We start from the raw sequence: 51180 nt of genomic DNA on the forward strand, positions 1-51180 counted from the left end.
CCCGCTTCTCCTTCCCCGAGCCGCAGCCCCTGCCCCCGCCGATGCTGAGCCTGAACAATGTCAGCCTCGGCTATGACGGCCGCGTCGTGCTCAAGGGCCTGAACCAGCGTCTGGACATGGAAGACCGGATCGCCCTGCTCGGTCAGAACGGCCGCGGCAAATCCACCTTCGCCAAATTGCTGGCCGGTCGGCTGGAGCCCATGTCGGGCACCTATACCCACTCACCCAAGCTGAAGATCGGCTATTTCGCCCAGCACCAGAGCGACGAACTCGTCCTGACCGACACGCCCATCGACCATATGAGCCGCGCCATGCCAGACGCGCTCCCCGCCGCCGTCCGCGCCCAGCTCGCCCGCTTCGGCCTCGACGAAAACCGTGCGGAAACAAAAGTCGGAGAGCTCTCGGGGGGCGAAAAGGCCCGCCTGCTCCTCGCCCTGTCCACCCGCGAAGCCCCGCACCTGCTGATCCTCGACGAACCGACCAACCATCTCGATCTCGATGCCCGTGACGCCCTGATCCGTGCGCTGTCAGAATTCGAAGGCGCGGTTGTCCTCATCAGCCATGACAGCCATCTCGTGGAATCGGTCGCCGACCGCTTCTGGCTGGTCGAAGACGGTACGATCGCCCCCTTCGAGGGCGACATGGCCGAATACCGCGCCTGGCTTCTCGAACGCGCCCGCAAAGCCCGTGCCGAAATGGCCGAGCGCAACAAGGCCGCCACCCCATCAGAAAACAGCGGCTCTTCGTCGGCCCAGAAGCGTATCGACCGCAAGGAACAGACCCGTGCCCTCGCTCCCCTGCGTCGCAAAATCCGTGACGCGGAGAGCAAAATGGCCCAGCTCACCGGCGAGAAGACGAAAATCGAGGCCAGACTCGCCGATCCGGCCCTCTATCAGGCTGGCGATGCCGCGGAAGTAACGTCCCTGAACGTCCATCTCGCCGCACTCAACGCCACCCTCGAAACCGTTGAGGAAAGCTGGCTCGAGGCCCAGGCAGAGCTTGAGGAAGCCACCGGCTAAAGCCCTGAAATTTCCTTGACAGGAAACTCTTAACAAAAATGATTTGTTATTTGTTAACCACTATGGGAGATATAGGCTCTCCAGGGGGTTAACATCCTGTTTCGGTCCTGACCGGCAACAGCTGCAGGGTGTTCCTGACCTGTCACTACAATCAGGCACTCTTTCCAATCCGGCATGCGGATCTCGGAATGGAAGGAACCTCCAGCTCTAAAAACCTGCCGTTATACAGGAACCCAGCACATGACCCGCGAATATCACGCTCCATCCGACTGCTATTACGGCCGCCCCTTCCATTCTCCCTCCTACGACGGGCACGGCTGCTCCTACCGTCCGCATCACGCCCAGTCTGCTTCCGGCCTGACCGTCAGCGGCTGTAACCGGGTCCTGTATGTCCTTGATGGCGATTCCATCACGAAGACATCCATTGTGAATGGTGGCACCGTCGTTGTCGGATATGGCGGGTCATCCAGCTACGCCACGATCAGCCGTGACAGCCTTCAGGCCATCATCTCGGGCGGCACGTCCTCCCACACGACGGTCGGAAGCGGCGGCATCGAAGCCGTTTACACCAACGGCAGCACGACGCAGACCGTCCTCAATGGTGGCGATCAGGTCGTGTTCGGCGGCACCGCTACCAACACGACAGTCGGCAAGGGCAGCACGCAGTACGTGCTGACAGGCCAGGCAAACGGCACGACCATTGGCGCCGGCGGTACGCTTGCCGTCTCGAGCTGGGGCACCGTCCGCAACGCCTCGGTTCTGAACGGTGGCACGCTGGTCGTGAATTTCGGCTCCGTTGTCCAGAACACGAAGCTCTACACGGGCAGCACGCTCGATCTGAACTTCCTGCGCTACAACAGCAGCACGACGGCCACGATCAGCAACGACTATCTTGTCATCACCAGCAACCACGGGAAGATTTCCTTCAAGCTGGCTGACAATTACAGCGGCTATGCAGGCCAGACCGTGACCCTGTCGCGCGACAGCGACGGCAGCACGCTCGTCCATCTCCAGGAAGTCTGCTTCCTTCCGGGCACCCTGATCGCCACGCCCGATGGCGAGCGCGCCGTTGAGACGTTCGAGATCGGCGACAGCGTCGTCACCCCGGACGGCGAGACCCGCACCCTGACCTGGGTTGGCCGCGCCCATGCCCGCGTCCGCGCCGGTCTCCCCGACGACCAGGCCGGCTATCCGGTCCGCATCCGCGCCAATGCGATCGCCGATGGCGTTCCTCATACCGACCTTCTGGTCACCGGCGAGCACTGCCTGTTCCTCGATGGCGGCTTCATTCCGGCCCGCATGCTGGTCAACGGCGCTTCCATCGTCTGGGATTACGCCATCACGTCCTACGACTACCTGCATGTCGAGACTGACGGCCATTCCGTCATTCTCGCCAACGGTCTGGCAACGGAATCGTATCTCGACACCGGCAACCGTCGCAGCTTCACGCAGACCGGCCGCGTCGTCGCCTTCGGTGGCCCCTCCGCAAGCTGGGAACACGATGCCGCTGCCGAACTGGTGACCGATCGCGCCCGCGTCGAGCCGGTCTGGACGGCCATCGCAGCCCGCAGCAACGTGACCGCCGCTCCCGCAGCGACGACCACGGATGCCGAACTGCGCCTGCAGCTGCCCTGCGGAACGCTGCTCGCTCCGAGCCGCATCGCCAGTGACCGGGCGGTCTTCAGCCTGCCGGACGGTGTCAGCGCTGTCCGCATCCTGTCCCGCACCAGCCGTCCCTGTGACGTGGTCGGACCGTTCCTCGACGACCGCCGCGATCTCGGCGTCCTGGTCGGTGACGTGACGCTGTTCGAAAGCACCTCTACCCGTCAGGTCACAACACACCTCACGACGGACGCCGATGGATGGCATGGCCATGAAGCCGCCCCCATGCGCTGGACGGCTGGCAACGCCATGCTCACCCTCGACACCATGACAGCAGCGGTCCTGACCCTGCAGATCGTGGCAGCAGGCCCCTACACCATCGAAGACACCACCGCTCCGGTCGCCCTGCGCGCCTGAGACCCGTTCGGGCTCCGGGCATTCCGTCCGATCCCGGCCAGTGTCGGCGGCACGCATGCGAGCGTGTCGGCAAAAGAAGGGGGGCCATTGACCCCCCTTCCCTCTGCCCATAAGCCAGTCGACAACGACTGACCAAGGACAGACCTTCCCCATGCCCATCTCTTTTTCCGATCCGGCAGAACGCAGCGAGACAGAGCCTCGCGCGCGGGAACTGTCCAGAATCGCCGGTCTGCTGCGCATCGCGCTGACCCTCACACTGGGCCTGCTGGCGATCTGGCTGATCGGCGATGTCCTGGCCGTGATCTTCGCCTCCGCCCTCGTGGCGATCGTCCTGCACGGGCTTGCGCGCATGCTCCGGCGTCACGTTTCCGTCATCCCGTATCAGGGAGCGGTCGCCCTGGTCACTGTCGTGATCCTCGTGGCCCTGTTCGGTCTGGGCTGGTACAGCGGGCCGGCCATCAGCGACCAGTTCATCCGCCTCAAACAGGCCCTCATCACCCAGTCCGGTGAACTGCGCGCCCATCTCTCCGGCTCAACGTTGGGCCAGATGGTCCTCGATCACCTGCCCTCGTCGCTCGGCGGCAATGCTGCGGGCACCGCGAGCCTCGGCTCGCTGGGTTCAGGCCTCGCAGGTTCGGTCACGGGACTGCTCAGCTCCGTGTTTGGCATCCTCGGAACCCTTCTGGTGGTCCTGATCGCCGGGCTGTATTTCGCACTGAGCCCGGCCGTCTATATTGACGGCATGCTGCGCCTCGTCCCCACGCAGCACCGTCCCGCTGCACGGGAACTGATGCTGACCGCCGGCTCCACCCTCTGGGCCTGGACCGCCGGACAGGCGCTGGACATGCTGGTAGTCGGGATGCTGTCGGGGATCGGTCTTTCGCTGATCGGGATCCCTCTGGCCCTGGCGCTTGGCGTCGTGGCGGGCCTGTGCAACTTCATTCCCTATATCGGCGCCATTCTCGGCGCAGTCCCCGCCGTCCTGCTGGGACTATCCCTCGGCACCCACGAAGCCCTGTTCGTCGGCATCCTGTACTGCGTGATCCAGTTCTTCGAAGGTAATGTCCTCGCCCCGCTGATCCAGCGCCGCGCGGTTCACATGCCGCCCGCCCTCGCCATCCTCTCGCAGACGGTCTTCGGCTCCATCCTCGGCGCGCCCGGCCTGATTCTGGCGTCCCCCATCACGGCCGCACTGCTGGCCATGGGCGACAAGGCCACGGCCCCGCTGGAAGACGAAAACCAGACCCGCCGCGCCGTCGGCGAAGTCACGGAACAGGAAGAAAAACAGCAGAAGTAAATCCGCCCCAACAAGCCACCCGCTACAGAACAAAAAAAGACCGGCACTCCTTGAGGAGGCCGGTCTTTTTTATGTCATCGGAACCCGGAGCCGTCTTTTATTTCGCGGGTTGGGCGCCATCAGGCTGAAGCGCCATGACCTGCGCATCCGGAAAGGCATTCATCCGGTAAGGGCCATTCTTTTCAAGCTGAACGCCGATAATGTCGTCCTGCTTCTTGTGCTTCCAGATGGACACGATCACCGGCTGCCCCTGCGCCGTCGTCATTTCCAGAATGACCTGCCCCGGTGCAGGCGGACGCTCACCCGACGGTCCCCACGCCGTTTCGTGCGACTGCAGCCACAGATTGACCTTCTGAACCTCGTCCGCCGTGAGTTCACGACTGACAGGAGCGCTCAGTTGCCCCGCCGTCACCTCCGGAAATTTCCAGGCATGCAGCAGCGGCCAGGTCACGAACCAGATGATGCCCACCGGAATGAGGACAAGGGCCGCAAAAACCAGCAGAAGTTTCTGTTCGCGTCTCACGCCTGTTCTCCTGCCCAGCGATTGAGGGCTTCTGTGATGTAACGGACGTCATCGTCCGTCAGTTCGGGATGAATGGGAAGGGCCAGAACCCGCGCACCGAGCCCTTCGGCCACCGGCAACACGGCCCCATCGTGATGTGGCGCATAAGCCGGCTGACGATGGAGCGGCTTGGGATAATAAATGGCCGTCGGAACGCCGGCATCCTTCAGGAACGCCTGAAGCGAATTCCGCCTGCCCGCATCGGGCAACAGGATCGTATAGATCGCCCAGGCGCTCTCGCTGTCGGCAACGCGAACAGGTGAAACAATACCTTCCGGCATGGCAGCATCATAGGCCGAAGCAATCGCATCCCGACGCTTCAGCTCGTCCCCGAACACGTCGAGCTTCGCCAGAAGCACGGCGGCCTGAAGCGTATCCAGACGCCCGTTGATGCCGATCCGCTCGACCTCATAGCGCGTGCGGCCTTCCCCATGCGTGCGCAGGGAATGATACAGCGCCGCCAGAGCGTCATCATCCGTCAGGATTGCGCCACCGTCCCCATAGCCGCCCAGCGGCTTGGACGGGAAGAAGGACAGCGTCGTCGCCTTCGCCTCATGCCCCAGACGACGACCATGATACGTCGCGCCAAAAGACTGTGCGCAATCGGCCACCAGCGTCAGATCTTCCTGCACCGCCCAGGCCTTCAACTCGTCCCAGGGTGCGGGCTGACCAAACAGATCCACCCCGATCACGACCCGAGGCTCCATCTCCCCGGCCTGACGCACGTCCTCAAGCCGCTCCTTCAGAGACTCAAGACTGATCTGAAACGTCTGCGGGTCCACATCCACGAAAACCGGCGTGCCGCCCAGAAGCAGAACAACTTCCGCCGTTGCCGTATAGGTAAAGGCCGGCAGAAACACCGCGTCTCCCGGCCCGATCTCCTCGCCCATCAGCACCATCAGCAGCGCGTCCGTCCCGGACGACACGCCGATCGCATGTTTCGCACCGCCGAACTCCGCCAGACGCTGCTCCAGTTCCTGCACTTCGGGGCCAAGCACGAAACGGCAATGCGCCATGACGGCGTCCACACGTTTCTGAATGCTGCCCTTCAGCCGCGCCTGCTGGGCGGGAAGGTCGAGAAAAGCAATCTGCCTTGTCATGGCGCTATCATCTCCGGATCGGGATGGGACATCGCAACCGGCATTCCACCGTCGCGGTTATGAAGGAATTCAGGCACCAGCCTGTACAGGATGCTCATGATGGCCCCCAGATCACTCGCGTGACAGGCCGCCTCCAGCTCATCCATCGCGGCCGCCGCCACCTTGAAATCGACCGTACGCGGAGATGCCATCCGTAGTCCCGGCGCATCGGTCGGGACCGGCGCTTCACGGCCGTGGAACAGTTCCTCGAACAGCTTTTCGCCAGGGCGCAGTCCGGTAAAGCGGATCTCGATATCGGTCTCCGGCCGCAACCCTGCCAGACGGATCATCTGGAACGCCAGATCCATGATCCGCACCGGATCACCCATATCGAGGACGAAAATACCGCCCTGCCTGAGACGCAGATCCGTCGCATCGTTCTGCGCACGCTCATGCGTACCGCGCACGGCCGCCTGCAACACCAGCCCCACGGCCTCGGGCACCGTCATGAAGTAGCGCGTCATGTCCGGATGCGTGACCGTCAGCGGCCCGCCATGCTCAAGCTGCCGCCGGAACAGCGGCACGACCGATCCCGTAGAGCCCAGTACATTGCCAAACCGTACGGTCACACAGCGCATACTGCCCTGCCCGGCCCGCGCCCGCATGTCGAGCGCCTGCCCGTACACTTCGGCACAACGCTTGCTCGCTCCCATCAGGCTGGACGGATTGACCGCCTTGTCCGTGGAAATCATCACCATCGCCTGCGCACCGGCCCGCTCGGCCTCATCCGCGACGATCCGCGTGCCGATCACATTGGTCAGCACACCTTCGACCGGATTGTCTTCTACGATCGGGACGTGCTTGAGCGCCGCTGCATGAAAGACGAGATGCGGCCGGTACATTCCGAACACTTCAGCAATACGTCGCCGGTCGCGCACATCCGCGATGATCTGCTGGCGCTTCACGTCTGCAAAACGCTCGGAAATATCCAGGTTGATCTGCCACAGCGCATATTCGCTGCTCTCGATCAGCAGCAGCATGGCTGGCTGGAAAGACGCGATCTGCCGCGCCAGTTCCGAACCGATACTCCCGCCGGCCCCCGTCACGGCAATGACGCGCCCGCAGATCAGCCGCGCCATCCCCTGCGAATCGAGCGCCACCGGCGGCCGGTTCAGCAGATCCTCGATCGCGATCGGTCGAAGCTCCACTCGGTCCGCCGGCTGTAATGCCGTAAGCGACGGTGTGCGCTGCACGTCGATGTCATAGACCCGCGCAGCTTCGAGGATCTGGGCCAGCTCCCGGCCCTTGATTTCCCCCGCCGTAATGACGAGCGCATCCGGCAGTTTCCCCGCAGCGAAAAGCCGCTCCAGAATGGCTGGCGTTTCGCTGATCGTCCCCAGGATCGGGCAGTCATGAATGCGCCGTCCGGCCTGCTGCGCTCCACCGGTCAGCAGCCCCACCACACGACGGTTGTTTCCGCTGTCACGCTCCATCGCCCGGATGAACAGATCGGCTTCATGATCCGCTCCGAGCAGCAGAATGCGCTCGCCGTCCAGAGCCAGACTTCTGCGACGCGCCGCCAGACGCCACATCATGCGGATGGCCCCCAGAAACACGAGCAGGACCAGCGCATGAATGATGGGAAAAGTCGGCGTCGGCAGCGGATAACCCGCCACATGCAGCAGTTCCGCGAACAGCAGCGCGCTCAGAACCGACGCACAGGCGATATTGAACAGGTCCGCCACACCCGAAAACCGCCAGTACTGCTGCGGAATACGGAACGGCAGCCCCCCCACCAGCAGCGTGATCCCGCCCCCGGCAATGAACCACAGCGGATGAAGCCATCCCCCTGCCGGATCAGCCAGCCAGCGCGCCACCGGCGCCGCAGCCGCGGACACGACTCCATCCAGCACCACATTGAGAGCGATGCGCCGCGCCGGCATCGAAGAGCGCGGGGCCGGGCCTGAAGGGGGCATTGAGGCCTGGGATGTGGGCCCTGTAGGATGAACGGATGTCACGCGCCCCTTATAGCGCCAAAAGCCTCCCTCCCATAAAGTCGTCCCATGCCCTTTTCTTTCCAGAACCTGACCAGCGGCGTCACGCTCGCCTGCATCGCCGCCGTTGTCCTGTGCAATCTCCTGATCCTGCTCATGATCCGCGCGGGCGTTCTGGACCATCCCGTCGCCCGCAGTTCCCATACCCGCCCGACGCCCAAAGGCGGCGGGATCGGCATCGTCGGCGCCTTCATCCTCTGCCTGCCACCTGCCCTGTACGAGGCCCATGCGTCGACGCGCATCGTCCCTGCCATCACAGGGCTTCTGGTCGGCATGATCCTGCTCGGCACGGTCTCATGGCTCGATGACGTCCGCCCTTTCCCTGCGCGATATAAACTCGCGGCTCAGTTCGTTGCGGCAATCGCCGCGGCCATCGGAACAGGCGCAACCCTGCCCGAACTGATCCCTTTCGTGCTCGCAGCCGTCTTCATCACAAACGCCCTCAATTTCATCGACGGCATCAACGGACTGGCCTCGGGCGTCATGGCAATTTCCGCTCTGGTTCTCGCCAGCACGGGCCTCATGCCCGTCGCCTTTGTCCTGCTCGCCGTCTGCCTGCTGAGCTTCCTGCCCTATAATTTTCCGAAAGCCCGGATCTTCATGGGCGATGTAGGCAGCCAGCCAATCGGCCTCGCCATCGCCTGGGGCGGCATGACCGGCTTCGGCACAGGCAGCGCGGTGCTCGTCATCGCCCTGCTCTCAGGCGTGCTGTGGGATGTGACCTTCACGCTCGCACGCCGGGCGCGCGCCGGTGACAGGCTCGCACAGGCCCATCGTGGCCATCTGTATCAGCTGGCCGTCCGCTCAGGACTATCCGTCCCGCTCGTCACGTTCATCTATTGGGGATTTGCCCTCTGGGGCGCTGTAGCTTTCGCCACAGGTCAGATCATCACGATGGTTCTGATGATCGTTCTGCCACAGCTGCTGTGGACAGGGTATGTCTGCACGCGGGCCAAAACCCGCGTGCAGGACCGCTGGTAACCCAGCGGGTCAACTCAGCCAGCGCGACGGCTGCTCAGACGCTCGACCGAAGCCGAAGCGCGTTCCGTGCGCGTGGAGCGCGTGCCGGAAGCTTCCGCCATGACGGCGCGCATTTCACGCAGGAAGGTGGAACCCTTCAGCGTGCGCTGCACCAGCACCGAGCGACGGTCCAGCGGATCGACCTTGCGGCGTGCCAGATCCAGTTCGCCCAGACGGTCGAGCGCACGGGTGATGGCCGGCTTGGACACCTTGAGTTCCAGCGCCAGGCCACGAACCGTGTGAGCCCCGTCCCGCAGATAGCAGGTCAGGAAGACAGCGAGCTGGCGGGCCGAAAGGTCGGGTCCGTCACGGCGGACCATGGAAACGATGGTGTCGCACAGAAGGTTGAGCATCTGATCATTGGTAGCCTGGGGCATGATCTCTCTCCTAAGCAGTCCCTCCCTCATCTGTTGTCCGATCCCATAACAGGAGCCGACGGGATGAGGGTCGACGTGAAATTGTCTCTGCCTCTCCATGTCCGGAGAGGCCGTAGTGGCATTCAGATGGTGATTCGAAACGCATACGCAAGCATACGGGTTCCAAAACAATCCAGTAGACGATGACTCTGCATCGAAACGATAAAAGGGCGTATGCCTCATTAAAGCGCATTTGACACCCTAATCTTTTAACACTCCATCGCTCGGCCACACTGTTCGCCGACTGAAACGCTTTATGGAAGCTCAGGAATTATTATGAATTCGTGACAAACTCTCCAGAATTGCCCGAAGACCAAGCACTTCTCCGCCCTCGGGACGGCCCGGCCGGGCGCCGTCATTCCACGCATAAGTGTCGATATGCGCCCATTTCTGGCCGTCCGGAACGAATTTCTGAAGATAGAGCGCGGCCGTAATCGCCCCCGCCATGGGCTTTGAGGTCACATTTCCGAAATCAGCCACTTTACTATCCAGCCATGCATCATAGCCATGCCAGAGCGGCATTCTCCACATTACATCGGCGGTCGTTTTTCCCGATTCGAGAATGAGTGAGGCCAGTTCATCGTCATTACTGAACAGCGCGGGCACATCCGGACCGAGTGCCACACGCGCAGCACCCGTCAGGGTTGCAGCATCCAGAATGGCATCCGGACGGCTTTCAGACGCCTCCGTTATGAGATCACACAACACCAGACGCCCTTCCGCATCCGTATTGCCAATCTCGACCGTCTTGCCACTGCGTGTCCGCAGCACATCGCCGGGCCGCATGGCATGACCCGAGACACTGTTCTCTACACAGCCCAGACGCAGTTCCAGATCCACATCCAGCCCCAGATCGATCGCAGCACACATGACGGCCAGCATCAGCGCTGCCCCGCCCATGTCCTTCTTCATGCGCAACATGCCCGCCGCACCCTTGAGATCGTACCCGCCCGTATCGAAACACACGCCCTTGCCAATCAGCGAAATCCGCGGCGCCTCCTCACGGGCCTTCCACCGCGCCACGACCACGACCGGCTTGCGCTCCGACCCCTCGCCCACTTCCGCCAGGCACGGATACGCACTCCGCAGATCATCCCCGTCCACCAGACTGACGCTCGCCCCGCGATGCACCAGCGCCGCACCGGCCATATCCGCCAGTTCACACGGCCCCAGCAGATTGGCGGGCATGTTGATCAGATCCCGCCCGAACCACAGCGCCTTCGACAGGGCAACGAGCCGCTTCGCATCATCCGGCACGACCATCCGCGTCGTGACAGGTTTGTCCTCGCCCAGACTGAAACGATACGCCCCCATGCAGAACCCGAGCAGCGCGCTCTCCAGTGCCCCCTCATCAAGCCCGTGGAGCACCGCCGTCCAGTCCCCCTCCGGCAGGGCTGTCCCCAGCTTGCCGAAAGCCACCGGATCATGGGCGCGTGCGGACGCCACACACAGAATCGCCGCCCCGACGCCCCCGTCACCCGGCAGCAGCGTGAAAGCCCCGTCCTTTGCGGAAAATCCCTGTCCCTGAAGAAACGCCGCATGCTCCCCCAGAAGGCGCGAGACGGTCGCACTGTCCTCACAGGCCACCAGGTGAACCAGACGGGCCGAAGCTGCGTCGGCAGAGGTTACGAAGGGAAGCTGGGGATGCGGATTCATATGACTTTCTTCCTCAAATACCGGCCCGACCCGATAAAGATCACCCGGATGGGCTTCAGATGCTTGCTTTTGCTCCGCAGGCACCCGACCATTCAGACATGAAGGGTGCATTCCACGGAACCTCGTCCGGCCATCATACCATGCCAGCCAGCATCCGTGCTGCCCTCGGCCCCACCAATACCGGCAAAACCCATTATGCCTTAACGCGCATGATGGCCCATGCGTCCGGCATCATCGGCTTCCCACTGCGCCTGCTGGCCCGGGAAAACTACGAGCGCCTCGTCAAAATCAAGGGCGAGCGCAGCGTCGCCCTCATCACGGGCGAGGAAAAGATCGTCCCGCCCGGAGCCCGCTGGTTTTCCTGCACCGTCGAATCCATGCCACTGGACCGCAAGGCCGAGTTCGTCGCCATCGACGAGATCCAGCTCGCCTCGGACCCGGACCGCGGCCATGTCTTCACCGATCGCCTCCTTCACGCCCGTGGCACTGTCGAGACGCTCTTCCTTGGCGCCGAAACCATCCGCCCGCTGCTCCAGAAACTCGTCCCGGGCATCGAGATCGACATCCGCACCCGCCTCTCCAGCCTGAGCAGCACCGGACACACCAAACTCTCCCGCCTGCCACCCCGCTCGGCCATTGTCGCCTTCTCCATGAGCGAAGTGTATGCGCTGGCCGAAGTCATCCGCCGACGGCGCGGAGGATGTGCCGTCATCATGGGCCAGCTCAGCCCCCGCACCCGCAACGCCCAGGTCGAGCTCTACCAGAACCGAGAAGTCGATTATCTCGTCGCGACCGACGCCATTGGCATGGGCCTGAACATGGACGTCGATCACGTCGCCCTGGCCCAGCTCAGCAAATTCGACGGCACCGTCCCCCGCCCCCTGTTCCCACAGGAAATCGCCCAGATCGCCGGACGCGCCGGACGCGGCATGAAAGACGGAACCTTCGGTACCACAGCTGACTGCCCGCCCATGTCCAGCGCCCTCGTCGAAGCCGTTGAGCAGCACCGCTTTGACCCGATCCAGCGCCTCTACTGGCGCAACCACGAGCTGGACTTCACCAGCCCCGCAAACCTGCTCAAAAGCCTGACCCGGCCGCCCCCGCTGCGTGGCCTGACCGCAGGCCGCGTAGCCTCCGACGTCACCACGCTCGAATCCCTGATGCTGGATCCGGACATCCATGAGAGCGCCCGGGGCAAACGTGCCACCACGCTCCTCTGGGACGTCTGCCAGATCCCCGATTTCCGCAAACTCGGCGATGACAGCCACACCCGCCTCTGCGCGCGTCTTTATATGCATCTGCTCAAGGAAGGCTCCGTCCCCGCCAACTGGATGGAAGGCCATATCCGCGGCCTGGCCAAAACCGAAGGCGATATCGACACGCTCATGCACCGCCTCACCGGCGTGCGCGTCTGCTCCTACGTCGCCGCCCGCACTGAATGGAGCCGCCACTCCGCAATGTGGCAGGAACGCGCCCGCGAAGTCGAAGACCAACTCTCCGACGCTCTGCACGAACGTCTCACCGCCCGTTTCGTGGACCGCCGGGCCACAACGCTCCTGCGCCGCCTCGACAGTGACAGCGACCGCAGCCTGCTCTCCGCCGTCAAACCGGACGGAGAAGTCCTCGTCGAAGGCCACAGCATCGGTCGCATCCGTGGCTTCACACTGGAAACGGATGTCGCCGCAGGCCCCGACCGCCAGATCATCCTGCGCGCCGGCCGCAAGGCCCTGCTGCATGAAATCCCGCGTCGCATCCGCATGCTTCAGGACGCGCCCGACACATCCCTCAGACTGGACACTACGAACGGCGAACTCTTCTGGGAAGACACGCGCCTCGGTCGCCTCACCGCAGACGCTTCCCTGCTCCGTCCCGCGATCCAGCTTTTCCCGGCCGAGTTCACCGACACCGTCCAGAAAACCCATGTCGAAACGCGCCTTCTGGATTTCGTGGCACAGTTAATCCAGCGGGACCTCAGGCCTCTCTACCGCAGTCAGGCCCTCGCCGAACACGAACCCCAGCTGCGCGCGATCCTGCACCGCCTCATGGAAGACGGCGGCATCACCGAAACCCTGCCCGAAGACCATGCGCTTTCCCCGGCCCTGAAAAGCAGACTGCGCAAGGGAGGCGTCGAGATTGGACGTTTCTCGATCTACTGCCCCCCCCTCTTCCGGGCCCGTCCACTCGCGCTCCTGGGCCTTCTCCATGCCTTGCACAACAAGACCCCGATCCGCCCGACCGCGCCCGGCCGCGTTTCGCTACCCTGGAGCGATATCCAGGGGCAATTCGGCTGGATCCGGGCAGGCGACACCGGCCTGCGCCTCGATATTGCGGAACGCTGTATCGCGGAAATGCACCAGCTCGCCGTCCGTCACGACCATGCCGCCCCGCTCAGCCTGGCATCCAGACTGGGCGTGAAGGCTGACATGCTCCCCTCCATTCTTAAAGGCCTCGGCATCGCACACCAGCCGGCCGAAGCCCCCTCATCCGCCCATGCAGGCCCGCCCCGTCCGCTCATGATCCTGAATGACCGCAAGACCCGGGCGTCGCGTCGCCGAAGATCCGCACCGCACCACGTCCCGCCCAGACGTCCGGCCCCACCCCGAACCGACAGCCCCTTCGCAGCGCTCGCAGCTCTCAGAGAAAAAATCCGTCCATGAGCGAAGACTACCAGCGGCTGGACCAGTGGCTGTATTACGCCCGCGTCGCCAAGACGCGCCCGCTCTGTGCGGCCATCGTCAGCAAGGGCCGTATCCGCATCAACCGGCAGGCAACCAGCAAGCCCCATGCCAAACTTCACGTTGGCGACATATTGACTTTTCCGGCCGTTTCTGGCGGAGAAGTGCGCGTGTGGCGCGTCTTGGATCTTGGTGAACGCCGCGGTCCGGCAAAAGAAGCCGCACTTCTTTATGAAGCCATCACAGAAGACGGCTGACGATGCTTGCGTCTGAGGCCAAACCTTCGCATATCATCCCGCTCGGATGAAACCGGCCGGATGCCGGACCAGCAAGACGATCGGAGACGTCAATGACCTATGTGGTCACCGAAAACTGCATTCGCTGCAAGTTCACGGATTGCGTGGAAGTCTGCCCCGTAGACTGCTTCTACGCCGGTGAGAATTTCCTCGTCATCAATCCTGACGAATGCATCGACTGCGGCGTGTGTGAGCCGGAATGCCCGGCAGAGGCCATCTTCCCGGACAGCGACAACCGTGCCGCCCCATGGATTGAGATCAACGCGAAATATTCGACTCAGTGGCCGAACATGACCCGCAAGATCGACGCCATGCCGGACGCTGAAGAATGGAAAGACAAGCCCGGCAAGGCCGCCATGCTGTCCGAGGCACCCCACAAGGACTGAACCCGCTTTTCTTTGGCGGCATCTTTCACCCGGTCTCCCAGGAGACCGGGTTTTTTTATGCCCGCTCGCCAGCTCAGCTCCTTTAGCGGCCTGAAGCACAAAGGAAACCGGGCATAAAAAAAGGGCTGACAGGATTTCTCCTGCCAGCCCTTCCCTCAGGTTTCGAAAGAAACCTTAGCGGGACATCATGTTGATCGCAGTGTCATGCATGATGAAGATCGTACCGCCGATGATGACGATCACCGATGCCGCAGCAAAGATGAAGCACATCAGGTTCCAGCTCTGCTCGGTGCTGGTGTTCATGTGGAGGAAGAACACCAGGTGGACGACGATCTGCACGACGGCAAGAACCGTCAGGGCTGCAAGCGCCATCCCCGGAGACAGGGCGTGAGACATGACAGCGGCAAAGGATGCCACCGTCAGGATCACGGCCAGAACGAAGCCGATCAGATAGGACGGATAAGAGCCGTGGCTGTCACCCGTCATCGTGGTGGTAGGAGCCTGGGTCATTACATCACTCCTGCGAGATAGACGAACGAGAAGACACAGATCCAGACGATGTCAAGAAAGTGCCAGAACAGGCTGAGGCAGGCCAGCTTGTTCATCATACGCTCGGACAGATCCTGCGGACCCATCATCTGCACCATCAGAACAGCCATCCAGATCAGGCCGCAGGTGACGTGCAGACCGTGCGTTCCAACCAGCGTGAAGAACGCGGAAAGGAAAGCGGAACGGTCCGGACCATTGCCTTCTGCGATCATGGAGCTGAACTCGTTCAGTTCCAGACCAACGAAGGAAAGACCCAGCACAAACGTAACGGCCAGCCACAGCAGGACCATCTTCTTGTTCTTCGCCAGCGCGTTCAGCGAGGCGAAGCCGTACGTGATGGACGAGAACAGCAGGATAGCCGTCTCGATCCCCACGTTCGTCAGATCGAACAGTTCCTTGCCCGACGGGCCACCGGCATACTGGTTCCGGAGGACCGCGAAGGCAGCGAAGATCGACCCGAACAGGACACAGTCCGTCATCAGGTAGAGCCAGAAGCCGAACACGTTGGGGGACTCGTGGTGCTCCCCGTGGTGATCGTCAGCGTGTGCCAGAGGCGACATGGTTGCTTCGTGAGCCATAAGTCTTATGCGCCCCTCTTACTCTGCTGCCTGCGCAGCAGCGATACGACGAGAATAGACTTCCTCGTTGTGCTCGATTTCGCTCACCGGGACATAGTAGTCGACGTCGCGGTCAGCGCTGCGCAGGATCATGGTTGCAACGATACCGATCAGGCCGATGGCAGCGAGCCACCAGATGTACCAGATCGAAGCGAAACCGAGGATGAAGCTGAACAGACCGATGAAAACACCAGCAGATGTGTTCTTCGGCATGTGGATCGGAGCCAGCGGCTTGCCGTGAGCCTTCAGGCCCAGCTGCTTCTCGGTGTGGAACGTGTCGAGACCATGAATGTCAGGAATGACCGCGAAGTTATAAGCCGGCGGCGGAGAGGAAATGGACCACTCCAGCGTACGGCCGTTCCACGGATCACCCGTCAGATCAAGGTTCTCGGGCAGGTTACGGTCACGGATGGAAACGTAGAGCTGCGTGAGCTGGCAGACGATACCGCAGGCGATAACGATTGCACCAACTTCAGCAACGAGCATCCACGGATACCAGTCGGGGTTGTCATAGTGGTTCATACGACGCGTCATGCCTTCGAGGCCGAGGACATAAAGCGGAATGAAGGCCAAGTAGAAACCGACGAACCAGCACCAGAAAGCGCGCTTGCCCCAGGCTTCGTTCAGCTTGAAGCCGAAAGCCTTCGGGAACCAGAAACCCATACCCGCGATGTAGCCGAAGTACACACCGCCGATGATGACGTTGTGGAAGTGGGCGATCAGGAACAGGGAGTTGTGCAGGATCCAGTCAGCGGCCGGCATGGCCATCATGACACCGGTCATACCACCGATGGAGAAGGTGATCATGAAGCCGAGCGTCCAGTGCATCGGAGCCGTGAATTCCACGCGGCCCTTATACATCGTGAACAGCCAGTTGAAAATCTTCACACCCGTCGGGACGGCGATGATCATCGTCATGATACCGAAGAAGGTATTGACGTTGGCACCAGCACCCATGGTGAAGAAGTGATGCACCCACACGACGAAGGAGAGCACCATGATGGAGCACGTGGCGTACACCATCGTCTTGTAGCCGAAGAGCGGCTTCTGGGAGAACGTTGCAGTGACCTCGGAGAAAACACCGAACGCCGGGATGACGAGGATGTAAACTTCCGGATGGCCCCAGGTCCAGATCATGCTGAGGTAAAGCATGACGTTGCCGCCGGCATCGTTCGTGAAGAAGTGCATGCCGAGGTAACGGTCAAGGCTGAGCAGAGCCAGCGTCACGGTCAGAACCGGGAAGGACACCATGATCAGCACGGTCGTGCAGAACGCGGTCCAGGTGAAGACCGGCATCTGCATCCAGCCCATGCCAGGCGCACGCATCTTGACGATGGTCGTGAAGAAGTTCACGCCCGTCAGCAGCGTACCGACACCGGAGATCTGAACGGCCCAGATATAGTAGTCAACGCCGACACCCGGGCTGAACTGCATTTCGGACAGAGGCGGGTAAACCAGCCAGCCGCACTGAGCGAACTCACCGATGAACAGCGAGATGTTGATCAGCAGGGCACCGACCAGCGTCATATAGAAGCTGAGCGAGTTCAGGAACGGGAACGCAACGTCGCGAGCACCGATCTGAAGGGGAACAACCAGATTCATCAGGCCCGTCATGAACGCCATCGCCATGAAGAAGATCATGATGGTGCCGTGAGCGGAGAAGATCTGGTCGTAGTGATGCGGCGGAAGGTAACCGGGATTACCCTTGTAAGCCAGCGCGAGCTGGGTACGCATCATGATGGCGTCCGCGAAACCGCGGAACAGCATGACGATCGCCAGGATGATGTACATCACGGCAAGACGCTTGTGGTCGACAGTCGTCAGCCAGTCACGCCAGAGATAGCCCCATTTGCCATAATAGGTGACAGCACCCAGTACGGCGAGACCGATGACAGCAACACCAAGGAACGTACCGACAAGAATCGGCACATCCAACGGTATGGCTGATAAGGAGAGTTTTCCGAGCATCTGTCGGTTATTCCTTCATGCCAGTGTCGGACGGTGCAGTGTTGGAAGCAGACTGCATGTGCATGACCTTGCCCGTCTTCTTGTCCACCATCATGCCGTTGTTATACTTGGCAACGATGCCGTCGAAGAGATCCGGCTGGACATGCGCGAAATACTGTACCGGTGCAGCTTCCTGCGGTGCAGCATATTTCGGGTATGTGGTGTCGTCGAGATTTTCACTTCCGCTCTTCACCTTCTCAACCCAGTCGTTGAACTGAGCCGGATCCATGGCGAGGGTACGGAACTTCATATCCGAGAAACCACGACCGCTGAACTGTGAAGCCTCACCGAGGTAATCCCCGGATTCACTTGCAAGCAGATGCAGCTGGGTCTGTTCACCAGGCATGGAGTAGATCATCGAACCCAGACGCGGGATGAAGAACGACGTCATGACGGTGTCAGAAGTAATCTGGAAGTTCAGCGGCGTGTTCGTCGGGACATCCAGCTGGTTGATCGTTGCGATCCCCAGATCCGGATAGATGAACAGCCATTTCCAGTCGAGAGAGACCACCTGAACATTCAGGGGCTTGACGTTGTCAGCCGTCTGAAGCGGGCGGTACGGGTCATAAGCATGCGTGCTCCACCAGCTGATGGCGCCCAGAAGGGCGATCAGGATGGCGGGGACGCCCCAGATGACATATTCAATTGCGGTCGAATGATCCCAGGTCGGGAGGTATTCGGCCTCTTTGTTGGAAGCACGATACTTCCACGCAAAATAAAGCGTCGCGGCGCAGGTGGGAACCACGACCAGCATCATGATGACGAATTCCGCCACCATGACATCGCGGTTCATTTCTGCGACCGGGCCGCGCGGCTGAAGCAGATCAACCGTACAACCCGATAGCATCAGCGCCGGCAACGCTGGGAGATATCGCCAGAGTTTTTTCATCGGTCCTGCTTTCATCATCCGTTCCGGCTTGCAGTAGTCGCCGGGAAACGGTTTGACACGATAAGGTCCGCATCAGTGCCGCCGAACGCTGCCATAGTCTGCTACCTTTCTCGTTCGTATCCTGACGTCAGGAACCGGATCAAAGATCCGACCCTGAAATTCATTCAGCATGGGACACGGCTGTCCCGGTTCCTCAGGTTTTTTCCGCCTGAATCGCCTCAAAGACAAGGCTTATCACGGATTTCGTGAGCCCTCCCCCGACATAGGGCTCAGAGTGAAATGGCTGTTTTTCGCCACATTTGATCTAATTACGACTTTCATTAAGTCTGAACATTACCGATTTTTAATGTAAACTCGTTTAGAATTCGCGGAAATAATTCAAGACTTTTTTGGTCCAAAAAGCAGAAAGGGGCGGCATCAACTGCCGCCCCTTTCAGGATCTCCAGTATCGCTGAGAGAGTAATCTCAGTCGTTGTTACCTGAGCGAACCCCCATGAACTGGATCAGGAACTGAAACAGGTTCACGAAATTGAGATACATTGTCAGCGCATCATAGACACTCAGCTTCGCAACATCTTCTGGACCAGCATAAGCCATGTACTGCTGGTACGTGATCTTGATGCGCTGCGTGTCATACGCCGCCAGTAGGGTGAAAAGCCCCACACCTATTATGGAAACCAGCATGCCAAGCGGCGAACTGTGCAGGAAAATGTTCACCACGGAAGCCAGAATGATCCCGATCAGCCCCATGAACAGGAAGGAACCGAGTCGAGCGAGATTGGCGCCCGTCGTGTATCCCCACAGCGACATTCCGGCGAATGTAATGGCGGTCACGAAGAAGGTCCGCGCCACGGAAACGCCCGTATAGCTCAGCAGAATGCTGGCCATGCTGGCACCCATCGCCGCACTGAACAGAAGGAAAATCCCCTGCACCGCCGGCCGCGACAGACGGTTGACCCCGAAGGACAGGACCATCACGAACACAAGCGGCGCAAAAATGCTGATCCCGCCCAGCAAGGTCGGGCGCAGGACGATGGCACCGTTCGGCATCTCTGCCAGATGGAAGAAGAGAGCGCGCAGGGATGTCTGCGCCACGCCATAGGCGACCAGTCCCGTGATCACCAGACCAAGCGCCATCCAGTTGAAGACCCGGCACATATAAGCACGAAGCCCGGCATCGAGACTGCCGGCTCCGGCCTGCACACCGGCTCTGCTGAAGTTGGTATTAAAAGCCATGACACCTTTTCCAATGAGATGCCCTTCTGAAAAGGGCGCTTGACGAACCCGGGAGGGCCGTCCGTACACTCAAACTGAATGTGGGGTTTTTGCCGGAAGGGTCAAGAATACTCATCCGCCCCTTACTTCTTTTTCATGGGAAACGCGCCTCTTGAGACTTTTTGTCGCACTCGACCTTCCTGCCGATGTCCGGGAAACGCTTGCGCTGATGCGCGGTTCCATGCCCGGCGTGCAATGGGTTCCAGCCGAAAACCATCACATCACCCTCCGCTTCATCGGAGAGATCACCGACCGGCACCGGCTGGAGGAAATCGACCTCGCCCTCTCCCGCCTTGCTTGGCAGCCTTTCGAACTTTCGCTCGCTCAGGCCGACATCCGGGAAGGTCTCACTGCGGACAGTCTCCTGATCGGGGTCGAGCGCACCCGCCAGTTGGAGGCGCTGCAGTCCCAGGTTGAAAGCGCCCTTCGCCGTGCCGGCTGTCCACCAGCCAGGCGCCGCTTCCAGCCAGCCGTCACGCTGGGGCATTTTTTCCCGAACCAGCGCGCGGACGCCATCAAATGGGTCCAACGGCACAATCTCTTCCGCAGCAAACCCATGTCCGTAGAACACGTTACACTCTTCGAGAGCCTGCGGAGCCTGGGCGAGCACGTCTATGTCCCCCGCGAAGAATACGCCTGGCAGCCGGAAATGCCGCTGATCCCCGAGGAAGAATGACCCTGCCCGTTCCGTCACCCGAGGAGCGCCTCGAGGCACTCCTCACGGAAGTCCGGGCCTGCCGGGTCTGCGAGGCCCATCTCCCGCTCGGCGCCAGACCTCTGATCCATGCTTCAGCCACATCGCGGATTCTGATCGCCAGTCAGGCCCCTGGCACCAAGGCCCATATTGCCGGAAAATCTTTCTACGACCCCTCCGGCAACCGCCTTCGCGACTGGCTCGGCATTTCAGAAGACATCTTTTATGACACGCGCCAGATCGCCATTTTTCCGATGGGCCTGTGTTATCCCGGACGCCTGCCCAAAGGCGGCGACAACCCGCCCCGCCCGGAATGCGCCCCACTCTGGCGCCGTCGCGTCCTTTCCCTCATGCCGGATATCCGCCTGACGCTGCTCGTCGGCAGCTATTCCCAGAACCATGTTCTGGGACGCGGTTCAGTCACGGAACGCGTCAGGAATTTCCGGCATTATCTGTCCGAATATTTTCCTCTGCCCCACCCCTCATGGCGTACCGGCGTCTGGGAAAGAAAAGCGCCATGGTTTCAGGAAGAGGTCATTCCCGCCCTGCGCGAACGCGTTCACGCCATACTGGCCGAGCGATGATCAGGCGGCCCTGGCCTGTTTCAGCGCCTCGACAAGGAACCCTTCCGCACCGGACGCCAGGATCTGCACACCGATCGCCAGCAGGATCAGCGCCGCAAGCCGGCTGACAATCCGCGTTCCGGTCACCCCCAGCATCGCAACAACCCGCTCCGCGTAGGCGTAAACGACCGCCACCACGATCGCCATGGTCGTCGCGGCAGCCGACACACCAACATAATAATCCGCGGTGGGCATGTTCGGCGGCGTGGATGAACTGAGCGCGATGGCCACGGAAATGCTGCCCGGCCCCACCGTAAACGGCATGGCCAGCGGAAAGAACGCCGTCTCCCGCAGATCCGGCGTCGTTACCGTCCGGCCACCCTGCAGCGCCTGCTTTTCCTTGCGCGCCTCCGACGTCTCGGGTTGCAACAGCATCAGCCAGGCTCGCGACGCCACAACCAGACCGCCCGTAATGCGCAGCGCGTTGATCGAAATTCCGAAGAACCCGAGGATCCAGCTCCCGAACCAGATGGACACCAGCATGATGCCCAGCGAATTCAGTGCCACCTGACGCGCCAGTTCGACAACCTCGCGGCGATCGCGCCCTTCCGTCGCCTGAGCGAAGATCAGTGATGCCCCCAGGGGATTGATGATCGAGAAGAGCGCCGGAAAGGCAATCAGCCAGCTGCTGAGCGTATTCCCCAGCCCGGGTGCCAGACTCATAAACCTGCGCTCATGAACCGGTCAGACCTGACGCAGTCTGTGGCTGGCGCTTGCGTGCCAGCCGTTCCTCACCCTTCAGAAAAGCCCGCAGCATCCGATAATCCTCGGAAAAACAGCACACCGTCCCAGCCGTCCTGTCCGGACAGACCGTCAGTCCCAGGTCGTTATAGACGGCCATCAGCGACTGGCCAACCTGTATGAAGGCGAGCTTGCACCCTTCCTGCAACGCCAGATCCCGCAGCCGCCAGATCGCCGCCACACAGTTCCGTTCGGACCCGGCGGGATCGCCCAGCCCGATGATGAACTGTCCCGTCCGCAGGAACGGAATGGCCGCACGCCCGGCCTCATCCAGCAACAGCCCGGTCGGACGACGCGCACCCAACTGCGGCAGTGCATGGGCCAGACTGTGATAGCGATGCGCATTCTCCGCAGTCCAGGCCTCAAACCGGATCCGCGTCCTCCGCATCCCGCGCCACAGGACATAGAACCCGCACAGCGCCGAGAACCCCAGAAACCAGCGCCCGACGGCCGTATGGGCATCATAGATCATCGACCGCCACCAGATTGGCCCGAGATGCCGCTGCACGGCAACCCAGCCCACACCCAGCAGCCCGAGCCCCCAGAGCGAAAGCGGCGCCAGCATCGACGGCGTGAGCGGTGCGGCCAGAAGATGCGCCCGGCGATAATAGCAGTTCCGGAACGGCAGCAGCAGCAGCATCACGAGGACGATGACCACTGGCCCTTCCCACGGCGCATGCCGCAGCATCAGCAACAGAGCCGCCGAACCCAGCATCCCGAGTGAAAATTTCCAGGCCAGCGCCACACGCTGCGACAGCCCCCAGGACAAAGCTACCAGCCCGACACCCGCTACCGTCAGCAGCAGATCCGCGATCTGTGACACAGCTGCCCCAAGGGACGTCTGAAGCGGCGGCAGATCCGCCACCAACGCATAGAGCACGAGCAGGATGCCCACGACCGCCTGAACGCTGGTCGCCACGGCCACGGAAAAATCCGCTTCCGACTCCCGGATGACCTGACTGGGCCGTACCCGCCGCGGCGTCTGTCCGGCCGAAACCAGAGCCTGCTCGCCCCGCAGGAACAGTTCATGCCCCGCGAACATCAGTCCCGCGAGAAGCAGCGGAATAATGTAATAGAAAAGCCTGAAGACAAGAATGGCGCCCATGATCTGCGACGCCGGCAGATAGGCCTGCAACGCCAGCAGCATGGCCCCGTCAAAAACGCCGAGGCCACCCGGCACACTGGCCATGAGTCCGGCCGTATATGACGCCAGATAGATCGCAAGGAATGTCCCGAACCCGAAATGCGCCTCGGGCGGAAGCGGAGGCAGCACGCAATACGCAATCAGCGCCGTCGCCGCCATATCCGCCGCGCTGACCGCGATCTGGGCAATCGCAATACCCGGCCCCGGAAGCTCGATCTCGTATTTCCAGATCCGCACATGCCGCCGGACGCGCGCCACCAGTACATAGGCCAGCAGCACGCCCCACAGCGCCAATCCTGCAAGACGAAGCAGAAACTCCGGCAGATGGGACAGAACTGGCACGGCATGCGGCTCGATGATCAGGATGCCGCCAATCAGCGCCATCGTCCCCAGCAGATAGGTCGCCGAGCAGAACGCAATGATCTGCGCGATCGCCCCGGGCGCCACGCCCCAGCTCCGATAGAGCCTGAAACGCACCGCCGCCCCGGAAATCGCCGCACATCCCAGATTATGGGACAGCACATAAGAGCAGAACGCCGCAAAGGCCGAGCGCTGGTAGGACACCTTCGCCCGGACATGCAGACAGGCCAGCCGGTCATAGAAAGACAGGATGAAATACGACAGGACTGTCGCCGCACCACCCGCCAGCAGCGCGGAGTCCGGAATGGCGCTCAGGCTCGTGGTGATGTCATGCAGCGACAGATGCCGCAATTCCCGCCAGATGACGACGACCGCCGCCACCAGCAGGACCAGCCCCACGAGAGCGGGCGCACGGGACATGAACACCTGCCACCGCCGCTTCCGCTGCCCGGTCTCCGCACACGTCCCGCCAGCCGCCCCCACATCCACAGACAGGCGCTCCTCTTCCATCACGGAAGACACCTGAACATCCTGTGGCCTGTTATCCCCGGGCATGCCCACGGCTCAGTCCTGCACAGGCTCTTCGACAGGCCGCGCGAGGGCATCCCGGATCAGGCCGACCGTCTCCGGCAGCCCGAACAGCGACGCAAAAATCCCGAAACGCGGCCCTTCGGTCTGTCCGAGCAGCACCTCATACAGGCACCCGAACCAGGACCGCAGTTCCGGCTTGGCGAAATAGCGCTTGCCCACCTCGAACACGACATCCTGCACATCGCCCGGCGCCGTGTCGGGCGCGAGCTTCGCCAGTTCGTCCGCCAGATCCTCAAGTCCCTTGCGCTCGGTCTCTGTCGGCGCACGATAGGTCTTGTTGGGGTAAACCTGCTCCTTGAAATAGGTCAGTGCACAATGAACGAGCCTATCCACATACGGATGCGTCTCGGGCGACAGCGTCGGATCATAGCGACGCAGGAACTTCCACAGCGTCTCCGGCCTGTCGGCATTGGCCACGTTCGCAAGGTTCAGCAGCGCCGTATAGGACACCGGACTGGTATCTTCCGGACGGATCGTCCCGCCATGGATGAACCACACCGGATTGGCCATCAGCTCTGGCCCTTCCTGCGTCCCGGCCTTCTGCACGAGCGTCAGATAATCATCCGTCGCACGCGGAATGACGTCAAAGAACAGACGCTTCGCCCGTGTCGGCTGCTGGAACATGTACTGCGCCAGACTTTCCGGCGTGCCGTAACGCAGCCATTCCTCAACCGACAGGCCATTGCCCTTGGACTTGCTGATCTTCTGCCCCTGCGCATCAAGGAACAGCTCATAGGTCAGACCCGCAGGCGGCTCCTTGCCCAGAATGCGGCAGATCTTCGAGGACAGCTTCACACTGTCGATCAGATCCTTGCCGGACATTTCATAATCCACACCCAGCGCATACCAGCGCATGGCCCAGTCGGCCTTCCACTGCATCTTGGCATGACCGCCCAGAACGGACGTCTCGAACGTCTTGCCGGCATCGTCCTTCCAGACAACGGTTCCGGCATCCGGATCGACCTTGATGATCGGAACCTGCATGACCTGCCCGGTCTCGGGATGGATCGGCAGAACGGGCGAATAGGTTGCCCGGCGCTCCGGACCAAGCGTCGGAATAATGGTCGCCACGACTTCATCATGGACTTCAAGCATACGGCGCAGCGCCGCGTCGAACGTGCCGTTGGTGTAATACTGCGTGGCGGAGGCGAATTCGTACTCGAAACCGAAACTGTCGAGGAACTGGCGAAGGCGCGCATTATTATGCGCGGCAAAGCTGTCATATTCGCCAAACGGGTCGGGCACCCGCGTCAGCGGCAGTCCCAGATGCTTCGCCAGCAGCTCCTGCTGCGGCACATTGGTCGGCACCTTGCGCAGCGCGTCCATGTCATCGGAGAACGCGAGCAGACGCGTCGGACGGCCGGTCAGCGCCTCATAGGCCTGACGCACCCAGGTCGTGCGCGCCACTTCACCGAACGTGCCGATATGCGGCAGGCCCGACGGGCCATAACCCGTTTCCAGAAGGGCCGGAGCCTGCTCCGAAGCATCAGAAGCGCGCGCGTCCATGCGCGCGGTGATTTTTCGCGCCTCTTCGAACGGCCATGCTTTCGGAAGCGGCGCGTCAGGAGAGAGGGACGGGGCGATAGGTGTCTTGGTTTTCTGCATGATTGCCGGAAAAGGTAGGGAGACACCTCTTCCCGGTCAAGCAATACGACACATTGCGGTTTCACTCGGACGCATCCATTACATTACGAAATATTTCAAAGACTTTTCCGCACTTTCTAACCCCTTGCAGACAGCCAGCTTTCACGTTCCGTTCGCAAAACCCGCAAAACATCCTCGCCGGATTTTTCCCTTCCCGCTACACTGGCGACAATGCCCCGCGCCCCTACCTTTCTCTCGCCATTCGACGCTCCGGCCCTCGTTGCCCGTCGCGGCCTGTCCTCGCTCCTCACCCCGGATGGCGAACTGCTGGACCTCACAGCAGAGGAAACCCGCGAGCGCCTCACCCAGCTTCCCCCGCCGCTTCTGGTCCACGGTCCCGCCGCCCTGCGCGCGCTGGATCTCTCCCCGCTCTCCCAGCCTGTCCCATGGTTCGACCTGCTGGACCTCTTCCTGTTCGTCCGCCCCGCCACGACCGTCGCCCCAACTCCGCGCGGACTGGCCCTCGCTCTCGGCATCGAGCCCCCCGAAACCATCGGCGCGGACCTTCTCCCCGTCCTGTGCGAAACCCTGCTCGACGAACTACGGCACAAGGCCGAAACACCCGAGGGCACGCGCCTCCGCGCCCTGATGGTTCCCCTGACCCGCGCCGGATGGGCTTGGAGCGGCGAAGTCACGGACGTCCTCGGAACTCCGCGAGACACCACGGGCGCGCACCCCTACGAAGCCATCCGCATCTGGAAACGCCTGCCCCGCTGGGAAGAAACTGCTCCACGTCCCGCCCCCGGCAGCCAGCCCGTCTCGCCAAACGCCGCCCGTCAGCGCCTGCGAGACATCCTCGGCGAAAACGCCGAAATCCGCCCCGGACAGGCCGATTTCGCCTCCGTCGCCACAGCCGCATTCGAGCCGCGCGAAAGCATCGGCTCTCCTAATGTCGTCCTCGCCGAAGCCGGAACAGGCACAGGCAAGACGCTGGGTTACATCGCGCCCGCCAGTCTCTGGGCCGAACAGAATGACGGCGCCGTCTGGGTCAGCACCTATACCCGCCATCTCCAGCGCCAGATCGAGCAGGAACTCCGCCGGCTCTACCCGGACGAAACCACCCTGCGGGACAAGGTCGTCGTCCGCAAAGGCCGCGAAAACTATCTGTGCCTGCTGAACATGGAAGATCTGCTCAACGTCGCCACCTCCCGCGGCCCTGACGGTTATTCCGCGCTCCTTCCAATGGCCCTGCTCGCCCGTTGGGCCGAAGCCAGCCGCGACGGCGACCTCATGGGCGGAGACCTTCCCGGCTGGTTCGGCGAACTCTTCGGTCACGGCACACTGTTCGGCGTTGCGGACCGGCGCGGTGAATGCATCCATGCCGCCTGCCCGCATTATCAGACCTGCTTCGTCGAACACGGTATCCGCCGCGCCCGTCAGGCCGATCTGGTCGTCGCCAATCACGCCCTCGTTCTCTCACAGGCCGCATGGGCCGCCCTTGCTCCCCCCGGCCTACCCGACGAAGACACCACGCCCACGCGCTACGTCTTCGACGAAGGCCATCACATCCCCGACGCGGCAGACAGCGCCTTCGCCACGGCCCTGTCCGGCCTCGAAGCCGCAGAACTCCGCCGCTGGCTACTCGGTGCCGAAGGCAGCCGCTCCCGTGCCCGGGGCCTGCAACGCCGGCTCGACGATCTGGTCGAACGTCTTCCCATGATCGACACGCCGCTGCACGCCGCACTTCAGGCCGCCCGCGCCCTGCCCGCTCCCGGCTGGAGCACGCGCCTGCGCCCGCAGGCCGAGACCGAACAGGACCCCGACCTTCCCCCACTGCCCGGCGAAACACCCCTGCTGATCCCGGAAGACCCTGCGCCGGAAAACCCGTCCGAAGCCTTCCTGCGCGCTCTGGACCACCAGCTCCGCGCCCGGCAGACCAAAGACAGCCGCGACGGCTACATTTCGGCGGAATGTGACCTGCACCCCGTCAATGAGGACGTCGCCAGCGCCGCCGAAACTCTCAGCCGTGCCCTGACCCGCCTGCGCGATCCCATCAGGATGCTGGCCGACCGCCTCGCCGCACAGGCCGAAGACGACGCGGAAATGGACGCCCCGACCCGCCAGCGCATCGAGGCCATGATCCGCACCCTCCACCGCCGCGCCATCAGCCGCCTGTCCGGCTGGATCGGCATGCTGGACGCGCTGCAAACACCGCCCGAACCGGACGTCACCCCCACCTTCGTGGACTTCATCCGTACCGAACGCCTGCCCCGCACCCGCGCTACACAGGGCGACCATGACATCGGCCTGTACCGGCACTGGCTGGACCCGACCATTCCCTTCGTCTCGACAATCCAGACACCCGCGCACGGCCTGCTCATGACCTCCGCCACCCTGCGCGACCAGACGGGCCATGGAGACGCCCAGAACGAGGCAAGCTGGCACGCAGCCGAACTCCGTCTGGGCGCCACGCATTTCCTCAAGCCGCCCATCCGTGCCTCGGTCATGAGCCCGTTCGACTACGCCACTCAGACACGTGCCTATGTCATCACGGACGTCTCGGGTGAAATCCCGTCACTTGCCCATGCCTTCCGGGCCCTGTTCGAAACCGCAGGGGGCGGCGCGCTTGGCCTGTTCACGGCCATCCGCCGCCTGCGCGAAGTCCACCGCCGCATCCACGAACCACTGGAAACACAGGGCTTCCCGCTCTACGCCCAGCATGTCGACGCCATGGACAACGCCACCCTCGTGGACGTCTTCCGCACCGAAACCCATAGCTGCCTGCTGGGAACGGATGCCATGCGCGACGGCGTGGACGTCCCCGGCGAGGCCCTGCGCATGGTCGTGTTCGAAAAGACGCCCTGGCCCCGCCCCGACATCCTGCACCGCGAACGCCGCCGCCTGCTGTCGGAAGGCCGTCCCGGCGATTACGACGACCGCATCACCCGCATGCGACTGCGTCAGGCTTTCGGCCGCCTGATCCGTCAGGGCACCGATCGCGGCGTCTTCGTCATGCTGGACCGCCGCATGCCCTCACGCCTGCTCTCCGCCTTCCCCGACGGCGTAGACGTCCGACGCATGCCGCTGGCGGACGCGCTGGAAGACATCGCCCGCTTCCTGCGCCCCGAGGAACAGGAAAACGGACCGCCCCTCCTTCAGGGCTGACCCAAGGGTTGAACGGACTGCTGCGCCAGGCTGCGCATGCTGGTGGCCAGACCGTCCCGAAGCTGGTGCAGTTCCTTTTCCTGCGCCTGCGCCCGCTCGGCCGCGAGCCTGTCATTCTGCGCCATCTCGCCCAGAGCCTGCGTGACCTTGTCCGCCGCCTGCGCCAGTGCTTCCATCTGCCGCAGATCCACACCCCGGCTGGACGCCGTCGTCCGCGCTGCATCAAGCGCACCATCAGCCACAAGACCAAGGATCTTCCGGTCCGCCTCGTTCAGCGCATCGCGGGCCGTAGCCGCATTGCGGTTGTCCACCTGCCCGACCGCCACCGCACAGGCCGCCTTCAGATTGGGAATGGTCTTCGTCAGCGCCGAATGCAGCGCCATGATCCGCGCTTCCGCCGCCTCACGCGTGCTCTTGATCATCGGAATGGTCAGGGCAGCCCGCATCAATCCTTCGCGCTGCTCGCTCAGATGCCCCGAGAAATTCGCCAGACGCCCACGCAACTCCATGACCTCGGCCGCATCCACAGGATCCTGTGTCTCCAGTGCATGCTGCCGCAGCGCCTCGACTTTCCGCTCGCCGTCTTCAAGCGCAAGCTGCCCGGCCGCGATATCGATATTCAGTTCCCGCACGCCATGCCGAAGCGCCTGATACATGTCCTCGAACGACGTAATATTCCGCTTGAGATCGGCAATCGTGACCCGTGCCTTGGCTTCCTGCTGGTCCATCAGGGCGTTGAACTTCTTGCGGTTCTCGGCAAACCCGCCGAGCGCATCCTTCGCGCCCCCCAGCAGTCCACCCATCTTTGCCAGAAAACCACCCGGCGCCCCACCTTCGCCCCGCGCCAGCTTCTGCAGATCCCCGATGCGCAGGATTTTCACACCATCCAGAACACCCGCCGCGATTTCACCCACCGCATCACTTTCGCCAAGTGTGCGCCCGGCCAGCATCCGGTCGGAAACCTTCGCAAGTTCCCCCAGCGCGCCCATGCCATGCGACAGAAGTGTGTTCAGATCCGAAAAATCAATCGTCTCCGCCCGCCGATGGGCCTCCTCAACCATGTCCGCTGGCAACCGGCTGATTTCCACCAGCCGCGGAAAAGCCGGCATCGGCTCCAGCGCCACCTGCGCCGCCCCGCCGGCAACCGGAGCCTCAACCTTCACAGGAGCGGGCGCAGGCTCATCGGCATAAAGATCGCTCAGATCCAGCGGTCTGGTCTCGTCAGCACTCATGTCAGTCATCCAGCGTCAGGGTGAAGGTCGGGTCGATGCAGAAATCCGGGTCCGGCTTACCGGTATCGTACATGGCCGTCCCTACGGCCAGAAATTCCACGATATGATCGCCCCAGACATGTGATTCTTCCCGGAGGGTCGTCCCGATGATCTCATTGGCCCCGACCTCCGCCGCATGAGCTGACATCCGCTCCATGGCGTGCTCGCGCGCCGTGTAATAGGCCTGCGTGAACAGATCGAGTTCCACGCACTGCATGGCCTGCTTGAGCGTCGTCATCAGGCTCCGGCGCGGAATATGCTGCACGCAGCACCCCAGGACCAGATCCAGCGGCTGCCGCCCCGACCGCAGCGCCAGCGCAAAATCCTGTCCCGACAGATCGGACGTGAACGGCCGCCCGTCCGGCCGCCGATACCCCGGATGCCCCTCGGCATGCACGATGGCCGTCCCGAATGCGCGGAACTCCAGCATCCCGCTATCGGCAAGCTGCGAAATCTCCAGCCGCGTTCCCACGATCCCGTCCGCGCCAAGCTGCTCGGCCTCCTCGCGCATGATCTCGACCGCCTTCTCACGCGCGCCATACATGGCCCCCGTCAAATCCGTCAGTTCATAGGACGTGTTGCGGAACTGCGTATTGGCCTGCACCTTCCAGATACTGTTCCCCAGACACAAGCCCAGCGCCCGGAACCCGGCCTGCTCGACAACCAGCAGTTCACGTACGCTGAAATCCGACGTCGCAACCCGCCCGCCAGCAGCCCTCACCGGAGGCACCTCGCCACCCTGCGCCGGTTCCGAAGCACCGCTGCCGCCCCAGCCCGGAGGAAGACTGTCAAAACCCGGAACCTGATCAAAGATACCCATGAGACACCCGCCGCAAAATCCACAAGAACCTGAGGTCAGCTAAAACGCGCCTCAGAAAAGATCACCCAGCCCGTCAAACAGGCCACCAAGCCCCTCGGCCACTTCGCTGACGACCTCGCCGCCTGCCTCAAGCCCCAGAACAGTCGCCTCAACGCGCCCTTCCCCGGCTTCTTCCTCAACCTCAATCCGATTTGAAACTCCCGCAAATAGCGGCCGATGCTGCACAGCTGAACGCACCGTTTCCTCAAGCCCGCAGAGCATCGCAGGCGAAACGGAAGCGTGTTCCCCAATGCGCCGATACCCGAGAATACTCACAGCCGCCCGCACCCGGATCGACTTCACGACACCCCGCTCCGACCGGACCATCAGCCCGACCGTCTCGTCATGTCCCAGCGCCCCGTCCCAGTTCTGACACACCGGATCGTTCCGCAGACTCAGCGCCGCCGCATCCCGGGCCGCCCGCTTCGCCTGCGTCAGAAGCGCGCTCTCCCCGAGCGTCATTGCATCAAAAAAACCTTCCAGAGGCCCCGTATACCGGACCTCCTCCCACGTCCCGACGCCATAACTCACGGGCACGATCCCCGCCGCAAGCGCCACATCCAGCGTCGCCGCATTCCACGGCACGCAGGGAATTACGCCCCGCCCCGCCAACTGCGGAACCCGCACGGCCTCACCATGCAGCATGAACCCCAGCGCACCACCATGATGCTCCAGCCGATACCGCAAATTCAGAACTGCATCCGCCCCCAGCGTCCGTGCCTGCTCACGGACCCGGTCTGTCGCCGTCCGCCAGCCCGCTTCATGCACGGCCTGCCATCCCAGACCGGACTTCCACCAGGTTTCCGCATGAACATTCCCGATCGGTACCATCGCCATCGACGGCGCCAGTAACGCCTGCCGCACCGAACCCAGCCGCACCAGAAGTCGGGGACGCCCCTCCAGTTCATGAAACGCCCGCGATTCAGGGGCCTTTTTCGGACCTGAAGACCACGGAAACAGCCCCATCACGGCTGGAAATCCGTCAGTTCCGCCGCAGCCTGCCCCTCACCCGAAACCGCCAGTCCCGCCTCGTGCATCTTCTGGCGCAACTGCACGATCCAGTCCCGGACAGGAACCTGTCTGCGACTGATGACCACGCCCCGTACTTCATGCGCAATCTCGGCCACCACCGCAGCTCCTTCGCGCCGAAGCACAAACACCCGTGTCTCGAACTGCAGGGAAAGCCCCTCGATCTCAACCGTTCGCTTCAGCCAGCCCCGGGTCCTGCGCGAAACCGTCGTCTGGCGCGGAAAAGCCTGTTCGCAGAACGCGGCGAACTTCTCCAGAAAGCGCTCACGACCGCCCTCGGCTTCCCTGATCAGCGCTGCAAGATCGTCGATATTCCCGCTCATGAGCCCTCTCCGAGATCCCTGTTACATTTCGACAGGTTTCAGCGCCCGTCAATCAGGAAATTACGCCCCCGGAAAATTCGTACAAAAAAAGCCCCCGACCACAAGGGCCGGGGGCTCTTCAGGACCCCGAAAGGTCCAGGCCGTTTTTCAGACTGACAGGATCAGAAGTTCAGACCGGCCTGCAGGAAGAAATAACGTCCCTGATAAAAGCTGCCATAGGTCGCGCCAGCGCTGTTATCCACGCCACTGGCCACGAAAGGAGGCTTCTTGTTGGTGATGTTGTTGATGCCGCTCTCGAAGTTCCACTTCTTCCAGCGATAGGCCAGCGTCAGATCCTGTTCGATCATCATCGGCGTCTTGTAACGGCCAGCCGTCGTGGAGTTCAGGAACTCGGACTGATCGTTCCAGCGCATACCGCCGATGAACTGCACCATATAGGTCGCCGTGAACGCACCATGGGTCCAGCCGAACGTCGCATAGTCACGAACGCGCGGAATACCGTAAGACGCATTGGCGTTGTTCGGACCGCCGGCATACAGCAGCGCACCGGTGTAGTTGGTGAACGCGCCACCCGGAACCAGCTGCTGCGTGTAGTTCAGCAGGTACTGGAAGTTGTTGGACACCGACAGCACATCGTGACGTGCCACACGGATACGGTAGTCGAAATCGAAGTCCACACCGCTCTCATGCAGCGCACCCGTGTTCTGGTTCGTCGCCGTAACCGTATTGATCTGGCCATTCGACAGACGGTTGATCGTATTGCACAGCGAAGGGCTGGTGCCCGTGTAGCATCCATCCAGAATATACTGCGTCGGAAGCGCGCTGATCGTGTGGTTGACCGAGTAGTGCCAGAACTCACCGGAGATGGAGAGGTTCGGGATCCAGCGCGGCGTGATGATCGTACCGAACGTGTAGGTCCGTCCGATCTCAGGCGCCAGATGCGCATTCCCACCACCCAGCGTCGGAACCTGGCCCGTACCGGACTGATGGAACGTGGAGGTGTTGATGCCCTGCTTCGCACAGGTCGCCGCAACCGCCGCCGAAGCAGCACCATACGTGCCGACCTGGCCCGCATCGCACGGATCGTTGGCAAGGTTGTAGCTGAGCGACTGACCGCCATAAAGTTCATAGACGTTCGGCTGACGATAGGACGTGCCGATCGTACCGCGGAAACGGATGTCCTGCGTCGGAGCCCAGTTGATGGACGCCTTCCAGTTCTTCGCCGTGTCCGACGTCGTGCTGTAACCGGACGCACGACCCTGCACGTCAACCGTCAGATCCTTCGCGAGGAAGACGTTCTTCAGCAGCGTCGCCTTGGCTTCCGCATAACCTTCCGTCACGTCGAAGCCACCGCTGGTCGGCAGAACCGTGTTGGTCAGGCTCTGGCCGCTGCTGATCAGTTCGTCAGGCGTGTTGGTCAGCTGCTCGCCACGATGTTCGAAGCCCACCGCAATACCCAGATCGCCGCCGCCCTTCCAGGGCATCGTCGTCACGTGGTTGTTATTGATGCGCAGGTTCCAGTCACGAAGCTGGTAATGCGAATGCGTGTTCGTGTTGTAGTTGACGTAGGATGCGGCCTGGCTGCCCATCGTCCCGAACGGATTGCTGCACCCGAAAGATGGGCAGACCGACGGGTTGTAGACCAGAGCGCTCGTCGCACTGGACGGGTCAACCTGCTGCAGACCATAGGCGTTCAGCAGGTTCGTGTACGAACCCACGTTCTCCAGGTGATCCGTCGACATGTTGGAACCGTAGGTATACGACAGGTCGTAATCCCAGCCGTAGGCAATCTCACCGTTCACGCCCACCTTGGCCGTGACCGTGTCGGTTGCGTTCTCGTCGCGGCGATCCCCGAGCTCCGTCAGACGCTTCGTGATGTCCACGTCCTGACCGAACGGGTTGTTCGGATCATTCGCCGGCACCGTCAGAACGGACGGCAGCGTGCTGGGCTGGACAGAACCGTCAAACGGCTCGGCTGCCATGTAGCTGGAGCTGGTCCGATGCGAGTACATCACATTGGAATACAGGTTGGCGTGCCGGTTGAACTCGTAGTGGAAATCACCCGAGAGGCTGGCATCCTGAAGCTGGTTGATCAGGCTCTGGTGACGACCGTAGTCATAACGGTTGTTCGTGCCCCAGTCGCTGACCGTCTTGCCGTCCGGTGCAACGGCAGCGTTCAGGCCAGATGCGCTCTGGACATGCGTGTAGTTGGAATAACCGGATCCAAAGGTCTCTGCACCCGAACCCACCGGGTTATCGGACAGCTGCACCGGGTTGGCCCAGCTGCGGTCACGCTGCAGGACACCGCCCTGCGTCATGTACTGACCGAACAGCGTCAGGTTGCCCTTGTCATGATCGAAGTTCCAGCCCTTGTAGGCGGAGATCATGCCCGTATCGTTATCGCCCTGCCCGGTGATGCCACCACGGATCGTGATGTTTCCGTCCGAGAGGTTATGACGCATCTTGATGTTGATGACGCCCGATACGGCATCCGCGCCGTACAGTTCGGAACCACCATCCTTCAGGATTTCGACGCTGGCGATCTGCTGGACCGGCAGGGCGTTCAGATCGATGCAGTTCGACTGACCGTTCAGCGTGGCGCGCTTGCCATCGATCAGGACCAGGACGCGGTTGGAACCAAGGTTACGGATGTCCGTGCAGGACGCACCGCCCGTACCGTTGGTTTCCGAGTTGTTCGTACCCGTTCCGCCGATGGATGGAATACGCGCGAAGAAGTCGCTGAGCGTCGTCGCACCCGTCTGCTGGATCTGCTTTGCCGTCACGATCTGGACGGGGTTGGCATTCTGATTGTTCGAGGAGGCCAGAGCCGATCCCGTGACAACCATGCGCTCGGTTCCACCCGAGACACCCTGCGCCTCAAGAAGCGCGGCACGACGGCGGCTGGAGGAAGCCGGCGCGGTCGTGGCGACAGGGACGGCAACAGACGATGTGGCGGCAGGAGCAGCAACAGCGGCTGGCGCACTGCGGGCAGCAGCCGTCGAAGTGGAAGCCTTGTGATGCACAACCTTGTGGGAACGGTGTTCCGGCTGCGTCGAGGAATCGGCAAAAGCCGTCCCGGACAGGGTGCCAACTCCGAGAATTGATGCACACAGCAACAGATGGCGACGAGATGTGTTCATCAAAGAACAAGATCCTTCAGAAGAATGATGGACCCTCTCTAAAGATGTCAGAGCGTTACTGTCACGAAAAATACATACCAGCCATGCTTTTACGGAGCACTTGAATGCAACATGTGTTCTCCACGCAACAGTTATACCCCGCCCCCGTTTTTTCGTTATCTTTCAGCAACTAAATAGGCAAAGAAAAAGCCTCTGACCCGCAGGCCAGAGGCTTTTTTGCAACATCTGGGACCCTCCCTGCCCCTTCCGTGGAAGAGACAGGAAAGGGACCGGACTTCGATCAGAAGTCCATGTCACCCATGCCGCCCATGCCACCCGGAGCAGCGGCCGGAGCCTTCTTCTCGGGGCGCTCGGCAACCATGGCTTCCGTCGTGATCAGCAGACCACCAACCGAAGCGGCGTCCTGCAGAGCCGTACGCACAACCTTGGTCGGATCGATGATGCCGGCCGCGACCAGATCCTTGTACTCACCCTTCTGGGCGTCGAAACCGAAGACATAGCCGTCGTTCTCAAGCACCTTGCCTGCGATGACCGCACCGTCTTCACCGGCGTTGAACGCGATCTGGCGCAGCGGAGCCTGCAGGGCCTTGCGGACGATCTCGCCACCGACGCGCTGGTCGTCGTTGTCGAAGGTCAGACCCTTCAGAGCGGAGGATGCGCGGGCCAGAGCCGTGCCACCACCCGGAACGATGCCTTCTTCAACGGCAGCGCGGGTTGCGTGCAGGGCATCGTCAACGCGATCCTTGCGCTCCTTCACCTCAACCTCGGTGCTGCCACCGACGCGGATGACGGCAACGCCACCAGCCAGCTTGGCCAGACGCTCCTGGAGCTTCTCACGGTCGTAGTCGGACGTCGTTTCTTCGATCTGCGCACGGATCTGGTTGCAACGGCCCTTGATGTCGTCGCTGTTGCCAGCACCCTCGACGATCGTGGTGTTTTCCTTCTCGATGTGGATCTTCTTGGCGCGACCCAGCATTTCGAGCGTAACGGATTCCAGCTTGATCCCGATGTCTTCGGAAATCACCTGGCCGCCCGTCAGGATGGCGATGTCTTCCAGCATGGCCTTGCGACGGTCACCGAAGCCCGGAGCCTTGACGGCAGCGATCTTCAGACCACCACGCAGCTTGTTCACGACCAGCGTGGCCAGTGCTTCACCATCGACGTCTTCGGCGATGATCACCAGCGGACGACCGGACTGCACAACGCTCTCGAGAAGCGGCAGCATCGGCTGAAGCGAGGAGAGCTTCTTCTCGTGGATCAGGATGTACGGGCTGTCGAGGTCAGCCGTCATCTTCTCCGGGTTCGTCACGAAGTACGGGGAAATGTAGCCGCGGTCGAACTGCATGCCCTCGACAACGTCGAGCTCGGTGTGCAGGCCCTTGGCTTCTTCAACCGTGATGACGCCTTCGGAGCCGACCTTCTGCATGGCAGAAGCGATCATCTCGCCGATTTCGGTCTCGCCGTTAGCGGAGATCGTTCCGACCTGGGCGATCTCTTCCGGAGACGTGATCTTCTTCGTGTTGTTCTTCAGTTCGTCAACGACAACGCCAACAGCCTTGTCGATGCCGCGCTTGAGATCCATCGGGTTCATGCCAGCGGCAACAGCCTTGGCGCCCTCACGGATGATGGCCTGAGCCAGCACGGTTGCGGTCGTGGTGCCGTCGCCTGCGATGTCGTTCGTCTTGGACGCGACTTCGCGGACCATCTGGGCGCCCATGTTCTCGAACTTGTCAGCCAGTTCGATTTCCTTGGCAACCGACACACCGTCCTTGGTGATGCGCGGTGCGCCAAAGCTCTTGTCGAGAACAACGTTACGACCCTTCGGGCCCAGCGTTACCTTGACGGCATTTGCGAGGATATCAACACCACGCAGCATACGCTCGCGGGCATCAGCGCCGAACTTTACGTCCTTGGCAGCCATAATTCTTACTCCTGAATGAGGTTCTTACGAGAGGAAACGGGGACGGCTGATCAGCCGATCACACCCATGATGTCGCTCTCTTTCATGATCAGCAGCTCTTCGCCGTCGATCTTGACCTCGGTGCCGGACCACTTGCCGAACAGCACCTTGTCACCAGCCTTGACGTCCAGAGCCACAACCTGGCCCTGCTCGTTGCGGGCACCCGGGCCGACAGAAACGACTTCGCCTTCGGTCGGCTTGTCCTTGGCGGTGTCAGGAATGATGATGCCGCCAGCGGTCTTCTCTTCGCCCGTCAGGCGACGGACCACCACGCGGTCATGAAGGGGACGAAACTTCGTCATGGATCGCTCCATTTATGGCCACACCCTTGTACAAAGCAGCGTGACCGGGTTGCTGCACTCAATGACTGCAGTGCATTTTGGCACTCTCACATGGAGAGTGCCAAAGACATAGTCGCCCCCACCTTCTGCGTCAAGGATTCTCGCTTTCGTCCGAAGGCACCCCGGAAGAAAGTTTCCGCCCGTCCAAAAGCACCTGCATCCGCTGTTTCTCAAGCGTTTCAGCCAGTTTCTGCCCTTTGGTCCGGCCGTGCAGACGACGGTTCGCATCGGCAACCTTCGCATCCTCTACGCTCTTGCGGCGTTTGCGTTCCCGACGGAGATTGATGACGTCGCTCATGGCTCATGGCCTTCCGGGCATTACAAGACTGGATACACAGACATGAAACACAGCCCCTCGGACAACAAAACCCCTGCCTCCAGCGCTGACGGTCACATGGCCAGCCTGACCGCAGCCGATGGCCACAGCTTCAAGGCATGGGAAGCCGGCTCCGCGGAGTCGCCCCTCGCCGTCATCGTCGTGCAGGAAATTTTCGGCCTCACCTCCCATATCCGCAATGTCTGCAACGACTTCGCGGCCGAAGGTTTTCATGTTCTTGCCCCGGCCGTCTTCGACCGCGCAAAGCCCGACGTCATTCTGGAATATACGCAAGCGGGCGTGACCGAAGGTCTCGAACTGCGCAGCCAGATCCCGTCCGAAAAAACCCTCGCCGACATCGCTGCCTGCGCAAAAGCCCTGCGCGACGCCGGCCATAAGAAGGTCGGCATCATCGGCTTCTGCTGGGGCGGCCTCCTCGCCTGGCTCACCGCCACCCGCACCCATGACGTGGACGCAGCCGTGAGCTGGTATGGCGGCAGCATCGGCAACCATGTCGAAACAGCACCGCACTGCCCGGTCGAACTACATTTCGGCGGCGAGGATTCCTCCATCCCCCACACCGAAATCCAGAAGATCCGCGATGCCCGTCCCGAAGTCGAGGAATACGTCTATGACGATGCCGGGCACGGCTTCGGCTGCCCCGAGCGCCCGAGCTTCAACCGCGATGCCCGTGACCTCGCCTGGTCCCGCAGCATCGATTTCCTGAAGTCTCATCTCGAACAGAAGTGAGCCCCACCATGACCACGGACAACATCGCCGGAAAGGTCGTCCTCATCACGGGCGGCAGTTCCGGACTGGGCGAGGCCACGGCCCGTCATCTCGCCGCCCGGGGCGCAAAGGTGGCCATCGCCGCCCGCCGCCGTGACCGGCTGGACGAGATCGTCTCCGAACTCACCGCGCAGGGCCAGACCGCCCGCGCCTACACGCTCGACGTCACGAAGCGCTCCGAGGTAGAAGAAACCGTCGCCGCCGTCGTCCGCGATTTCGACCGTCTGGACGTTCTGGTGAACAATGCCGGTCTCATGGCCATCGCCCCCATCCAGAAGCTGATGGTTGATGAGTGGGACCGGATGATCGACATCAACATCAAGGGTGTCCTCTACGGCATCGCCGCCGCGCTGCCGGTGTTCGAAAAACAGAAATCCGGACACGTCATCAATCTGTCCTCCGTAGCCGGACTGAAGGTCTTTGCTCCGGGCGGGACCGTCTATTCCGGCACGAAATTCGCGGTCCGCGCCATCAGCGAAGGCCTGCGACAGGAAGCCGGCAACACCTTCCGCGTCACCTCCATCGAGCCCGGCGCGGTCCAGAGCGAACTCAAGTCCGGAAGCGGTGACACAGACAGTCGCAAAACCGTGGAAGAGTTCTATAAGATGGCGATCCCGGCGGACTCAGTGGCCCGTGCCATCGCCTTCGCCATTTCACAGCCTGACGACGTGGACATCAATGAGATCGTCCTGCGCCCGACCAGACAGGAGTTTTAAGATGAGCAGCAATCCGCTCAAAGACGATCCCAAGCGCGACGCCGCAATCCGCCACGAAGCGCGCCTCCTGTGGGAAGCCGACGGCAAGCCGGCCTGTGGCCCCGAAGGCTATCTCGAAAAGGCCACCGACCTGATCGCCATCAAGGGCGTCCCCGAGGGCACCCCGGTCAAGGATCTGCCGCCGCCGGAACTCGACGGCGTGGAAATCGACGATGCCCGTGCCGGCATCGACCTGAACGCAGATCCGAACCACAACTTCGACTGATCCCGTCAGCCGAACATGCTTCCAGCCGCGCCCGCATCATGCAGGCGCGGCACTCGCAGGGCCTCAGCCCTGCTTCAGAACACGCCCTGCAACAGCATCCAGCTTGGCCACCAGCTTCGGATCACGGGCGGCAGGCGCCGTAATGATCGCATAATCCAGAGCCCGCTCGGCGCTCGCATCCACCGGACGCTTCTTCCCGAGCACCGGAATAACCGCCTTCACCAGGCGACGCGCATTATCCGCATTCCCCTTCATGACCTTCACGACAGCCTCGACCGTCACGCTGTCATGGTCGGAGTGCCAGCAGTCGAAATCCGTGACCATCGCAACAGTCGCGTAGTTCATCTCCGCTTCACGTGCGAGCTTGGCTTCCGGCATGTTTGTCATGCCCACAACCGAACAGCCCCAGGACCGGTACAACTCGCTCTCGGCGCGTGTTGAGAACTGCGGACCTTCCATCACCAGATATGTTCCGCCCCGCGTGAATGGAATCCCGAGCGACGCCGCCTCGCCCTGCACCACATCCAGCACACGTGCCGAAACCGGGTCAGCCATGCCGACATGCGCCACACAGCCCGTGTCGAAGAAGCTCTTCTCACGCGCGAAGCTGCGGTCGATGAACTGGTCCACCAGCACGAAATGCCCCGGCGGCAGCTCTTCCTTGAGCGACCCCACAGCCGAAAGCGACAGGATATCCGTCACCCCGGCGCGCTTGAGCGCATCGATATTGGCGCGGAAGTTCAGACGCGACGGCGGAATGGGATGCCCCCGCCCGTGACGCGGCAGGAACACGCACTGCACGCCTTCAAAAGTGCCGAACAGCAGTTCGTCCGAAGGCTCGCCCCAAGGCGTTTCCACCCGGCGCCATTCCTTGTTCTCGAGTCCGTCAATATCATACAGCCCCGAGCCACCGATCACACCGATGACGGGCTGGATTTCCTGTTCCGAAGACATGACTGTTCCTGACAGCTGGTTGATCCGCTCGCCCGTTCTGGACCACGAGACGGCCCGACACGCAAGCCTTGCGGCCCGCAAGCCGCGCGTTGCAGCATTCAGAGAAACTTTTTCACAAAACGCTGCCGTTTTTACGAAATGAAAACGTCTTTGCGCCATCGTCCCGCCACGGATCAGCGGCAGGCATGCATCAGCCAACTGTTCGGCAGCGGCGCGATTTGCTAGGACACTGCGCGTAACGAAGTTTTGTCCTGTATAGACGGGGGAAGAAAACATGGACCAGATCAGCCCCGGTTTCGCCGAAACCGTTCGTCCAGACGTGCCACACGACGCCCTCAAGCAGGACGCCAAAGCCTGGTTCGAAACCCTCCGCGACCGCATCTGCGCGTCCTACGAAAAACTCGAAGACGAAGCGGCGGAAGGCGGCTCGCAGGTCCTGCGTGACCGCACGGCCCCCGGCCGTTTCGAGCGCACGGCATGGGAGCGCCCCGAAGGCGGCGCAGGTGTGATGTCCGTCATGCGCGGCCGCGTGTTCGAAAAAGTCGGCGTCAACGTCTCGACCGTCTGGGGCGAGTTCTCCCCCGAATTCCGCAAGAACATCCCCGGCGCTGACGAAGACCCCCGTTTTTTCGCCACCGGTGTGTCCCTCGTCGCCCATCCGTGCAATCCGCATGTCAGTGCCGCGCATTTCAACACGCGCATGATCGTCACGACAAAAGGCTGGTTCGGTGGCGGCGGTGACATCACCCCGATGTTCCCCGAAAGTGCGGAAGCCCAGTCGGATGCCGCCTATTTCCACAAATCCTTCGAAGACGCCTGCAACCGCCACGACCCGGAGCACTATCCCCGCTTCAAGGAATGGTGTGACCGTTACTTCCACCTGCACCACCGCAACGAGCCGCGCGGTCTGGGCGGCATCTTCTACGACCAGTTCTATACCGGTGACGTCGATCTGGACTTTGCCTTCACCAAAGACGTCGGCATGGCCTTCCATGACGCCTACCCCGCCGTCGTCCGCCGCCGGATGTTCACTCCCTGGACAGAAGCCGACCGCGACGCGCAGCTCATCCGCCGCGGCCGTTACGTCGAATTCAACCTGCTGCACGACCGCGGTACCCTGTTCGGCCTCAAGACGGGCGGCAACACCGAAGCCATCCTGATGAGCATGCCGCCGGAAGTCCGCTGGCCGTGAGACTGACCCGACGTGCAGCCCTGAAGGGGCTGGCGGCTCTGACCGGAGCCGCCCCCCTCCTGAATATCCCGGCCCGCGCTGGCACCCTGACGGATGTCCAGCTCCTTCTGGGCGGCACGCTCGCCTCCATCCCCGGCCAGTTCGCGGAACTCGCAAGCGGCTCCCTGTCGCATGCCCTGGGGCTGGAGACGCCCCTCGAACTGACCCCCGACATCGGACAGGATGGCGTCCGCGCCGCCAACCTGTTCGACGCCAACAGCGCGCCTGACGGCAACACCGCCCTGGCCCTCCCCGGCGCCACCCTGCTGGCATCCCTGACCGGCGATTCCCGCGTCCATTACGATTTCGGTCGCTGGATTCCCGTCCTCGTGGCCTCAACCACAACCGTCGTCATCGCACGCGCGGAACTGCACAAGACCCTGCGCAGCCGCCTGACGGGTTTCTTCCATGACCATCCCGTCCGCCTTGCGGTCTCGCATATCGGAGGTCCGGAACTGAACGCCCTGATGGGTCTGTCACTTCTCGGCCTGCGCCCAATTCCCGTGCCAGGTTATGTCGATTCATCAAATGCCCTGACCGCCCTGCATGAGGGCAGGGTCGATGCGGTCCAGATTTCCCCCTACACGCTCGACCGCCCGCTTGATAACGTCCTCGCCAACCTGCCCGAAGGCACGAGCGCGATCTATTACACCGGCGACCTGACCGACACGCATGCGACGACCATTCCCATTTTCATGGAAGCCTACCAGCAGGCCCGGCACCGCCCACCCGAAGGCCCGTTCTATCATGCCTGGCAGGCCGTTTCCGCCGCCGCCGATACAGCCATGGCCGTCGCCCTGCCCATGCTGACTCCACCTGAAATCGTCACCCTGTGGAGCCACGCCTGCTCTGCGGTCGGGGCGGATTCCGGCATCCGGCGCTGGGCCGATCTGCATCATTTCAAACTGGCGACTGGCGACAATGCCGCCCCGTTCCTGTCACGGACGGTCCCGGATCTCGGCGCCACGCTGGCCCTGCGCCGCTGGCTCGCCGTCAACACGCCCCGCTGGCGCGAAGGGCAGGAAACCCGCCACATCTGACAGGATCAGCGACGGCGCGTCTTCAGCAGAATGCGAACAGACCCATGATTGGCCGCATGGGGATGCACCACGGCCAGCACCATGGACCGCAGATCCCCCCGCTGAAGCCACATGGGCAGCTCGCGCCGGATCAGCCCGCTGGTCTGTCCGCTCCCCAGCCCCGTCACGACTTCCACACAGCGCCAGTTCCGCACCCGTGCCCGCTGCATGAAATCATACAGCCGCTCGAACGCTTCCTGTACGACATAACCATGCAGATCGAGCCGCGCATCGACCTTCATCTGCCCGCGTGACAGACGCTTCCAGCTCGTATCATCCAGCCCCGGCGCACGAACGCCAACGGCAAGCTCTGCCGGACGTGACACAGGCTTTTTCGGCTGGACCGGCACAAAGGAACGCCGGGAGACCACGGGTGTCGGGCGCGCAGCCTCCGGCATGGGCCCAGGCGGTTCGGCCTTCGCCACAGGCATCATGCGGCGTGGAGCGCGCGGAGAGCGCAACGGCTTGATGTCACGGACAACCATCCGCCACAACGTCGCCTCGTCCTCCCTCAGATCCCGCTTCGCCACACCATCCTCGCTTGCTGTCCCACCCGCATTGCCTGATCGGGCACGCAGGTCCCGAGCATGTAACGGGTTCCAGCGCCATTGAACAATGTTCTTTCGGGATTTCGGCACTTACGCCGCACTGATACGTTTACTTTCAGGTTTCATTTCCGAGAGAGCAGACCCATGAGCCATCTCACACAGGAAGAACGCGACAGCCTGCCCGACAGCGCCTTCGGCCTCCCCGAAAAACGAGCCTACCCGATCGACACCCGCGCCCGCGCCAGCAACGCCAAGGCCCGCGCCACGCAGGAATACGAGCGCGGCCTCCTCACTGCCGAAGAGCGCGACCGGATCGACAAAGCCGCTGACCGCCGCCTCGCTCAGGACGACTGAACCGAGACGACAGACCACGGGCACCATCGGAAATTCACTTGACCTTAAGGGCCATAGCGTCAGTCTCGCCAGCACCGGGCATGAGAATGTCCGGCCTGCAAAGCCAGACTGAACAAGGATTTTCCATGCCCCTGCCTCCCCTGCGCAAATTCATTCCCCTGCTTGCAGGCACGGCCCTCTGCGCCGCTTCGCTCACAAATATGGCACACGCGGCCCCGTCCGGTGTCCAGAAGCCCGGAACCCTCACTGCCTCGGCTCCCCTTGCCGATGCCCTCGGCCTTCCGGATTCCGGGCGCGCCCTGCGCATCACCTATCTTTCGACCAACGGCATCACCGGCAAGGGCCTCGTTCCCGTCACAGCCGAAATCATCCTGCCCGCCGGTCCGGCTCCACAGGGTGGCTGGCCAATCGTCGCCTGGGCCCATGGCACTGTCGGTGTGGATGACAGCTGCGCGCCGTCCCTTAATCCCGTCAGCGATCGCAACCGCACCTATCTGTCCGCCTGGATGAAGCGCGGCTTCGCGATTGTCGCCACAGATTATCAGGGCCTCGGAACACCCGGCACCCATCCCTATCTGGACACCCGCGTCGAAGCCTACAGCGTCCTCGACAGTGTCCGCGCCGCGCTCGCCAACGTCCCGGACCTGAAAAACCGGATCATGATCGTCGGTCAGTCACAGGGAGGCGGCGCGGCCGTCGCCACAGCGTCCTACGCACCAGTCTATGCGCCTGATCTCGACATTCGCGGCACCGTCGCCACCGGTGCGCCTTATGTGACACCCGAACTTCTCGGTGGCCTGCTCAAAGCCGCTTCACAGCCCGGCGTCGGCTACAGCCCGCTCATCAATTACGTCTTCTACCTTGCCGCCGGACTGGAAGGGCGCGATCCGCATTTCCGCCCCGAACAAGCCTTCACCCCCAAAGCGCTCCCGATCTATCACAACGCCGCCCATGAATGCCTGACGTCCCTGTCCCGACAGACGCAGGAAGCCGGCCTGACCCTGCAGAACAGCCTCCAGCCGACCTTCCTCAAAGCCATGAGCCCGGCCCTGAAAGCCATGGCGTTCCCGACCCTCAAACTGGCGCAGCCGCTCTTCACCGGCACCGGTACGGAAGACCGCGACGTGCCCCCCGCCCTTCAGCTCGGTCTGGTCAAAGCCGCCTGCGCGGCAGGCTCAACCGTTCAGGCCCATCTCTACAAGGGACTGGACCACAGCCAGGTCGTAAACGGCTCCCTGCCGGACTCCGCCGCCTTCACGACAGCCGTCATGACCGGCCAATCCGTCACCCCGCAATGCAATCCCGTCCCGGAACAGGCGGAAGGGAAATAAAGCTTCTCCCTGATCCCCAATCAGTCATCACGATTGTCAGAAGAGAAAAATTCTACTGACAATCGGAGCCTTCAAACCGATGAAGCGCATTCTCCAGACAGGGAGCAATCGCCAGGCACCCCGCCACATCTCCCGTGTCAGAAAGATAAGCCAGCGCCTCCAGAAGACCTTTCAGGTCACCGGAAAAATCCGGATATTCCACAGGTTTCAGTCTGAACAATTCCCAATCATTAACATGCTCCGCATCGCAATGAAGATTCTTCTTTAACTCGGGCGGCAATGCTTTGAGCCATTTACCATTTGCCGGATTGCGAAATCCGATACCATTTTCTTCTTCAGAATTCAGATATGATATGACTCTTGTCTCTCTCAATTCTTTTTCTATGAAAAATGGCGGCAAAGAGGAATGATTTGCAAAAATAAATGACTTATTACCCACTGCGGCGACAAGAACGTCATAATCCCCAGCTTCCTTCACATCTCTCGAAAGAAGAATATTTTCCCGACCTGCAAAGAAAATATTCCCTCTGTTTTTCCGTTCCAGAAATCCCAGGCCCAATTTTTCTATTATTGTTTTCCAATATGCACTTGATCCGGCAGCATTCACCAGAAATTCTGCAAGCGTGGAAGGATCTACTTTAACTTCGCTGTATACATAGCGTATCTCGGACTCATGCGCCGCATCCATCAATTCGTATGAACGCGCAATAGGTCGGTCTTCCGGGCAGATGGCTATGCCTTTCGGCGCCCCCGCAAAAATCGACGTATGAAAAGCCGAGCCAATAGGCCCTATGACAATATTCTCGTTAAATATCTTGATCTGATCGGCAACAGACAGGTCTTCAGGCCGAACAACCTTTACTCCACGAACCGAAAGTTCGGCACAGAGATCCTCTTCGTCACAGGGTAGACGACTATTGTAGAGAGAACTGACCCTGGAGAGATACACCATCCCTTTGAAATCAAAGCTGCTTTCCTGGACCGCCTTCAAGGACAGCGCTTTCAGATATTTTGCATAGCCCGTATAAACAAAGCCATCTTCAGAAAAAGCCTGTCCCGGTATGGTCATGAAATCAAATCTTAATGGCACACGGGGAATAATAATCTGTTCTTTCCGGACGCCTGCATAACGAAGCAGATCGACCATCCAGGACTTGGAAAAAATCTCTTCAACGGTCATGTCACTATGGAAAAGCACCAGCGTTTCCGGTGAACATTCCCTTGAAAAATACCAAAGGGTGTTCAGACATTCCGTGATGAAATGACCGTAATGGTCGCCAATACACCCCCCATACACGACAGGCCGGTTCTGGTAAGAGGCTGCCTCTCCATTTTTCTGTGTCGTCAGAGCCTGTGTTTTCAATACAGGCGGATAACTTGAAAAAAGAGCGTTTCCCAGGATCTGTCGTCCTGTTTCATCAAATAACCCAAAGTCCTTGTCCAAACCGCCCTCCCGCCGTGGAACGTAGAGAACATGACGCCGCTCAAAAACTTCCGGGAAACCCTCTATAACAGAACCAGAAATATCATATTTGATGCAATCCTTGATATAATCACTCATATCATATCCTGTTCTGAAATAGTTTTATTCCAGATCGATAGCGAAGCTGTTCTCCGCTGTCCATATCACTTATTAAAGCTCATCAAGCCGTAAACAAACGTTTTCAGCCACGAGAAGAACTGCTTGATACAAGGCGATCCATATTAACGGTTCTGTATATATAAAAAAACCGGAGAGGTTTCCCTTCTCCGGTTTTTTACTAGATAAAGACTAAAGCGTCAGTTCGGGGAACCAGAGCCCGACACAGGAGCCTGTAACGGCTGGTCAGCCGCCACATCCTTCAGCGGAATGCCTTCGTACTTGCCCGTCAGCGTCTTGAGGAACGCCACGATATCCGTGACATCCTGATCGGCAATGTCATGATCCGGCGTCTCGTAACGGGCCATTTCCCGCACGACCTGCTCCAGCGTGGTGGCCGAACCGTCATGCAGCCACGGCCCCGTCAGCTCGACATTGCGCAGGTTCGGAACCTTGAATCGCTCCTTGTCGCCTTCCCGATGCGTCACAGCCATGCGGCCTTCGTCCGCAGCCGTCAGCTTCGTGTGGCGGTTCTCGAAATACGGACCTTCCAGCCCCAGGATCTCATAGGCGTCGCCACCCACGGCAATACCGCTATGGCACCCCGAGCAGCCGATTTCCTTGAAACGCTCATAACCGCGCTTCTCCTGCGCCGTAATCGCCTTATCATCGCCCTTCAGATACAGATCGAAGCGGCTGTCCGGGGTAATCAGCGTCTTTTCATATTCCGCAATCGCCCCCGTGATCGTGTCCTTGTCAATCTGGTCGGAGCCGAAGGCCGCATTGAACTGCTCGGCATAACCGGGCGTGGTGCGGACATGCTCGGATACCGTGTTCCAGTCATGCGACCCCATTTCCAGCGGATTCATGACCGGCCCGGCCGCCTGCTCCGCCAGATCTTTCGCACGCCCGTTCCAGAACTGCGCCATGCTGAACACGGCGTTATAGACGGTCGGAACATTGATCGGCCCCTTCTGCCCGCCAATGCCCGTCGCGGTCGTCAGGTTGTCCACGCCACCCTTGTTCAGACCATGACAGCTTGCGCAGTTGAGCGTGCCATCACCCGACAGCCCCTTATCGAAGAACAACGCCCGGCCCAGCTCGGCCTTCTTCCAGTTCACATCCACGCTCTCGGGGATCGGCTGGATCGGTTCACTACGGAACTGCGCCGCCACACCCGGCGTCGCATAGTAACGCTCACGCTGCTCACGCACCCATTTCAGAATGTCCGCACGCTGCTTCTCGTCCAGATGCGCATGCGGATGCATCAGCAGATAAGCCGCCGGCGGCATCCGGTTCTGCGTGATGACTTCCTCAATGCGGGAAAGCTGCTCGACGGAAGGCGGCTTGCCGTCCTGCAGGGCCGTCAGAACCGGCGCATATTCGAAATGGCGCTGCCCCTGCACCAGGTCGCGCTTCATGATCTGGTTGGCCAGCGGCAGCTTGAAATAGAACGGCAGTTCAACATTCTGCGTATGGCAGTAATCGCAGCGCACTTCCCGAAGGGCCGCAAACGCCGCCATGGCCGTCGGATCCTGACGGGTCGGGCTGCTGGCGGGCAACTGCGGTGCTCCAGCATGATCGAAATGCTCAAGATAAGTGACGGTCCCGCCCCAGGCGACAACGCCCAGCGCCACCAGACCGGCAATTCCCTTTGTAATCGTGCTGGAACGCACCACTTTTCTCCTCATACTCACGGTGTCGTGATAATGTCGAAAAGTGACATGCAAAGTCAAAGTGATTGAACCTGTTAGAAAAACAGGTGTTGTCGATTAATCCTCGTCCTCATGATCGATCGCGGCCCGCACCCGCTTGCGCGCTACGTTCACATAGGACGTATCGGTATCAATCCCGATCCCTACACATCCCATCCGCTCCGCCGCTACCAGCGTGGTGCCCGACCCCATGAACGGATCAAGCAGAACGCCCCCCGGCCGCAGTCCGTGCAGCCGGATGCACGCCTCGGGAAGCGCCACCGGGAACGTCCCCGGATGGCTGAACTTCTCCTTGCGGCTGCGCACGGTCTCGTAGGGAATGAACCACGTATCGCCACGGCACCGTCGGTCCGTGATGTGCTGCCGCCGCACGATATTGCTCTTGTCCGTAAACGGAACACCCGCATCCAGACGCGACACCGGCACATTGCCCGTCTTGGTCAGATGGAACACATGCTCATGATTGCGATTGACGAAGCGCGCCGAATTCAGCGGCTTGAAATGCCCGTAAGTAATCTCACCCACCGAAATCGACTTGATCCAGGTGATGTGATTCTGCAGCACGAACAGCTTACGCAGGCGCGTCATCAGCTCAAACGGCATCCATGGCTGTGAGGACGACCCTGCAATGTTCAGGAAAAACGACCCGTCATCCTTCATCACCCGGCACAGACTGGTGCAGACATCCTCCAGCCAGTCCAGATACGCATCCTCCGGCAGGCGGTCTTGATACGTCCGGTACGGCACCCCCAGATTATACGGCGGAGACGTCACCACGACGTCCACACTCTGCGACGGCATCCGTCTGAGAACCGTCGTGCAGTCCCCACGGATCAGCGTATGGACACCGAGCTTCTCCCGGCGACTGCGGATCATTGCGCCCCAGAACCCGTGGGAAAGTCCGCAGGCGGCCGCGGCAGAAACAGCACCATCCGGCCATGCGCATGCAGGTTCCCCGCCACAGACTGCGCGGTCGCCCCCCAACCCGTAAACAGATCGGCCCGACCGGCGCCCTTGATGTCCGTCCCGATATCCTGCGCAAACACCAGATGATCCCAGGTCACAGGCTGACCCGCCCCATAAGGCAGCTTCGTCTCAACCCACAGCGGCATCGCAAACGGCACCACGGACCGATCGACCGCCACGGAACGCCCGGCCGTCAATGGCATCCCAAACGCCCCTTTCGGCCCCTGCGCCAGATTGCCGTCATCACGACGGAAAAAGACGTAATTCGGATTACGCTCCATGACGGACATCATCCGGTCCGGATGCGCCTCAAGCCAGTTGCGGATGCTGTCCATGCTCACACCATCTGTCGGCAGTTCACCGTCCTGCACCAGAACACGCCCGAGCGGCACATAAGCCTGCCCGTTGCGCCCGTCATAGCTGACACGCACCTGCCCGCCATCCGGCAGGATCAACCGCCCGGAACCCTGGATCTGAAGGAAAAACAGATCCACCGGGCTTTTCAGCCAGGCGATCTCAAGTCCCTGTCCCGCCAGCGCGCCGCCATCAATGGCGGCACGGTCATAATACGGCGCGAACTGCCCGTTGACCCACCGCCCGCTGACCATCTGGCCATTGGTCGCCTTCGCCCGCACCAGATCGCGTGGACGACCATAGACCGGCGTCTGATAGGCCCCGCCGCGCGTCAGAGACGCCGGGATCTGCGGCTCGAAATAGCCGGTATAGAACGCATCCGTCCCCACCTCGTAAGGCTGGAACCACGTCTCCAGATACGTCCGCGCATCCGAAGCCGTCGCCAGCGCCGCGCAGGCATTGCTCCAGTCGGCAGCATGACGCCCATAGGTGATGGCCTCGCTCCCGCCAAGCACCGTCTCAGGCGGCAACTGCGACAGACGATGGCACTCATCCCGCAGCAGCGGCATCAGGGACGTGAAATCCTCCTGCTCCCATCCGGCGAGCGAGTCATATCCGACAGGAGAGAGCGAAAGCGACGAGGGCGCATTCTGCGGCGTGCATGCGCACAGCGCGCCAAGCGTCAGCAGGGTCAGCAGTTTCTTCATCGGAGAACGCGATCAGGCCGGACGCGATGCCGCCAGACGCCACCGCGCGTCGGACTGGCCCGCCACACGCTCGAACAGCCACAGATCGTGGAACTCGGTCACGGCCTCGGTCCCGACCAGCGGCTCACCCTCACGATCCGTGAGGATATTCACCTGACGCGACACGATCTTCACTTCGATTCGGCCAACCCGCGCCCCGTCTTCCCCGGACACCAGCATCGCATCCAGAATAGACAGGCTTTCGATCCCGCGCAGATCGCTCCGCTGCGTCTCACCCGCCTGTACCCGTGCATCAATCGCGGCGGAAAAAGAATCCATGGAGGCCGGGGTCAGCAGCTTTTCCAGCGCGGTACGGTCGCCGACCGCAAAAGCCGGAACCACCTGACGAAACGTCCCTTCGGCTTCCTTCAGGAAAGCATCGGGGGAAAATCCCGGGAAAACAGATCCGATCTCACCCAGAACCGTTCCGACCCGCGTGGCAGGCGCCGGAATTTCATACGCCACATCCGGCACCGCCTGATCGGACACCCCGGGAGCAGCCCCCGGTTTCCCTGCGACCTGCCCCGGCAGCGGCGGCGGAACACTCGGACGTGCGGCATCCGGAGCCGCCCCCTTCTGTGCCCCCGGCCCAAACC

At 61.6% G+C, this 51180-nt stretch carries 45 protein-coding genes; 17 read left to right on the forward strand and 28 right to left on the reverse strand.

The window, feature by feature from the left end; all coding sequences use genetic code 11:
• The 3 genes from KP701_RS12420 to KP701_RS12430 form a co-directional block, all read left to right on the forward strand.
• The coding region (locus KP701_RS12420; protein ID WP_215747385.1) for an ATP-binding cassette domain-containing protein at positions 1-1019 on the forward strand (1019 nt) is incomplete at its 5' end.
• Between the two features lie 240 nt (positions 1020-1259).
• Complete coding sequence (locus KP701_RS12425; RefSeq protein WP_215747386.1) at positions 1260-3038, forward strand: Hint domain-containing protein; 1779 nt, start codon at positions 1260-1262, stop codon at positions 3036-3038.
• Positions 3039-3189: 151 nt separating this feature from the next.
• Positions 3190-4335, forward strand: coding sequence for an AI-2E family transporter (locus KP701_RS12430; protein WP_215747387.1), 1146 nt, complete (start codon positions 3190-3192; stop codon positions 4333-4335).
• A 97-nt stretch (positions 4336-4432) separates the two neighbouring features.
• Here the strand turns inward: KP701_RS12430 and KP701_RS12435 are convergent, their stop codons facing one another.
• Genes KP701_RS12435 through KP701_RS12445 form a run of 3 tightly spaced genes read right to left on the reverse strand, consistent with a single transcriptional unit; the run spans position 4433 to position 7952 of the window.
• Positions 4433-4858: a hypothetical protein gene (locus tag KP701_RS12435; protein ID WP_215747388.1), complete on the reverse strand. Its 426-nt coding sequence runs from the start codon at positions 4856-4858 to the stop codon at positions 4433-4435.
• Entirely contained in the window at positions 4855-5997 is a 1143-nt protein-coding gene (locus KP701_RS12440) for a DegT/DnrJ/EryC1/StrS aminotransferase family protein (RefSeq protein WP_215747389.1), read from the reverse strand. The genes KP701_RS12435 and KP701_RS12440 overlap by 4 nt, the downstream gene beginning before the upstream one ends.
• Complete coding sequence (locus KP701_RS12445) at positions 5994-7952, reverse strand: nucleoside-diphosphate sugar epimerase/dehydratase (RefSeq protein ID WP_215747390.1); 1959 nt, start codon at positions 7950-7952, stop codon at positions 5994-5996. Before KP701_RS12445 ends, KP701_RS12440 begins: the two co-directional genes overlap by 4 nt.
• Positions 7953-8039: 87 nt before the next feature.
• Between KP701_RS12445 and KP701_RS12450 the strand changes: the two genes are divergently transcribed.
• A complete protein-coding gene (locus tag KP701_RS12450; protein ID WP_215747391.1) occupies positions 8040-9011 on the forward strand; it encodes a glycosyltransferase family 4 protein in 972 nt (323 codons plus the stop codon).
• A gap of 14 nt (positions 9012-9025) precedes the next feature.
• Here the strand turns inward: KP701_RS12450 and KP701_RS12455 are convergent, their stop codons facing one another.
• Both KP701_RS12455 and KP701_RS12460 read right to left on the reverse strand, forming a co-directional pair.
• Positions 9026-9427, reverse strand: coding sequence for a MarR family transcriptional regulator (locus KP701_RS12455; protein ID WP_024717011.1), 402 nt, complete (start codon positions 9425-9427; stop codon positions 9026-9028).
• Between the two features lie 303 nt (positions 9428-9730).
• Complete coding sequence (locus tag KP701_RS12460) at positions 9731-11122, reverse strand: M17 family metallopeptidase (RefSeq protein WP_215747392.1); 1392 nt, start codon at positions 11120-11122, stop codon at positions 9731-9733.
• Between the two features lie 59 nt (positions 11123-11181).
• On the opposite strand from KP701_RS12460, the gene KP701_RS12465 reads away from it, so the two are divergent.
• The 3 genes from KP701_RS12465 to fdxA all read left to right on the forward strand — a co-directional run bounded on the left by KP701_RS12465 (position 11182) and on the right by fdxA (position 14479).
• Complete coding sequence (locus KP701_RS12465; RefSeq protein ID WP_252345604.1) at positions 11182-13779, forward strand: helicase-related protein; 2598 nt, start codon at positions 11182-11184, stop codon at positions 13777-13779.
• The gene (locus tag KP701_RS12470) at positions 13776-14054 is read left to right on the forward strand and encodes an RNA-binding S4 domain-containing protein (protein WP_215747393.1); all 279 of its coding nucleotides are present in this window, start codon (positions 13776-13778) and stop codon (positions 14052-14054) included. The genes KP701_RS12465 and KP701_RS12470 overlap by 4 nt, the downstream gene beginning before the upstream one ends.
• A 92-nt stretch (positions 14055-14146) precedes the next feature.
• A complete protein-coding gene (gene fdxA / locus KP701_RS12475) occupies positions 14147-14479 on the forward strand; it encodes a ferredoxin FdxA (RefSeq protein WP_011253433.1) in 333 nt (110 codons plus the stop codon).
• A gap of 174 nt (positions 14480-14653) precedes the next feature.
• On the opposite strand, the gene cyoD is transcribed toward fdxA, so the two are convergent.
• From cyoD to KP701_RS12500, 5 genes are all read right to left on the reverse strand, one after another.
• Entirely contained in the window at positions 14654-14989 is a 336-nt protein-coding gene (gene cyoD, locus KP701_RS12480) for a cytochrome o ubiquinol oxidase subunit IV (protein ID WP_062507471.1), read from the reverse strand.
• Positions 14989-15606, reverse strand: a complete 618-nt coding sequence (gene cyoC, locus KP701_RS12485) for a cytochrome o ubiquinol oxidase subunit III (protein WP_062507473.1) — start codon at positions 15604-15606, stop codon at positions 14989-14991. Before cyoC ends, cyoD begins: the two co-directional genes overlap by 1 nt.
• An 18-nt stretch (positions 15607-15624) precedes the next feature.
• A complete protein-coding gene (gene cyoB, locus KP701_RS12490) occupies positions 15625-17613 on the reverse strand; it encodes a cytochrome o ubiquinol oxidase subunit I (protein ID WP_215747394.1) in 1989 nt (662 codons plus the stop codon).
• Positions 17614-17620: 7 nt separating this feature from the next.
• Complete coding sequence (cyoA, locus tag KP701_RS12495) at positions 17621-18559, reverse strand: ubiquinol oxidase subunit II (protein WP_215747395.1); 939 nt, start codon at positions 18557-18559, stop codon at positions 17621-17623.
• A 447-nt stretch (positions 18560-19006) separates the two neighbouring features.
• Complete coding sequence (locus KP701_RS12500; RefSeq protein ID WP_215747396.1) at positions 19007-19777, reverse strand: Bax inhibitor-1/YccA family protein; 771 nt, start codon at positions 19775-19777, stop codon at positions 19007-19009.
• 151 nt (positions 19778-19928) lie between these two features.
• On the opposite strand from KP701_RS12500, the gene thpR reads away from it, so the two are divergent.
• Complete coding sequence (thpR, locus tag KP701_RS12505) at positions 19929-20492, forward strand: RNA 2',3'-cyclic phosphodiesterase (RefSeq protein WP_215747397.1); 564 nt, start codon at positions 19929-19931, stop codon at positions 20490-20492.
• Positions 20489-21094: a uracil-DNA glycosylase family protein gene (locus KP701_RS12510; RefSeq protein WP_215747398.1), complete on the forward strand. Its 606-nt coding sequence runs from the start codon at positions 20489-20491 to the stop codon at positions 21092-21094. The genes thpR and KP701_RS12510 overlap by 4 nt, the downstream gene beginning before the upstream one ends.
• On the opposite strand, the gene KP701_RS12515 is transcribed toward KP701_RS12510, so the two are convergent.
• The 3 genes from KP701_RS12515 to KP701_RS12525 all read right to left on the reverse strand — a co-directional run bounded on the left by KP701_RS12515 (position 21095) and on the right by KP701_RS12525 (position 25574).
• Entirely contained in the window at positions 21095-21796 is a 702-nt protein-coding gene (locus KP701_RS12515) for a MarC family protein (protein ID WP_215747399.1), read from the reverse strand. It abuts the gene before it with no gap.
• A 10-nt stretch (positions 21797-21806) separates the two neighbouring features.
• The gene (locus KP701_RS12520; protein ID WP_371818972.1) at positions 21807-23798 is read right to left on the reverse strand and encodes a lysylphosphatidylglycerol synthase domain-containing protein; all 1992 of its coding nucleotides are present in this window, start codon (positions 23796-23798) and stop codon (positions 21807-21809) included.
• A 144-nt stretch (positions 23799-23942) separates the two neighbouring features.
• Positions 23943-25574, reverse strand: a complete 1632-nt coding sequence (locus tag KP701_RS12525) for a lysine--tRNA ligase (RefSeq protein WP_215747400.1) — start codon at positions 25572-25574, stop codon at positions 23943-23945.
• A 210-nt stretch (positions 25575-25784) separates the two neighbouring features.
• Between KP701_RS12525 and KP701_RS12530 the strand changes: the two genes are divergently transcribed.
• On the forward strand, positions 25785-28718 hold the full coding sequence (locus KP701_RS12530) for an ATP-dependent DNA helicase (protein WP_215747401.1): 2934 nt from the start codon (positions 25785-25787) through the stop codon (positions 28716-28718).
• Here the strand turns inward: KP701_RS12530 and KP701_RS12535 are convergent.
• From KP701_RS12535 to KP701_RS12570, 8 genes are all read right to left on the reverse strand, one after another.
• Positions 28709-29950: a toxic anion resistance protein gene (locus KP701_RS12535; protein WP_215747402.1), complete on the reverse strand. Its 1242-nt coding sequence runs from the start codon at positions 29948-29950 to the stop codon at positions 28709-28711. The genes KP701_RS12530 and KP701_RS12535 overlap by 10 nt on opposite strands.
• A gap of 1 nt (position 29951) precedes the next feature.
• A complete protein-coding gene (locus KP701_RS12540; RefSeq protein ID WP_215747403.1) occupies positions 29952-30809 on the reverse strand; it encodes a heavy metal-binding domain-containing protein in 858 nt (285 codons plus the stop codon).
• A 51-nt stretch (positions 30810-30860) separates the two neighbouring features.
• Positions 30861-31817: a hypothetical protein gene (locus KP701_RS12545; protein WP_215747404.1), complete on the reverse strand. Its 957-nt coding sequence runs from the start codon at positions 31815-31817 to the stop codon at positions 30861-30863.
• The gene (locus KP701_RS12550; protein ID WP_215747405.1) at positions 31814-32200 is read right to left on the reverse strand and encodes a hypothetical protein; all 387 of its coding nucleotides are present in this window, start codon (positions 32198-32200) and stop codon (positions 31814-31816) included. The genes KP701_RS12545 and KP701_RS12550 overlap by 4 nt, the downstream gene beginning before the upstream one ends.
• Positions 32201-32361: 161 nt before the next feature.
• Positions 32362-35340 (reverse strand): TonB-dependent receptor domain-containing protein, encoded by a 2979-nt coding sequence (locus tag KP701_RS12555; protein WP_215747406.1) that lies wholly within the window; start codon positions 35338-35340, stop codon positions 32362-32364.
• A 280-nt stretch (positions 35341-35620) separates the two neighbouring features.
• The gene (gene groL, locus KP701_RS12560) at positions 35621-37261 is read right to left on the reverse strand and encodes a chaperonin GroEL (RefSeq protein WP_215747407.1); all 1641 of its coding nucleotides are present in this window, start codon (positions 37259-37261) and stop codon (positions 35621-35623) included.
• Positions 37262-37311: 50 nt separating this feature from the next.
• On the reverse strand, positions 37312-37602 hold the full coding sequence (gene groES / locus KP701_RS12565; RefSeq protein ID WP_024717078.1) for a co-chaperone GroES: 291 nt from the start codon (positions 37600-37602) through the stop codon (positions 37312-37314).
• 130 nt (positions 37603-37732) lie between these two features.
• Positions 37733-37939, reverse strand: coding sequence for a DUF4169 family protein (locus tag KP701_RS12570; RefSeq protein WP_215747408.1), 207 nt, complete (start codon positions 37937-37939; stop codon positions 37733-37735).
• A 42-nt stretch (positions 37940-37981) separates the two neighbouring features.
• Between KP701_RS12570 and KP701_RS12575 the strand changes: the two genes are divergently transcribed.
• Genes KP701_RS12575 through KP701_RS12585 form a run of 3 tightly spaced genes read left to right on the forward strand, consistent with a single transcriptional unit; the run spans position 37982 to position 39727 of the window.
• Positions 37982-38707: a dienelactone hydrolase family protein gene (locus KP701_RS12575; protein ID WP_252345605.1), complete on the forward strand. Its 726-nt coding sequence runs from the start codon at positions 37982-37984 to the stop codon at positions 38705-38707.
• A gap of 8 nt (positions 38708-38715) precedes the next feature.
• Entirely contained in the window at positions 38716-39462 is a 747-nt protein-coding gene (locus KP701_RS12580; RefSeq protein ID WP_215747409.1) for an SDR family oxidoreductase, read from the forward strand.
• Position 39463: 1 nt separating this feature from the next.
• Positions 39464-39727 (forward strand): hypothetical protein, encoded by a 264-nt coding sequence (locus KP701_RS12585; protein ID WP_225198345.1) that lies wholly within the window; start codon positions 39464-39466, stop codon positions 39725-39727.
• Between the two features lie 63 nt (positions 39728-39790).
• On the opposite strand, the gene KP701_RS12590 is transcribed toward KP701_RS12585, so the two are convergent.
• A complete protein-coding gene (locus tag KP701_RS12590; RefSeq protein ID WP_215747410.1) occupies positions 39791-40681 on the reverse strand; it encodes an S-methyl-5'-thioadenosine phosphorylase in 891 nt (296 codons plus the stop codon).
• A 274-nt stretch (positions 40682-40955) separates the two neighbouring features.
• On the opposite strand from KP701_RS12590, the gene hemF reads away from it, so the two are divergent.
• Both hemF and KP701_RS12600 read left to right on the forward strand, forming a co-directional pair.
• Positions 40956-41873, forward strand: a complete 918-nt coding sequence (gene hemF / locus KP701_RS12595) for an oxygen-dependent coproporphyrinogen oxidase (protein WP_215747411.1) — start codon at positions 40956-40958, stop codon at positions 41871-41873.
• Positions 41870-42952 carry a hypothetical protein gene (locus tag KP701_RS12600; RefSeq protein ID WP_215747412.1) on the forward strand — a complete coding sequence of 361 codons (1083 nt, stop codon included), beginning with the start codon at positions 41870-41872 and terminating at the stop codon, positions 42950-42952. Before hemF ends, KP701_RS12600 begins: the two co-directional genes overlap by 4 nt.
• 5 nt (positions 42953-42957) lie before the next feature.
• Here KP701_RS12600 and KP701_RS12605 read toward each other — a convergent pair whose 3' ends face one another.
• On the reverse strand, positions 42958-43629 hold the full coding sequence (locus KP701_RS12605; RefSeq protein WP_215747413.1) for a Smr/MutS family protein: 672 nt from the start codon (positions 43627-43629) through the stop codon (positions 42958-42960).
• A 54-nt stretch (positions 43630-43683) separates the two neighbouring features.
• Between KP701_RS12605 and KP701_RS12610 the strand changes: the two genes are divergently transcribed.
• Positions 43684-43893, forward strand: a complete 210-nt coding sequence (locus KP701_RS12610) for a hypothetical protein (RefSeq protein ID WP_024717082.1) — start codon at positions 43684-43686, stop codon at positions 43891-43893.
• Between the two features lie 125 nt (positions 43894-44018).
• The gene (locus tag KP701_RS12615) at positions 44019-45224 is read left to right on the forward strand and encodes a lipase family protein (protein WP_215747414.1); all 1206 of its coding nucleotides are present in this window, start codon (positions 44019-44021) and stop codon (positions 45222-45224) included.
• A gap of 52 nt (positions 45225-45276) precedes the next feature.
• On the opposite strand, the gene KP701_RS12620 is transcribed toward KP701_RS12615, so the two are convergent.
• The 5 genes from KP701_RS12620 to KP701_RS12640 form a co-directional block, all read right to left on the reverse strand.
• Positions 45277-46785, reverse strand: a complete 1509-nt coding sequence (locus KP701_RS12620; RefSeq protein WP_215747415.1) for a DUF563 domain-containing protein — start codon at positions 46783-46785, stop codon at positions 45277-45279.
• Between the two features lie 218 nt (positions 46786-47003).
• Complete coding sequence (locus tag KP701_RS12625) at positions 47004-48494, reverse strand: cytochrome-c peroxidase (protein ID WP_252345606.1); 1491 nt, start codon at positions 48492-48494, stop codon at positions 47004-47006.
• An 81-nt stretch (positions 48495-48575) separates the two neighbouring features.
• Positions 48576-49394, reverse strand: a complete 819-nt coding sequence (locus KP701_RS12630) for a site-specific DNA-methyltransferase (RefSeq protein WP_215747417.1) — start codon at positions 49392-49394, stop codon at positions 48576-48578.
• Positions 49391-50545, reverse strand: a complete 1155-nt coding sequence (locus tag KP701_RS12635) for a murein transglycosylase A (RefSeq protein ID WP_215747418.1) — start codon at positions 50543-50545, stop codon at positions 49391-49393. Before KP701_RS12635 ends, KP701_RS12630 begins: the two co-directional genes overlap by 4 nt.
• A 12-nt stretch (positions 50546-50557) precedes the next feature.
• Positions 50558-51180 (reverse strand): Tim44/TimA family putative adaptor protein (locus KP701_RS12640; RefSeq protein WP_215747419.1); only part of this gene is annotated, 623 nt, incomplete at its 5' end.

The sequence above is a fragment of the Gluconobacter sp. P1C6_b genome, assembly GCF_018811945.1.
In the GTDB taxonomy this organism is placed as follows: Bacteria; Pseudomonadota; Alphaproteobacteria; order Acetobacterales; family Acetobacteraceae; genus Gluconobacter.

Excerpts from the sequence above, each read along its gene's own strand:
- KP701_RS12625 (WP_252345606.1), bottom strand. The coding sequence starts at position 48,494 with ATGAGGAGAAAAGTGGTGCGTTCCAGCACGATTACAAAGGGAATTGCC.
- cyoC (WP_062507473.1), bottom strand. The coding sequence starts at position 15,606 with ATGGCTCACGAAGCAACCATGTCGCCTCTGGCACACGCTGACGATCAC.
- cyoB (WP_215747394.1), bottom strand. The coding sequence starts at position 17,613 with ATGCTCGGAAAACTCTCCTTATCAGCCATACCGTTGGATGTGCCGATT.
- KP701_RS12465 (WP_252345604.1), top strand. The coding sequence starts at position 11,182 with ATGCTTGCTTTTGCTCCGCAGGCACCCGACCATTCAGACATGAAGGGT.
- KP701_RS12550 (WP_215747405.1), bottom strand. The coding sequence starts at position 32,200 with ATGAGCGGGAATATCGACGATCTTGCAGCGCTGATCAGGGAAGCCGAG.
- KP701_RS12610 (WP_024717082.1), top strand. The coding sequence starts at position 43,684 with ATGAGCCATCTCACACAGGAAGAACGCGACAGCCTGCCCGACAGCGCC.
- KP701_RS12620 (WP_215747415.1), bottom strand. The coding sequence starts at position 46,785 with ATGAGTGATTATATCAAGGATTGCATCAAATATGATATTTCTGGTTCT.
- KP701_RS12525 (WP_215747400.1), bottom strand. The coding sequence starts at position 25,574 with ATGCAGAAAACCAAGACACCTATCGCCCCGTCCCTCTCTCCTGACGCG.
- KP701_RS12535 (WP_215747402.1), bottom strand. The coding sequence starts at position 29,950 with ATGAGTGCTGACGAGACCAGACCGCTGGATCTGAGCGATCTTTATGCC.
- KP701_RS12630 (WP_215747417.1), bottom strand. The coding sequence starts at position 49,394 with ATGATCCGCAGTCGCCGGGAGAAGCTCGGTGTCCATACGCTGATCCGT.
- KP701_RS12455 (WP_024717011.1), bottom strand. The coding sequence starts at position 9,427 with ATGCCCCAGGCTACCAATGATCAGATGCTCAACCTTCTGTGCGACACC.
- groES (WP_024717078.1), bottom strand. The coding sequence starts at position 37,602 with ATGACGAAGTTTCGTCCCCTTCATGACCGCGTGGTGGTCCGTCGCCTG.
- hemF (WP_215747411.1), top strand. The coding sequence starts at position 40,956 with ATGGACCAGATCAGCCCCGGTTTCGCCGAAACCGTTCGTCCAGACGTG.
- KP701_RS12510 (WP_215747398.1), top strand. The coding sequence starts at position 20,489 with ATGACCCTGCCCGTTCCGTCACCCGAGGAGCGCCTCGAGGCACTCCTC.
- KP701_RS12440 (WP_215747389.1), bottom strand. The coding sequence starts at position 5,997 with ATGACAAGGCAGATTGCTTTTCTCGACCTTCCCGCCCAGCAGGCGCGG.
- KP701_RS12615 (WP_215747414.1), top strand. The coding sequence starts at position 44,019 with ATGCCCCTGCCTCCCCTGCGCAAATTCATTCCCCTGCTTGCAGGCACG.
- KP701_RS12460 (WP_215747392.1), bottom strand. The coding sequence starts at position 11,122 with ATGAATCCGCATCCCCAGCTTCCCTTCGTAACCTCTGCCGACGCAGCT.
- KP701_RS12425 (WP_215747386.1), top strand. The coding sequence starts at position 1,260 with ATGACCCGCGAATATCACGCTCCATCCGACTGCTATTACGGCCGCCCC.
- cyoD (WP_062507471.1), bottom strand. The coding sequence starts at position 14,989 with ATGACCCAGGCTCCTACCACCACGATGACGGGTGACAGCCACGGCTCT.
- KP701_RS12575 (WP_252345605.1), top strand. The coding sequence starts at position 37,982 with ATGAAACACAGCCCCTCGGACAACAAAACCCCTGCCTCCAGCGCTGAC.
- KP701_RS12470 (WP_215747393.1), top strand. The coding sequence starts at position 13,776 with ATGAGCGAAGACTACCAGCGGCTGGACCAGTGGCTGTATTACGCCCGC.
- KP701_RS12450 (WP_215747391.1), top strand. The coding sequence starts at position 8,040 with ATGCCCTTTTCTTTCCAGAACCTGACCAGCGGCGTCACGCTCGCCTGC.
- KP701_RS12635 (WP_215747418.1), bottom strand. The coding sequence starts at position 50,545 with ATGAAGAAACTGCTGACCCTGCTGACGCTTGGCGCGCTGTGCGCATGC.
- KP701_RS12585 (WP_225198345.1), top strand. The coding sequence starts at position 39,464 with ATGAGCAGCAATCCGCTCAAAGACGATCCCAAGCGCGACGCCGCAATC.
- KP701_RS12570 (WP_215747408.1), bottom strand. The coding sequence starts at position 37,939 with ATGAGCGACGTCATCAATCTCCGTCGGGAACGCAAACGCCGCAAGAGC.
- KP701_RS12590 (WP_215747410.1), bottom strand. The coding sequence starts at position 40,681 with ATGTCTTCGGAACAGGAAATCCAGCCCGTCATCGGTGTGATCGGTGGC.
- KP701_RS12500 (WP_215747396.1), bottom strand. The coding sequence starts at position 19,777 with ATGGCTTTTAATACCAACTTCAGCAGAGCCGGTGTGCAGGCCGGAGCC.
- KP701_RS12580 (WP_215747409.1), top strand. The coding sequence starts at position 38,716 with ATGACCACGGACAACATCGCCGGAAAGGTCGTCCTCATCACGGGCGGC.
- KP701_RS12520 (WP_371818972.1), bottom strand. The coding sequence starts at position 23,798 with ATGTCCCGTGCGCCCGCTCTCGTGGGGCTGGTCCTGCTGGTGGCGGCG.
- KP701_RS12515 (WP_215747399.1), bottom strand. The coding sequence starts at position 21,796 with ATGAGTCTGGCACCCGGGCTGGGGAATACGCTCAGCAGCTGGCTGATT.
- KP701_RS12540 (WP_215747403.1), bottom strand. The coding sequence starts at position 30,809 with ATGGGTATCTTTGATCAGGTTCCGGGTTTTGACAGTCTTCCTCCGGGC.
- KP701_RS12430 (WP_215747387.1), top strand. The coding sequence starts at position 3,190 with ATGCCCATCTCTTTTTCCGATCCGGCAGAACGCAGCGAGACAGAGCCT.
- cyoA (WP_215747395.1), bottom strand. The coding sequence starts at position 18,559 with ATGATGAAAGCAGGACCGATGAAAAAACTCTGGCGATATCTCCCAGCG.
- groL (WP_215747407.1), bottom strand. The coding sequence starts at position 37,261 with ATGGCTGCCAAGGACGTAAAGTTCGGCGCTGATGCCCGCGAGCGTATG.
- fdxA (WP_011253433.1), top strand. The coding sequence starts at position 14,147 with ATGACCTATGTGGTCACCGAAAACTGCATTCGCTGCAAGTTCACGGAT.
- KP701_RS12555 (WP_215747406.1), bottom strand. The coding sequence starts at position 35,340 with ATGAACACATCTCGTCGCCATCTGTTGCTGTGTGCATCAATTCTCGGA.
- KP701_RS12445 (WP_215747390.1), bottom strand. The coding sequence starts at position 7,952 with ATGCCCCCTTCAGGCCCGGCCCCGCGCTCTTCGATGCCGGCGCGGCGC.
- KP701_RS12530 (WP_215747401.1), top strand. The coding sequence starts at position 25,785 with ATGCCCCGCGCCCCTACCTTTCTCTCGCCATTCGACGCTCCGGCCCTC.